Source organism: Curtobacterium sp. PhB115, assembly GCF_003752025.1.
Taxonomy (GTDB): Bacteria; Actinomycetota; Actinomycetes; order Actinomycetales; family Microbacteriaceae; genus Curtobacterium.
The window spans coordinates 57,672-115,342 of sequence record NZ_RJKR01000007.1; the positions used below are offsets into that span (position 1 = coordinate 57,672).

The following is a 57,671-nucleotide window of genomic DNA, read 5'->3' on the forward strand; positions in this document are numbered from 1 at the left end:
CATCACCGCGCTCGGTGACCCCGTCGCCGCGGCGAAGGGCGCCGTCGGCGAGGTCGCCGGTGTCAGCGACCTCAGCGCGGTGCGCCGGGTCGTCTCGGGGGTCGACGTCACCCTCTGGCCGGCCATCGGGATCGCGGGCGGTGTGCTCGCCGTGCTGCTCGGCATCGTCGTGATCGTCGTGCAGCGCTCGTGGCCCGGTCCCAGCCGGAAGTACGGTGCCGCGACCGCCGGCGCCGCTGCGGACGCCCGTGCGAAGGCACCGGTGGAGCGCGACGCCGTCGTGGACTGGGACGACCTCAGCGCCGGGGTCGACCCGACCGACGGGCCGACCGTCGAGCCCACTGCCGGCACGGTAGGATCGGATGGGCGTCGGTCGACCGACGACGCCGGAGCAGAACGAGGAGCACCGTGAGCAACACTGAGCCCGCAGAACTCGGCGAAGGCCACTCGCCGGCCGCCTGGACCGCCGTCGTGATCATGCTGATCGGATTCGCGGCAGGCACGCTGTTCTTCTGGTTCGACCAGCCGTGGGGCGTCGTCGCCTCCGCAGTCGTCGTGGTGATCGGCCTCATCGCCGGTGCCGTCATGGCGAAGGCCGGCTACGGCGTCAACGGTCCGAAGTACGTCGCCAAGCACCACGCCGAGTAGGTCCCCGATGCCGAACGTGCTCGAGACCCTCGTCGCGGGCGCGCTCGAGGACGCAGCAGCCCGTCGTCTCGACCGTCCTTACGCGGACGTCGAACGTGACCTCGACCGGGTGGCGTCGCCGCTCGACGCGCTCGCGTTCCTGAGCCCCGGCGATCGGGTGAAGATCCTCGCCGAGGTCAAGCGCGCCAGCCCGTCCCGCGGGTCGATGGCCCCGATCGAGGACCCGGCAGCACTGGCGGCCGACTACGAGCGCGGTGGTGCGTCGACGATCAGCGTCCTGACCGAGGGGCGCAAGTTCCTCGGCAGTCTCGCCGACCTCGAAGCCGTCAAGGCCCGCGTCGGGATCCCGGTGCTGCGCAAGGACTTCATCGCCGACCCGTACCAGGTGATCGAGGCCCGGGCCTCCGGCGCCGACGTCGTGCTGCTCATCGTGGCGGCCCTCGACCAGCCCCGGTTGGTCGAGCTGCACACCCTGGCGGAAGAGCTCGGCATGCGCGTCCTGGTCGAGGCCCACTCCGGGGACGAGGTCGCGCGCGGCCTCGACGCCGGAGCCCGGATCCTCGGCGTGAACGCGCGGGACCTGACGGACTTCTCGCTGGACCGCGACCTGTTCGGCTCGCTCGCCGACCGGATCCCGGACGGCGTCGTCCGCGTCGCCGAGTCCGCCGTCGCCGGCCCCGAGGACGTCGCCCACTACCGTGCTGCGGGTGCCGACGTCGTCCTGGTCGGTGAGGCACTCGTCACCGGTGCCGACCCGGCCGCCACGCTCGCCTCGTTCATCGCCGCCGCCGACCGCGGCTGAACGACCCACCCGCATCGAGGCCGCCGACCGCGGCCGAACGATCCACCCGTCCGGCGCCCGGCCCCAGCGGCCGGCGTCGGGCTCGTCCCGGGAAGACCATCGTGACCTCACTCCGCGACCTGCACGGCCCGTACTTCGGCGACTTCGGCGGACGCTTCGTCCCCGAGTCCCTCGTCCTCGCGCTCGACGAGCTCGAGGCCGCCTTCCGCCAGGCCTGGGCGGACCCGGCGTTCCGCGCCGAGCTCGACGAGCTCCAGCGTGACTACACCGGCCGTCCGTCGATCATCACCGAGGTGCCGCGGTTCGCGAAGCACGCCGGCGGTGCCCGGGTGATCCTCAAGCGCGAGGACCTCAACCACACCGGGTCGCACAAGATCAACAACGTGCTCGGGCAGGCCCTCGTCGCCCGACGGCTCGGCAAGACCCGCCTGATCGCGGAGACCGGTGCGGGACAGCACGGCGTCGCCACGGCGACCGCTGCCGCGCTGTTCGGGATGGACTGCGTCGTGTACATGGGCGCCGTGGACACCGAGCGCCAGGCGCTCAACGTCGCCCGGATGCGCCTGCTCGGCGCCGAGGTGATCCCGGTCGAGACCGGTTCCCGCACGCTGAAGGACGCCATCAACGAGGCCCTGCGCGACTGGGTCGCCAACGTGGACTCCACGCACTACCTGCTCGGCACCGTCGCGGGACCGCACCCGTTCCCGGAGATGGTCCGCGAGTTCCACAAGGTCATCGGCGAAGAGGCCCGGCAGCAGGTCCTCGACCGCGTCGGCCGACTGCCGGACGCCGTCGCGGCGTGCGTCGGTGGTGGCTCGAACGCGATGGGCATCTTCGAGGCGTTCCTCGACGACGAGTCGGTGGCGCTGCACGGCTTCGAGGCCGGTGGCGACGGCATCGAGACCGGTCGGCACGCGGCGAGCATCACGCTCGGCCGCGAAGGCGTCCTGCAGGGCACGAAGTCGTACCTGATGCAGGACGAGGACGGCCAGACCATCGAGAGCCACAGCATCTCCGCCGGGCTCGACTACCCGAGCGTCGGCCCGGAGCACGCCTACCTGGCCTCGATCGGCCGAGCGAAGTACGAGCCCATCACCGACACCGAGGCGATGGAGGCGTTCCGCCTCCTCAGCCAGACCGAGGGCATCATCCCGGCGATCGAGTCCTCGCACGCCCTCGCCGGCGCGATGAAGCTCGGCAAGGAGCTCGGCCCCGAGGGGGTCGTGCTCGTGAACCTGTCCGGCCGTGGTGACAAGGACGTCGCGTCCGCCAGTCGCTACTTCGGCATCCTCGACGAGAACGCGGTGCAGCTGTGACCACGAACCGAACGGTCGCGACGACGATCGACACCGCCAACGCCGAGCGCGCGGGGGCCGTCGTCGGCTACCTGCCCGCCGGCTACCCCGACGTGCAGACCAGCGTCGACGCAGCGGTCGCCCTCGCCGAGAACGGCGTCGACGTCATCGAGCTCGGCCTGCCGTACTCCGACCCCGTGATGGACGGCCCCGTCATCCAGCGCGCCGCTGAGGAGAGCCTGGCGAACGGCTTCCGGGTCGCACAGGTCTTCGACGCGGTGCACCAGATCACCGAGCGCGCCGACGTGCCGGTCCTGGTGATGACGTACTGGAACCCGGTGCTCCGCTACGGCGTCGACCGGTTCGCCGACGACCTCGTCGCGGCCGGTGCCGCCGGGCTCATCACGCCTGACCTGATCCCGGACGAGGCCGCAGAGTGGATGGCCTCCTCCGAGCGCACCGGACTCGACCGGGTCTTCCTGGCCGCGCCGTCGTCGTCCGACGTCCGCATGCGGCAGGCGGTCGAGGTCAGCCGTGGCTTCGTGTACGCCGTGTCGACGATGGGCGTCACCGGCGCCCGAGCCGGCGTGGACGTCGCCGCGCGGACCGTCGTGTCCCGCCTCCGCGACGCCGGCGTCGAGCGCACCTGCGTCGGCCTCGGCATCTCGACGGCCGACCAGGTCGCCGAGGTCCTCGAGTACGCCGACGGCGCGATCGTCGGCTCCGCGTTCGTCCGAGCACTGGCCGACCTCGGTGTCACCGGTGTCGCGGACCGCGCCGCCGAGCTCACCGCCGGCGCCCGCCGCCCCTAGTCCAGTTCCTGGCCGGGTCGCGACCCGCGCTACAGTGAGCGGGGCCGACGCCACGTCGACACCGCGCCCCAGTCAGTACCGAAAGGCGACAGCACCTCCATGCCCCTCCTGAGCATCCCGAGCCCGAGCACCGCCTGGCAGTACTTCGACCTGACCGCCTGGCTGCGCGACGTGTTCGGCTGGTCGCTGCCGCTCGACTTCCGCATCCACGCCTACGCGATCTGCATCCTGCTCGGGATCGTCGCCGCGGTGATCCTCGCGAACCGCCGCCTCAACGCGCGTGGTGTCGAGCGCTGGATCATCATCGACATCGCGATCTGGGCTGTCCCTGCCGGCATCATCGGCGGCCGGCTCTTCCACGTGTTCACGCACGTGTCCGACTACTTCGGCCCGGGCATCGACCCGTTGTCGTTCCTCTACATCTGGGAGGGCGGCCTGGCGATCTTCGGCGCGCTCATCCTCGGGTCCGTCGGTGCCTGGATCGGCTGCCGACAGGTCGGGCTCCGGTTCACGTCCTTCATCGACGCGGTCGTCCCCGGGGTCCTGCTGGCCCAGGCCTTCGGCCGCCTCGGCAACTACTTCAACCACGAGCTCTTCGGCATGCCGACGAGCCTGCCGTGGGGTCTGCAGATCGAGTCCTCGAACGCCGCGTTCCCGAAGGGCCTGCCCGAGGGCACGCTGTTCCACCCGACGTTCCTCTACGAGATCATCTGGAACGTCCTCGGCGTCGTCGTGATCCTGCTGCTCGACCGCAAGTTCACGCTGCAGTGGGGCCGCGTCCTCGCGCTCTACCTCATCTGGTACGGCCTCGGCCGCTCGTTCCTCGAGTCCATCCGCGTCGACACGAGCGAGACCTTCGCGGGCATCCGCACGAACGTCTGGATGTCCTTCGCCGCGATCCTGCTGGGTCTCATCATCTTCATCGTGCAGACGCGACGGCACCCGGGCCGGGAGCCCAGCCCCTACCTGCCGGGCCGCGAGCCGCGTCCGAAGTCCGATGTAGACTCGGACGACACCTTCTCGGAGCACGACGACGACGCAGCAACGACCGCCGCGGACTCCGATCCGGTCACCACCACTGCCGATCACGCGTAGGAAGCACCCCTCCTTCGAGACCACCGGTCTCGCGCGGCAGAAGCAGCAGCAGCACCAGCACCAGCACCAGAGCAGCAGCACACCACCAGGCCCCCGCCACAAGCGGGGCACGGGCACCAGTCCCGCCCGCTCGGGCGGAACGCACCACCGGGCCACCGCTGTCCCTGTTCCACTTCCTCGTGAGGACGGTTCCCCATGGCGCTCCAGCCACCCCAGTCCCCGGCCACGAATTCCCTCGTGCCGCCGCACCGTCGGTTCTCGGCGATCCCGGACGCCCAGGGCATGTACGACCCGGCGAACGAGAAGGACGCCTGCGGCCTCGCCATGGTGGCCACGCTCCGTGGCACGCCCGGGCACGACATCGTCGACGCGGCGCTCGGTGCGCTCCGGAACCTCGAGCACCGTGGTGCCGTCGGGTCCGACGCGGGCACCGGTGACGGCGCGGGCATCCTGTGCCAGGTACCGGACGAGTTCCTGCGCGCCGTGGTGCCGTTCGAGCTGCCGGCGGCGGGGGAGTACGCGGTGGGGACCGCCTACCTGCCCGTGAACGAGGACGACCGTCACGCGGTCAAGGGCGCCGTCGAGCGGCTCGCCCGTGAAGAGGGCCTGAAGGTCCTCGGGTGGCGTGAGGTCCCGGTCCGCCCCGACGTGCTCGGCACCCTGGCCCGTGCCGCGATGCCGGCGTTCGAGCAGCTGTTCGTCGCGTCGATCCGGCACGACGTCCACGGCGCCGCGTGGAGCGGCATCGCCCTGGACCGCCAGGCCTTCCGTCTCCGGAAGCGCGCCGAGCACGACAACGACCTCTACTTCATGTCGCTGTCGAGCCGCACCATGGTCTACAAGGGCATGGTCACGACGCTCCAGCTCGAGCCCTTCTACCCCGACCTCAGCGACGAGCGCTTCGCCTCCAAGCTCGCGATCGTGCACTCGCGCTACTCGACGAACACCTTCCCGTCGTGGCCGCTCGCGCAGCCGTTCCGGACGATCGCGCACAACGGTGAGATCAACACCGTGCGCGGCAACCGCAACTGGATGCGGGCGCGGCAGTCCCAGCTCGAGAGCGAGCTGCTCGGGGACATGGCGCCCCTGCTGCCGATCGTCAGCCCCGGCGCGAGCGACTCGGCCTCGTTCGACGAGGTCCTCGAGCTCCTCACCCTGACCGGCCGGTCACTGCCGCACGCGGTGTCGATGATGGTGCCGGAGGCCTGGGAGAACCAGGTCGGGATGGACGCCGAGCTCCGCGCGTTCTACGAGTACCACTCGATGCTCATGGAGCCGTGGGACGGTCCGGCCGCGATCACCTTCACCGACGGCTCGCTCGTCGGTGCGACCCTCGACCGCAACGGACTGCGCCCCGGCCGGTTCCTCGTGACCGACGACGGCCTCATCGTGATGGGGTCGGAGACCGGCGTCATCGACGTGCCCGCCGAGAAGGTCGTCCGCAAGGGCCGACTGCGCCCCGGCCGGATGTTCCTGGTGGACACCGAGGCCGGTCGCATCATCGAGGACGACGAGGTCAAGCAGGGCCTGGCGTCCTCCGGACCGTGGGGTCAGTGGCTCGACGAGGGCCGCATCAACCTGAACGACCTGCCGGAGCGCGAGCACATCGTGCACACCCCGGCCTCGGTGACCCGTCGTCAGCGTGCGTTCGGCTACACCGAGGAAGAGGTCCGGATCCTGCTGCGCCCGATGGCGCAGGCCGGTGCGGAGCCCCTCGGCGCGATGGGTTCGGACACCCCGATCGCGGTGCTCTCCGAGCGTCCGCGCCTGCTGTTCGACTACTTCACCCAGCAGTTCGCCCAGGTGACGAACCCGCCGCTCGACTCGATCCGCGAGCAGGTCATCACCTCGATGGGCATGGGGCTCGGCCCGGAGCGCAACCTGCTCTCCGCCGGACCGGAGCACGCCCAGCAGATCACGCTCGACTTCCCGGTCATCGACAACGACCAGCTCGCCAAGGTGCAGCACTTCGAGACCGCCTCCGGTCGGCACCTCACCGTGACGATCAAGGGCCTGTACCGCGTCGACGCCGGCAAGAAGGCGATGCAGAAGCGCATCGCGGCCGTGTGCGACGAGGTCGACGCCGCCATCGAGTCGGGCAAGCAGTTCATCGTGCTGTCCGACCGCGACGGCAACGCCGAGCAGGCACCGGTCCCGAGCCTGCTGCTCCTGGCCGCGGTGCACCACCACCTCATCCGCACCGAGCAGCGCATGAAGGTCGGTCTGATCGTCGAGGCCGGTGACGTGCGCGAGGTCCACCACGTGGCCACGCTCATCGGGTACGGCGCCTCGGCGATCAACCCGTACCTGGCGATGGAGACCTGCGAGAACCTCGTCCGTGCCGGCATGATCACCGGGATCACCCCGGAGCAGGCCGTCAAGAACGTCATCAAGGCGCTCGGCAAGGGCGTCCTGAAGATCATGTCGAAGATGGGCATCTCGACGGTGTCGAGCTACGCCGGCGCACAGGCGTTCGAGGCGGTCGGGCTCAGCCAGGAGTTCGTCGACAAGTACTTCACGGGCACCTCGTCGATCCTCGGCGGCGTCGACATCGACGTCATCGCGAAGGAGAACGCCGAGCGGCACGCACAGGCCTACCCGCAGGACGGCGCGGTGCTCTCGCACGAGCGCCTGCAGACCGGCGGCGAGTACCAGTGGCGCCGTGAGGGGCCGCCGCACCTGTTCAACCCGGACACCGTCTTCCGTCTGCAGCACGCCACACGTGCCCGTCGGTACGACATCTTCCGCGAGTACTCGAGCGCGGTGGACGACCAGTCCGAGGCGTTGATGACCCTGCGCGGGCTGTTCCGCTTCAAGAACGGCGTGCGGAAGCCCGTCGCGCTCGACGAGGTCGAGTCGATCGAGTCGATCGTGAAGCGGTTCAACACCGGGGCGATGTCGTACGGCTCCATCTCGAAGGAAGCCCACGAGACCCTCGCGATCGCGATGAACCGGCTCGGCGGCCGCTCCAACACGGGTGAGGGCGGCGAGGACGTCGACCGTCTGCTCGACCCCGAACGGCGCAGCGCGATCAAGCAGGTCGCATCCGGGCGCTTCGGTGTCACGAGCATGTACCTGACGCACGCCACCGACATCCAGTTGAAGATGGCGCAGGGTGCGAAGCCCGGCGAGGGCGGACAGCTGCCCCCGGCGAAGGTCTACCCGTGGGTCGCCAGGACCCGGCACGCCACGGCAGGCGTCGGGCTCATCTCACCGCCGCCGCACCACGACATCTACTCCATCGAGGACCTCAAGCAGCTGATCTTCGACGTCAAGCGCGCCAACCCGGCCGCTCGCGTCCACGTGAAGCTCGTGAGCCAGTCCGGGATCGGTGCGGTCGCCGCCGGCGTGACGAAGGCCCTGGCCGACGTCGTGCTCGTGTCCGGCCACGACGGCGGGACGGGTGCGTCGCCGCTGAACTCGCTCAAGCACGCGGGCACGCCGTGGGAGATCGGCCTGGCCGAGACCCAGCAGACCCTGATGCTGAACGGCATGCGCGACCGTGTGGTCGTGCAGGTCGACGGCCAGATGAAGACCGGCCGCGACGTCGTCGTGGCGGCGCTGCTCGGCGCCGAGGAGTACGGCTTCGCCACGGCACCGCTCGTGGTGGAGGGCTGCATCCTGATGCGGGTCTGCCACCTCGACACCTGCCCGGTCGGCGTCGCGACGCAGAACCCGGAGCTCCGCAAACGGTTCTCGGGGAAGCCGGAGTTCGTCGTGAACTTCTTCGAGTTCATCGCGCAGGAAGTGCGTGAGCTGCTCGCCGAGCTCGGGTTCCGCACCCTCGACGAGGCCATCGGACAGACGAACGTGCTCGACGTCGACCGTGCCGTCGAGCACTGGAAGGCGTCGGGGCTCGACCTCGCGCCGGTGCTCAAGGGACCGCACTTCGAGGACGCCGAGCCCCGCCGGCACCACCGCGAGCAGGACCACGAGCTCGAGCAGCACTTCGACGTGCAGCTCATCCAGCAGACCGCCGACGTCCTCGACCACGGCGGATCGATCGCGCTCGACCTGCCGATCCGGAACACCGAGCGCGCCGTCGGCACCATGCTCGGGCACGAGGTCACGAGGCGGCACGGCGAGCACGGCCTGCCGAACGGCTCGATCGACGTGACCCTGCGGGGCTCCGCCGGACAGTCGCTCGGCGCCTTCATGCCCGCGGGCATCACGCTCCGGCTCATCGGCGACAGCAACGACTACGTCGGCAAGGGCCTGTCCGGCGGGCAGATCATCGTGCGTCCGGACGCCGGTTCGGGCTTCGACCCGGCCGAGAACGTCATCGCCGGCAACGTGATCGGGTACGGCGCGACCCAGGGCACCATGTTCATCCGCGGCATCGTGGGCGAACGGTTCCTGGTGCGCAACTCCGGTGCGACGGCCGTGGTCGAGGGCGTCGGTGACCACGCGCTCGAGTACATGACCGGTGGTCTCGCGCTCATCCTCGGCGAGACCGGGCGGAACCTCGGCGCCGGCATGTCCGGTGGCACCGCGTACGTCAGGGGCCTGCGCGAGGAGCACGTGAACACGGACGCCCTCGCGACGGGCGAACTGCGGCTCGAGCCGCTCGACAGCGCCGACGTCGAGATCGTCACGGACCTGCTCGGCCGGCACGCCGAGGAGACCGGGTCGACCCTGGCGGCCGACCTGCTCGAGTCCGGCGAGCTGAGCGACTTCGTCAAGGTGCTGCCGCGGGACTACGCCGCGGTGCTCGAGACCCGCCAACAGGCCGTCGACGAGGGGCTCGACCCCGACGGCGACATCGTCTGGAACAGGATCATGGAGGTGACCGGTGGCTGAGCGTCACGCACGTCCGGAACAGGCAGCGCCCAACACGACCTCGGAGGTGACCGGTGGCTGACCCCAAGGGATTCCTGAAGGTCCAGGAACGCGAACTGCCCGCACGGCGCCCCGTGCCCGTCCGGCTCATGGACTGGAAAGAGGTCTACGAGCAGCAGGAGTCCGGCGCGCTCAAGCGCCAGGCCGGTCGCTGCATGGACTGCGGTGTGCCGTTCTGCCACCAGGGCTGCCCGCTCGGCAACCTGATCCCGGAGTGGAACGACCTCACCTGGCGCGGCGAGGGCCGACAGGCGATCGAGCGGCTGCACGCGACGAACAACTTCCCGGAGTTCACGGGTCGGCTCTGCCCGGCACCGTGCGAGTCGTCCTGCGTGCTCGGCATCAACCAGCCACCGGTGACCATCAAGCAGGTCGAGGTCTCGATCATCGACGAGGCGTTCCAGAAGGGTTGGGTCACCCCGCACCCGCCGGAGCGCCTGACCGGCAAGACGGTCGCCGTCGTGGGCTCCGGTCCCGCCGGACTCGCGGCCGCTCAGCAGCTCACCCGTGCCGGCCACACCGTCGCGGTCTACGAGCGCGACGACCGCATCGGTGGCCTGCTCCGCTACGGCATCCCGGACTTCAAGATGGAGAAGCGCCAGATCGACGCCCGCCTCGCCCAGATGCAGGCCGAGGGCACCCGGTTCCGTGCCGGCGTCGAGATCGGCCGCGACATCACGTGGGACGACCTGAAGTCCCGCTACGACGCGGTCGTGGTCGCGACGGGTGCCACGGTTCCGCGCGACCTCCCGATCCCGGGCCGCGACCTCGCCGGTGTGCACTTCGCCATGGACTACCTCGTCCAGCAGAACAAGGCGAACGCCGGCACCACGGTCGACAACCAGCTGACGGCCGAGGGCAAGCACGTGGTCGTCATCGGCGGCGGCGACACCGGCGCGGACTGCATCGGCACCGCCCACCGACAGGGTGCGCTCAGCGTGACGAACCTGGCGATCGGCAAGCAGCCGCCGCTGGAGCGTCCCTCCGAGCAGCCGTGGCCGATGTTCCCGACCGTGTTCGAGGTCACCAGCGCCCATGAAGAGGGCGGCGAGCGGCACTTCCTCGCCTCCACCGTCGAGTTCCTGGCGAACGAGGCCGGCGAGGTCCGCGCACTGCGGGTCGCCGAGACCGAGTACCTCGACGGCCGCCGGGTCCCGAAGGCTGGTTCGGAGCGCGAGATCCCCGCGGACCTCGTCCTCATCGCGATGGGCTTCACCGGTCCCGAGGCGGACACGATCGAGCCGCAGCTCGGTCTGCCGACGACGGTGTCCGGTGCGCTCGAGCGCCGTGCCGACTACGCGACCAACGAGGCCGGCGTGTTCGTCGCCGGTGACGCGGGCCGCGGCCAGTCGCTCATCGTCTGGGCGATCGCCGAGGGGCGCGCCGCTGCGGCGAAGGTCGACGAGTACCTCGAGGGCTCGACGATCCTGCCGGCACCGGTCAAGGCGACCGACCGCGCGATGTCGATCTGATGACGAACACCCACCACCAGATGCTCACCCTCCCGTGAGCGAGAGGCCACCAGCACTCGGTAGGGTGCTGGTGGCCTCGCTTCGTTCCGCGCGGCCCCACAGCGCGGAAACCCAAGCACCATCCACCACATCGAAGGAATCCATTGAGACGCGCAAAGATCGTTTCGACGCTCGGACCGGCAACGTCGGAGTACGAGACCGTCAAGGAGATCATCGAGGCAGGCGTCGACGTCGCCCGCCTCAACCTCAGCCACGGTGACTACAGCGTCCACGAGGCCAACTACGTGAACGTCCGTCGCGCGGCCGAGGAGCTCGGCAAGCCGGTGGCGATCCTCGTCGACCTGCAGGGTCCGAAGATCCGCCTGGCCAAGTTCGCCGACGGCCCGCACGACCTCGCCGTCGGCGACGTGTTCACCATCACGACCGAGGACGTGCCCGGCTCGAAGGAGATCTGCGGCACGACGTTCAAGGGCCTGCCCCAGGACGTCAAGCCCGGCGACCCGCTGCTCATCGACGACGGTCGTGTCCGCCTCCGCGTGCTCGACACCGACGGTGTGCGGGTGCGCACCGAGGTCGTCGTCGGCGGCACCGTGTCGAACAACAAGGGCATCAACCTGCCCGGCGTCGCCGTGAACGTCCCCGCGCTCAGCGAGAAGGACGAAGCGGACCTCCGATGGGGCATCCGCCAGGGCGCCGACCTCATCGCGCTCTCGTTCGTCCGCAACGCCAGCGACGTCGTCCGCGCGCACGAGATCATGGACGAAGAGGGCAAGCGCTTGCCGGTCATCGCGAAGATCGAGAAGCCGCAGGCCGTCGACGCGCTCGAGGAGATCATCGACGCGTTCGACAGCATCATGGTCGCCCGTGGTGACCTCGGCGTCGAGCTCCCGCTCGAGGCCGTCCCGATCGTGCAGAAGCGCGCCGTCGAGCTCGCCCGCCGCATGGCGAAGCCGGTCATCGTCGCGACGCAGATGCTCGAGTCGATGATCTCGTCGCCGATCCCCACCCGCGCCGAGACCTCCGACGTCGCGAACGCCGTCCTCGACGGTGCGGACGCGGTCATGCTCTCCGGCGAGACCAGCGTCGGCGAGTACCCGGTGCAGACCGTCCGCACGATGGCCCGCATCGTCGAGTCCACCGAGGACCACGGCCTCGAGCGCATCGCGCCGCTCGGCACGAAGCCCCGCACCCTCGGTGGTGCGATCACGCTGGCCGCGGTCGAGATCGCGGAGTTCACCGAGGCCTCGTACCTCTGCGTGTTCACCGAGTCCGGTGACTCGGCCCGCCGCATGTCGCGTCTTCGCCACGGCCTGCCGATCATCGCCTTCACGCCGAACGAGGCCACGCGCCGCCGCATGGCACTCACCTGGGGTGTCCGCTCGTTCCTCGTCGAGCGCAAGACTCACACCGACGAGCTGTTCTCGCAGGTGGACGACGTCCTGCTCGAGAACGGTCTGGCCGCCCCCGGCGACCGCGTCATCGTGACGGCCGGTTCCCCTCCCGGCATCGAGGGCTCGACGAACGACCTGCGCGTGCACCGGGTGGGCGACGCCCACGCCGAGGCCGCTCCGGCCTACGTCCGGGACTGATCAGCAGGACCCGACGCCGTCAGGGCGCGGACTGGAGGCACGGCGCGCGATCCACGCGCCGGGCCCGGTCCGCGCCCTTCCGCGTCCCACGGGCTGTGGCGGTGACCACACGTCGGCCGTGCGCGGCAGGATGGCTGCTGTGAGCCTCCCGACCGAACCAGCGGCGCCGCGCGCCGACGTCCGCCGCTGGCGGCGCTACCTGGCCGACGAACGTGCCGAGGCGGCGGTGTACCGCAACCTCGCCGCTCGCCGATCCGGCGAGGAACGCGAGATCCTCGCCGCCCTGGCCGAGGCCGAGGGGCGGCACGAACAGCACTGGATCGACCTGCTGGGCGACGACGTCGGCAAGCCCCTGCGCGGCAGCCTGCGGACGCGGGTGCTGGCGGTGCTCGCGAAGCGGTTCGGTTCGGTCTTCGTCCTCGCGCTCATGCAGCGCGCCGAGGACCGCTCGCCGTACGCCGACGACGTCGACGCGACCGCTCGCATGGCCGCGGACGAACGGATCCACGGCGAGGTCGTGCGGGGCCTGGCGAACCGCGGGCGGAAGCGACTGTCCGGCACCTTCCGCGCGGCCGTCTTCGGCGCGAACGACGGACTGGTGTCGAACCTGGCGCTCATCATCGGGATCAGCGCATCCGGCGCCGACCGGCACTTCGTGCTCCTGAGCGGTGTCGCGGGGCTCCTGGCCGGGGCGCTGTCGATGGGTGCGGGGGAGTACGTCTCGGTGCGGTCCCAGCGTGAGCTCCTCGAGGCGTCGGCACCGCACCCGGAGGCCGGCAGTGCGGTCGCGGACCTCGACGTCGACGCGAACGAGCTCGCCCTCGTCTACCGGGCGCGCGGGATGCCCGAGGCCGAGGCGGGGGCGCACGCGGCCGAGGTCCTGTCCGGCATCGGGGAGCGGCGGCCGCGCACCGGGTCGACGCCCGTCACCGACGAGAACGAGGCGGTCGGCAACGGGTTGAGCGCCGCGGTGTCGAGCTTCTGCTTCTTCGCGTCAGGGGCGATCATCCCGGTGCTGCCGTTCCTGTTCGGGATGCAGGGGTGGCCGGCGATCGCGGTCGCGGGCACGCTCGTGGGGCTCGCGCTCCTCGGCACCGGCGCGGTCGTCGGCGTCCTGAGCGGCGCCTCGCCCGCGAAGCGCGCGTTCCGGCAGCTCGCGATCGGCTTCGGCGCGGCGGTCGTCACCTACGTGCTCGGGCTGTTGTTCGGGACCGGTTCGGCCTAGCGGCGGACGGCGGCGCGCGGGGGGAGCAGCAGCAGTGCGGCGGCGCCGACGACGATGAGCGCGATGCCGGCGAACACCATGAAGACCGTGAGCGCGAGTCCCGGGGCGACGAGCACGACCACGCCGCCGAGGATCGACAGCACCCCGCTCACGAGCGTCGGCACGCGCGACGATCCCGGGTGCCCGACGAACCCGCCGACGATCGACACGATGCCCTCGATCACGAACCCGACACCGGCGAGCACCGCGTAGACGACGAGCGGCACCGCGGGGTCGAGCAGCGTGACGAGCCCCGCGATCCCGACGAGCACGCCGACGACACCCGAGGTCCACCGCCACGCGGCCGGTGTGCCGTGCCCCCGCACCGCCGCGAACACCCGGAGCGCGCCGGCCACGACGAGGTACACCCCGAACAGCAGCGCGACGACGACGAGCGACGGTCGCGGCAGCACGATGGCGACGATGCCGAGTGCGATCGCGACGACGGCGGTGACGATGACGAACACCCGGAACGTGCGGACGGCACGAGAATCCACGAACTGTCCTCCCTGATCGGACCGTTGGTGTCCCGAACGCTACCCGGCCGTCCGCGACCCCGTGCAACGAGTTGCAACGCGCGCGGACGTACCGTTCCCCCGAGCGCGCGGACCGTGCGCTCCGACAGCGTCGTCGAAAGGGCACCACCATGACCATCGCACCTTCGCCCACCACCTACGCCGCACCCGGCGAGGAGGGCGCCCTCGTCCAGTACCGATCCCGGTACGACCACTTCATCGGCGGCGAGTACGTCCCGCCGGCCGGCGGCCAGTACTTCCAGAACCCCACGCCCGTGACCGGCAAGGTCTTCACCGAGGTCGCACGGGGCGACTCCACCGACGTCGACCGGGCGGTCGCGGCGGCGTGGAAGGCGTTCCCGTCGTGGGGGAAGACCAGCGCGGCCGAACGCGCGATCATCCTGAACAAGATCGCCGACCGCATGGAGGAGAACCTCGAGGCCCTCGCCGTCGCCGAGACGTGGGAGAACGGCAAGCCGATCCGGGAGACCCTCGGCGCCGACATCCCGCTCGCGATCGACCACTTCCGCTACTTCGCCGGTGCGATCCGGGCGCAGGAGGGTTCGGCGGGCGAGATCGACCACGACACCGTGGCGTACCACTTCCACGAGCCGCTCGGCGTCGTCGGCCAGATCATCCCGTGGAACTTCCCGATCCTGATGGCGGTGTGGAAGCTCGCACCGGCCCTCGCCGCGGGCAACTGCGTCGTGCTCAAGCCGGCGGAGCAGACCCCGGCGTCGATCCACGTCCTGATCGAGCTCATCCGCGACCTGCTGCCCGCCGGCGTGCTCAACGTCGTGAACGGCTTCGGCATCGAGGTCGGTGCGCCGCTCGCCCAGCACCCGGACATCCGGAAGATCGCGTTCACCGGCGAGACCACCACCGGTCGCCTGATCATGCAGTACGCCTCGCAGAGCCTCATCCCGGTGACCCTCGAGCTCGGCGGCAAGAGCCCGAACGTGTTCTTCCCGGACGTCGCCGACGAGAAGGACTCCTTCTACGACAAGGCGCTCGAGGGCTTCACCTTCTTCAACCTCAACCAGGGCGAGGTCTGCACGTGCCCGTCGCGGGCACTCGTCGCGAAGGAGATCTACGACGGGTTCGTCGCCGACGGGCTCGACCGGGTCCGTGCCGTCAAGCAGGGCCACCCGCTCGACCTGTCTACCATGATCGGTGCCCAGGCGTCGAACGACCAGCTCGAGAAGATCCTGAGCTACATCGACATCGGCAAGCAGGAGGGTGCGAAGCTCCTGACCGGCGGCGAACGAGCCGACCTCGGTGGAGAGCTCTCCGGCGGGTACTACGTCACGCCGACGGTGTTCGAGGGCGACAACTCGATGCGGATCTTCCAGGAGGAGATCTTCGGGCCGGTCCTCGCGCTGACGTCCTTCAGCGGCTACGACGACGCGATCGCCACGGCCAACGACACCCTCTACGGCCTCGGAGCCGGGGTGTGGAGCCGCGAGGCCACCACGCTCTACCGCGCCGGCCGGGACATCCAAGCCGGTCGCGTGTGGTCGAACACATACCACCAGTACCCGGCCGGTGCGGCGTTCGGCGGGTACAAGCAGTCCGGCATCGGGCGCGAGAACCACAAGATGATGCTCGACCACTACCAGCAGACCAAGAACCTGCTCGTCTCCTACGCCGACGGTCCGATGGGCTTCTTCTGATGCCCGACACCGCGCGCGTCGCGGTCACGCCGGCGGCGGGGGAGCTCCTGCGCCTCCTCGCCGCCCGGCACGGCCCGCTGATGTTCCACCAGTCGGGCGGCTGCTGCGACGGCTCGAGCCCCATGTGCTACCCGGTGGGCATGTTCCGGACCGGCTCCGGTGACGTGCTGCTCGGTGCGCTCGACGTCGAGGGGCTCGACCCCGTCGAGGTCTACATGTCGAAGTCGCAGTTCGAGTACTGGAAGTACACCCACCTCACGATCGACGTGGTGGACGGGCGCGGCGGCGGGTTCTCCGTGGAGAGCCCGGAGGGCAAACGCTTCCTCACCCGGTCGCGGATGTTCGACGACGCCGAGCTCGCCGACCTCGGTCTGGTCCCGGCGGTGCGCGCGACGTAGGCTGACCGCACCTCGTCGCGACGGCGCGACGGGCGGAGTCGGACGGAGGTCGCATGCGCGCACCCGACCGGCTCCGTCCGCTCGTCGCCGAGTCCTGGCGGCGCTCGGCACGGGTCGATCCCGACGGCGTCCCCACCCTGAGCCTCGGAGACGACGAACTCGACGCAGCGCGACGTGACGGCCCCCTCGCCACGCTCCTGCCCGTGGTCCGCCGGCTCCTCCTCGACGACAGCAGGTCCGCGGGCTGCGTGCTCGCCGTCGGGGACGCGTCCGGACGGCTCGTCTGGGTCGACGGAGCACCGGCCGCACGTCGGGCCGCCGAGGACATGGGCTTCGTCCCCGGTGCCGACTGGTCGGAGGACCACGTCGGCACGAGCGCCCCCGGCACCGCGCTGCGGATCGACCGGCCCGTCCAGATCCGCTCCGACGAGCACTACGCGAACGCCGTCAAGCCGTGGTCCTGCACCGCCGTCCCGGTCCACGACGCACGCGGTGCGACCGTCGGTGTCCTCGACCTCACCGGCGACGACCGGGCCGTCGAGCGGCACACCCTCTCGCTCCTGACGGCGACCGTCGCCGCCGCGGAGGCACAGCTCGCCCTCGCGGCCACCCGGTCACCGGCGCCCGTCGTCCAGCACGTGCCGAGCGCCGAGCTGTCGGTCCTCGGCACGGACACCGCCGTGCTCCGGATCGACGACCGGCAGGTGCACCTCTCCGCGCGGCACTCGGAGCTCCTCGTCGTCCTCGCCGCGCACCCGGGCGGGCTGGCCGCGCCGGACCTCGCCGAGGCGGTGTACGGCGACGCGAGGGCAGTCGTGACCCTGCGCGCCGAGGTGGTCCGGCTCCGTCGGGTCCTCGCGGAGCACGCTCCTGGCGTGACCGTGACGTCGCGGCCGTACCGCGTCGGGGGTGTGCGCACCGACGTCGACGGCGTGCTGTCCGCGCTCGACCGCGGGGCGCGCCTCCAGGCCGTCGACCGGTACGCCGGACCGGTGCTCCCGGGATCGGCTGCGCCGGGAGTGGACGCGGTCCGCGACCTCGTCCGCGGCCGGTTCCGCGAGTCCGTCGTCGCCGACGGCGGCGTCGACGCGTTGCTCGCGTGGTCACGGACCCCGGACGGCGCGGCCGACGCCCGCGTGCTCCGCGCGCTGCTCGCGGTGCTGCCGCGGCGGTCGCCGCGACGGGCCGGTCTCGTCGCGGCGATCGAGGCGCTGGAGGGCTCCTGAGACGGCGGACGAGCGGCCTGGAGGCGCGGGTCGGGCTGGTAGTGTTGGCCTCCTCGCGAGTGTGGTGGAATCGGCAGACACGGGGCACTCAAAATGCTCTGCCTCACGGCGTGCGGGTTCAAGTCCCGCCACTCGTACCAGGACGGCTCACGGCGTCCGGGGGTGTTCCGACATCCGTGTCCCGCCACTCGTACCGTCGGTCGCTTCCTGTCCACCGATTGCCGTGTGCTGACATGCAGGACTTCCGACGTCTAGTAGGCTTCCGTCTGTGAGTGACACAGAAGCAACTGCAACAGCACCCCGTCGCGTCGTCGTCGCCGAGGACGAGTCGCTCATCCGTCTCGACATCGTCGAGATCCTCCGCGACAACGGGTTCGACGTGGTCGGTGAAGCCGGAGACGGCGAGACCGCGGTGCAGCTCGCGACCGACCTCCGTCCCGACCTCGTCGTGATGGACGTCAAGATGCCCCAGCTCGACGGCATCTCGGCAGCCGAGAAGCTGTCCAAGAACCACATCGCTCCGGTGGTCCTCCTCACGGCGTTCAGCCAGAAGGACCTCGTCGAGCGGGCGACCGAGGCCGGCGCGCTGGCCTACGTCGTCAAGCCCTTCACCCCGAACGACCTGCTCCCCGCGATCGAGATCGCCCTCTCGCGGCACCAGCAGATCATCACGCTCGAGGCCGAGGTCGCCGACCTCGTCGAGCGCTTCGAGACCCGCAAGCTCGTCGACCGGGCCAAGGGCCTGCTCAACGAGAAGATGGGCCTCACCGAGCCCGAGGCGTTCCGCTGGATCCAGAAGGCGTCGATGGACCGCCGTCTGACAATGCACGACGTCGCGAAGGCGATCATCGAGCAGCTCAGCGCCAAGAAGTAGCTCGCCCCCGCACTCACGCCAGCGCCGTCGGACCCCCGGTCCGGCGGCGCTTTCGCGTGTCGCGGGCACTCGGTCGGTGCATCCGGTGCGTGTGCATGTTCCGACAGTCCACCGGTCGATCGACTCGTGTTCTGTCGCCGCATGTGCCTGCATCAGTTGCGTGTGCATGTTCCGACAGTCCACCGGTCGATCCGCTCGTGTTCTGTCGAAAGTTGCGGGCGCATGCACCGGCCGCGGGGAGCGGGAGGGGCAGTGGACGCGACCACCTGGCAGGCTGGAGCGGTGGACGACGTGGTGATCCGGGCCTCCAGGCCTGAGGACATGCCGGCGGTGGCCGACCTGCGGTGGCGGTGGAGCGTCGACGAGGGCGGTGCGACGCCCGCGACGACGATCGAGGCGTACCGCGACGCGATGACGACGTTCGCGGCCGCGCACCCGGACACCCACCGGTGCGTCGTCGCCGAGCGGGGCGGACGGGTGCTCGGGATGGCGTGGCTCGGACTGGTCGCACGCCCGCCGACGCCGGACCGACCAGGGCTGCGACTCACCGCGGACGTGCAGACGGTCTACGTGCACCCGGACCTGCGCGGGCTCGGCGTCGCCGGGCGGCTCGTGACCGCGCTGCTCGACGTCGCCGACCAGCTCGGGGTCGAGCGCACGTCGGTGCACTCGAGCGTCGAGGGCGAACGGCTCTACCGGCGGCTCGGGTTCGGCGATGCACGGCTGCTCATGCAGCGTCCGCCGGAGGACTGACGGCCGCGTCGCTCAGCCGCGCGCGGGCAGCTGCTGCAGGGTCCAGGCGTTCTCGTCCGGGTCGGTGAAGAAGACGAACCGACCCCACGCGAGCTCGTCGACCCCGATCGCGTTCACCCCGAGGCCCTGCAGGTGTGCGAGGGCCTCGTCGGCGTCCGGGACGACGACCTGGATCGACTTCAGCGACCCGGGCTGGACGTCGGGTGACATGATGCCCTCGCCGAACGCGATGGAGCACGCGGACCCGGGAGGGGTGGCCTGCACGAACCGGACGTCGTCCGACACCCGCTGGTCGTGGTCGATGGTGAAGCCGATGCGTTCGTAGAACTCGCGAGCGCGGTCGACGTCGCTCACGGGGACCATGATGAGTTCGATCTTCCAGTCCATGACGGACTCCCTGCGTCGGTGCGAGGGGTTCAGCGCGCCTCGCGGATGAGGTTGGTGATGCGGACGGTGGAGCAGCGGCGCCCCTGGTCGTCGGTGAGCACGATCTCGTGTGTGGTCAGCGTGTTGCCGAGGTGGATCGCGGTGCAGGTGCCGGTCACGATGCCGCTCGTGGCACTGCGGGAGTGCGTGGCGTTCAGCTCGATGCCGACGGCGTACCGGCCCTCGCCGGCGTGGACGGTGGCGGCCATCGAGCCGAGGCTCTCGGCCAGCACGACGAACGCGCCGCCGTGCAGCAGGCCGACGGGCTGCCGGTTGCCCTCGACCGGGATGGTGCCGACGGCCCGTTCGGCCGAGAGCTCGGTGATGACCATGCCCATCTTGTCGGCGAGTTCGCCCATCCCTCTGGCGGCGAGGCGCTCGTCGACGCCCCCGGTGATCGTGGCTTCGTCGGTCACGCGCTCGAACTCCCGTGTCGGATGGCGTCGGTAGGCTGTCCGGGTGTCGGACTCCGCAAAGCCTACCCTCATGGTCATCGACGGCCACTCGCTCGCCTTCCGGGCCTTCTACGCCCTGCCGGTCGACAGTTTCGTCAATCGCGAGGGGCAGCACACGAACGCCATCCACGGCTTCATCTCGATGCTGCTCATGCTGCTGCAGCGCGAGAAGCCCACCCACCTCGCGGTCGCGTTCGACATCTCCCGCTTCTCGTTCCGCACCCGTGAGTACGAGGACTACAAGGGCACCCGTTCCGAGACGCCAGCCGAGTTCAAGGGCCAGATCCCGCTCCTGCAGCAGGCGCTCGAGGCGATGGGCATCACGACCGTGACGAAGGAGGACTACGAGGCCGACGACATCCTCGCGACCCTCTCCTCGCAGGGGTCGGAGCAGGGGTACAAGGTCTACGTGGTCTCCGGCGACCGCGACTCCATCCAGCTCGTGAACGACGACGTGACGCTGCTCTACCCCTCGGTCCGCGGCGTCTCCGAGCTCACCCGCTACGACCGCGACAAGGTGTACGAGCGCTACGGCATCGAGCCGCACCAGTACCCGGACATCGCAGCCCTCGTCGGCGAGACCAGCGACAACCTGATCGGCATCGACAAGGTCGGCGAGAAGACCGCCGTCAAGTGGATCACCCAGTACGGCTCGCTGGACGGTGTCCTCGAACACGCCGACGAGATCAAGGGCGTCGTCGGCAACAACCTGCGCGAGCAGAAGGACCGGGCGATCCGGAACCGCCGCCTGAACCGCCTCGTCACCGACGTCGAACTGCCGGTCGGCCCGGCCGACGTCGCGCTCCGGCCCCTCGACGAAGCTGCGGTGCGCGACCTCTTCGCGAAGCTGCAGTTCCGCACCCTGCTCGACCGGGTGTTCAAGGTCGCCGGCAACGGCGAGCCGACCGAGCAGCCGGCCGAGGGCGCTGTCGACGACGGCGCTCCGACCCCGCCGCCGGTGAAGACCCTGATCGACGAGGAGCTCGGGTACTGGCTCGAGCGACGCAACGCGACCGAGGCCGCGAACGGCTACGGCGTCGCGGTCGAGGTCATCGACGGCCGGCTCAGCGCCATCGGCATCGCCACCCACGACGACGCCGTCATGGTCCCCGGCGGCAGCGGCGCGAAGGACTACGAGCAGCTCTCCGCGTGGTTCGCCTCCGACGCCCCGAAGCACTTCCACGACGCGAAGGCCGCGATCAAGTCCCTGGCCACCGCCGGTTTCGTGGTGAGCGGCATCGCCGGTGACGCCCGCATCACCGGGTGGCTCGCGCAGCCGGGCAAGCAGGGACAGCCGCTCGCCGACCTCGTCTACCAGGAGCTCGGCGAAGAGCTGCCGACCGCCGACCCGAACCAGCTCGTCCCCGAGACCGACCCGGTCAACGTCGGCGTGCACGCGTGGTTCGTCCTCCGCGTGACCACGGCGCTCCGGGCCCGCCTCGACGAGTCCTCGCTGACGGTGCTCGACGACATCGAGCTGCCCCTGGTGTCGGTGCTCGCCGGCATGGAGACCATCGGCGTCGGCATCGACCGCCCGGTGCTCACCGGGCTGTCGAAGGAGCTGGGGGAGCGTGCCGCCGACCTCGCGCAGCAGGCCTTCGCCGAGATCGGGCACGAGGTCAACCTCGGGTCGCCGAAGCAGCTGCAGGAAGTGCTGTTCACCGAGCTCGCGATGCCGAAGACCCGCAAGACCAAGACCGGGTTCTCCACCGACGCGGCGAGCCTCACCGACCTGCAGGAGCAGCACCCGCACCCGTTCCTCGGCCTGCTGCTCCAGCACCGCGACGCCACGAAGCTCCGCCAGATCGTCGACACCCTCGACGCCGCGATCGTCGACGGCCGCATCCACACCCGGTACGAGCAGACCGGCAGCAGCACCGGCCGCATCTCGTCGACCGACCCGAACCTGCAGAACATCCCGGTGAAGACCGCGGTCGGGCGCCGGGTCCGGTCGGCGTTCGCCGTCGCCGAGCCGTACACGACGCTCATCACCGCCGACTACTCGCAGATCGAGATGCGCATCATGGCGCACCTGTCCGGTGACCCCGGGCTGATCCAGGCCTTCAACGAGGGCGAGGACCTGCACCGCTTCGTCGGCGCGCGGGTGTTCGGTGTCGAGCCGGCCGAGGTCTCCGCAGAGATGCGCACCAAGGTCAAGGCGATGTCGTACGGCCTGGCGTACGGGTTGAGTGCGTTCGGCCTGTCGAAGCAGCTCCGCATCGAGCAGTCCGAGGCCCGCACGCTCATGACCGAGTACTTCGCCCGGTTCGGTGCGGTGCGCGACTACCTGCGCAACGTCGTCGAGCAGGCACGCGAGGACGGCTACACCGAGACGATCTTCGGTCGTCGTCGTCCGTTCCCGGACCTGAAGAGCCCGAACCGTGTGCTGCGCGAGAACGCGGAGCGCGCTGCGCTGAACGCGCCGATCCAGGGCTCGGCCGCAGACATCATGAAGATCGCGATGCTCGGGGTCGCCGACGACCTGCGCGACGGCGGACTCGAGTCGCACCTGCTCCTGCAGGTGCACGACGAGCTCATCCTCGAGGTCGCTCCCGGCGAGCAGGACCGCGTCGAGGAGATCCTGCGGACCCGGATGGGCGGCGCCGCCGAGCTGACCGTCCCGCTCGACGTGTCGGTCGGCCTCGGCGCGAACTGGGAGAGCGCCGCACACTGACCCGGTGCGTCCCGAGACCCGGTCCGGTCTCGGGACGCACCGTCGGTCAGGCGGTCAGCCCAGCCTGCCGGTCACGTGGTCACGCCGGCATCCCGACGACGCCGAAGACCTCTCCCTGGGCACCGCGGACGATCGCTGACCGACCGAACGGGCTGTCGTACGGCTCCATCAGCGCCGTCCCACCGTGCTCGATCGCGGCGACGACCGTCGCGTCGGTGTCGTCCGACCCGAACCAGGTGAGCCAGTAGCCCCGCACGCCGTCCGGCAGACCCCCGGCCGGCGCGAACACTCCGGCAACCGGGTCTGACTCCGGTGCCGCGCCGGGCAGCTTCGCGGAGGCGTACGGCTCCGACGGGTCGCCGAACACGTCGTACGTCCAGCCGAACAGCTCGGTGTAGAAGGCCTTCGCGGTGTCGGCGTCGCGCGTGTGCACCTCGTTCCAGCACGCCGCCCCGGCCTGGTTCACGCGCCCGTAGCCCTCGTGCCCGCGGTCCTGCCAGAGCCCGAAGACGGCGCCGGTCGGGTCGGCCGCGATCGCCATCCGGCCGACGTCCATCACGTCGAACGGGGGAGTGAGCACCGTGCCGCCCGCCGCGGTCACGGCGTCGGCGGTCGTGTCGACCTGGTCGGTGGCGAGGAACGAGGTCCAGCTCGGCGGCTGGTCGTCCGTCATCAGCGGTCCGACGCCCGCGACGGTGCGCCCGTCGAGGAACGCCATGACGTAGCCGCCGGCCTCGGGCGGGCCGTCCTCGAACCGCCACCCGAAGACCGCCTCGTAGAACGTGCGGGCCGCCGTGACGTCGGGGACCCCGAGGTCCGACCAGCACGGCGATCCCTGGACCCAAGGTCCGATGTGTTCCGACATGCAACATCCTTTCGTCTGACCGGACGGTCCCGGTGGTGACGAGGATAGGCGTGCCCTCCGACGTCGGGCGGGTCGGTAGGGTCGACGTCATGACCGAAGACCGTCCCGCACGTCAGCCCTCCGCCGTCGACCGGGTCGCCGAGGACTGGGTGACCACCCTCGTCGACCTCGACCCCATGACCGCCACGTACATCGGCGTCCCCGGACGCACGGGGGAGTACGGCGACACCTCGCCCGCGGGGGCCGCCGCGCTGGCGGACGCCGCCCGCGCCGCGAAGCGTTCGCTCGACGCGGCGGAGGCCGTGGACGCCGTCGACCAGGTGACGAAGGCCGACCTCGGTGCCGAGCTCGACCTCGTGCAGGAGTCGTACGACCGGAAGCTGCACCTGCGCGACCTGAACGTGATCGCGAGCCCTGCGCAGTCCGTGCGCGAGATCATCGACCTGATGCCGACCGCCACCGAGTCGGACTGGCGGGACGTCGCCGGCCGGCTGCACGCCCTGCCGGACGCGCTCGAGGGGATCCGCGAGACGCTGCTCGAGGGCACGCGCGAGGACGTCACCCCCGCGAAGCGCCAGGTGGCGCTCATCGCCGAGCAGGCGGCTCGCAACGGTGCCGAGGACGGCTTCTTCCGCCAGCTCGTCGACGGCGCGGCGCTCGACGGCGGCGCGGCCGTGCCGGATTCGCTCCGAGCAGACCTGACCCGTGGGGCCGAGGTCGCGTCGGCGGCGTACCGCTCGTTCGGCCGGTTCCTCGAGCACGAGCTCCTCCCGCTCGCCACGCCCGTGGACGCCGTCGGCCGTGACGCCTACGAGCTGCACTCCCGGCGCTTCCTCGGCGCGGTCGTCGACCTCGACGAGACGTACGAGTGGGGCCTCGAGGAACTCCGGCGCATGCAGGACGAGCAGGGCCGCATCGCGGACCGCATCGAGCCCGGTGCGAGCGTCGCCCGTGCGATCGAGGTCCTCGACGCCGACCCCGCCCGTGTCCTGCACGGCACCGACGCCCTGCAGCGGTGGATGCAGGAGACGAGCGACGCCTCGATCGCCGCGATGGCCGGCACCTACTTCGACATCCCGGAACCGATCCGCCGCCTCGAGTGCCGGATCGCCCCCACGCAAGAGGGCGGGATCTACTACAGCGGACCGTCCGACGACTTCTCGCGGGCCGGCCGCATGTGGTGGTCCGTGCCGCAGGGCGTCACCGAGTTCGGTACCTGGCGCGAGAAGACGACGGTCTACCACGAGGGTGTCCCCGGTCACCACCTGCAGATCAGCCAGGGCGTCTACAACCGCGGCGAGCTGAACACCTGGCGTCGGCAGCTGTCCGGGTCCTCCGGGCACGTCGAGGGCTGGGCGCTCTACGCCGAGCGCCTGATGGAGCAGCTCGGGTTCCTCGACGACGACGGCGACCGGCTCGGCATGCTCGACGGGCAGCGGATGCGCGCCGCCCGCGTGGTGCTCGACATCGGTGTGCACCTGCAGAAGACGAACCCCGACGGCGGCGGCTGGACCTGGGAGTACGCGCTCGACTTCATGCGCCAGAACGTGAACATGGACGACGCGTTCGTCCAGTTCGAGGTCGCTCGGTACTTCGGCTGGCCGGGACAGGCTCCGTCGTACAAGGTCGGGCAGCGCGTGTGGGAGTCGATCCGCGACGAGGTCGCTGCTCGGGAGGGCGCGGACTTCGACCTGAAGTCGTTCCACCGCCGTGCGCTCTCGCTCGGCAGCATCGGCCTCGACACCCTGCGGAGTGCGCTGCTCGGCTGACGCGCCGCGACGCGCCCGGTTGTGGGGGCTCCGTCGCTGCGGTTAGACTTGTGCGGCGCAATCCGCGCCACCCAATCAATCGCCACGGCGGAGCACCACCGGGAGCTCGACTCCCCGCCCGCCACGGCCCGACTCATGTCCGTTCGGAGCAATCTCTACATGACAACCACTACGACCAAGGCTCCTAAGCAGGTCGCCATCAACGACATCGGTTCGGCTGATGACTTCCTGGCCGAGGTCGAGAAGACCCTGAAGTTCTTCAACGACGGTGATCTCATCTCCGGCACCGTCGTGAAGATCGACCGCGACGAGGTCCTCCTCGACGTCGGTTACAAGACCGAGGGTGTCATCCCCTCGCGCGAGCTCTCGATCAAGCACGACGTCGACCCCAACGAGGTCGTCAAGGTCGGCGACGAGGTCGAGGCCCTGGTTCTCCAGAAGGAGGACAAGGAAGGCCGCCTCATCCTGTCGAAGAAGCGTGCGCAGTACGAGCGCGCATGGGGCGACGTCGAGAAGATCAAGGAGTCCGACGGCGTCGTGACCGGGACGGTCATCGAGGTCGTCAAGGGCGGTCTCATCGTCGACATCGGCCTCCGCGGCTTCCTCCCCGCCTCGCTCATCGAGCTCCGTCGCGTCCGCGACCTCACGCCGTACCTCGGCCAGGAGATCGAGGCGAAGATCCTCGAGCTCGACAAGAACCGCAACAACGTGGTCCTGTCGCGCCGTGCGCTCCTCGAGCAGACGCAGTCCGAGTCCCGGACCACGTTCCTCAACAACCTGCACAAGGGCCAGGTCCGCAAGGGCATCGTCTCCTCGATCGTCAACTTCGGTGCGTTCGTGGACCTCGGCGGCGTCGACGGTCTCGTCCACGTCTCCGAGCTCAGCTGGAAGCACATCGAGCACGCCAGCGAGGTCGTCGAGGTCGGTCAGGAAGTCACCGTCGAGATCCTCGAGGTCGACCTGGACCGCGAGCGCGTGTCGCTCTCGCTCAAGGCGACGCAGGAGGACCCGTGGCAGGTCTTCGCCCGCACCCACGCGATCGGCCAGATCGCACCGGGCAAGGTCACGAAGCTCGTGCCGTTCGGTGCGTTCGTCCGCGTGGCCGACGGCATCGAGGGCCTCGTGCACATCTCGGAGCTGTCGAACAAGCACGTCGAGCTCGCCGAGCAGGTCGTGTCGGTCAACGACGAGGTCTTCGTCAAGATCATCGACATCGACCTCGACCGTCGTCGCATCTCGCTCAGCCTCAAGCAGGCGAACGAGGGCGTCGACCCGGAGAGCGACGAGTTCGACCCGGCGCTCTACGGCATGCCGACCGAGTACGACGACAAGGGTGACTACAAGTACCCCGAGGGCTTCGACCCGGAGACCAACGAGTGGCTCGAGGGCTACGACACCCAGCGCACCGAGTGGGAGGGCCAGTACGCGGCCGCCCAGGCGCGTTGGGAAGCCCACAAGGCGCAGGTCGCGAAGACCATCGCCGACGAGGCGCAGGGTGGCTTCGACCTCCCGGCCAGCGCATCGTCGTCGTCGTCGTCCTCTTCGTCGTTCGCCGGCGAGACGGGTGGCGCGAGCCCCCTGGCCGACGACGCCTCGCTCGCAGCACTCCGCGAGAAGCTCAGCTCGACCAACAACTGATCGAGCGGTTCGTCCCGACCGGAAGCCCGGCACCCCTGACAGGGTGCCGGGCTTCCGGCGTTTCCGGACACAGCGGCCGTTACCCTGTTGCCGTGCACATCATCGGACTCACGGGCGGCATCGCCGCGGGCAAGTCGACGGTCTCCGCAAGGTGGGCCGAGCACGGTGCGGTCGTCGTCGATGCGGACCGGCTGGCCCGTGATGCGGTGGCGCCGGGCAGCCCCGGGCTCGCGCAGGTCGCCGAGCGGTTCGGGCCGTCCGTGATCGCCGCCGACGGGTCGCTCGACCGTCCCGCGCTCGGCGCGATCGTCTTCTCGGACCCCGCAGCGCGGAAGGACCTCGAGGCGATCACGCACCCCGAGGTCTGGCGTCTGGCACAGCTGGCCTTCGACGCCGCCGAGGCCGCCGACCCGGACGCCGTCGTGGTCTACGACGTGCCGCTCCTGGCCGAGGCCCGTGGGTCCCGCCCGCTGCACTTCGACGCGGTGGTCGTGGTCGACGCCCCGGCCGCCCAGCGGATCGAACGCCTCGTCGAGCACCGGGGGATGTCCCGCGACGAAGCCGAGCGCCGGGTCGCGTCCCAGGCGAGCGACGCCGACCGGCTCGCACTGGCCGACCACGTCGTCGATGCGACCGGCACGCTCGAGCAGACCGTCCGCTCCGCCGACGAGGTGTGGTCCCGGATCACCCGATGAAGCACCGCCTGCTGCTCATCGTCGCCGCGGTGGTGCTCGTCGCCATCGGCTGCGGTGCCCTCGTCGCCGCGAACGTGCTGGGTGCCGACCGTGTGGCGCAGCACGGCCGGGTGGCCGCCGCCGACCGGCCGCGGTCGAGCGGTCCGGCCGGTGTCGACGAACCCCCGTCCGGTGACGAGTTCGGCCCGGACGGTGAGTTCCACCGCTTCCGCCTCGGCACGATCAACGGCGAACGGCTCGCCCCGAACCGTGACGACTTCGCCGCGCGCACCTCGGCCGACGGCCCGCTGCTGCTCTTCCTGCCGGCGACCCGGTCGCGTCCCGCCGAGTACCAACGGTTCCTCGGGGCAGCCCTCGCCGACGGGTACCACGTGCTCGGCCTCGACTACTGGAACCTCGGACGGACGCTCTCCGGCACGTGCGAAGGGGATGCCCGCTGCTACGGCATGGTCCAGCGGAACCGGTTCGACGGCACGCGTCCCTCCGAGTTCAGCTCGGTGTCGCCCGCCGGTTCGATCGTCTCCCGGCTGCGCGACGCGATCGCGTACCTGCACGACCACGACCCCGAGGGCGGCTGGGGCCGGTTCATCGGGCACGACGACGACATCGCATGGCAGGACGTCGTCGTCGCCGGGCACTCGCAGGGCGGCGGGGAGGCGGCGTACATCGCGCACATCCGGTCGGTCCGCGGCGCGCTGATGTTCTCGTCGCCGGTGGAGTCCCGCGGCCCGGCGCACGCGGCGTGGATGGACAGGCCCGGCAAGACCCCGGTCGACCGGATGTACGCGATCGACGACGTCCGCGACGGCTTCGGGCCGCGGATCACCGGCTCGTGGGAGGTCCTCGGGCTCGACGGCGTCGACGGCCCGTTCCGCACGGACACCGAGCCGCCGCTCGGCGGGGCCGAACCGCACGCGATCCTCACCGACGTCCGGGGTCGAGGGAAGGCGCACTCGCTGATCATCAAGGACACGACCCCGCTCGGGCCGGACGGTGCGCCCCGGATGCAGGCGTTGTGGCAGTGGATGCTGCACCGGTTCCCCACCGAGGCAGCGGACACGCCTTCCTCCGACGGCTCATAGGAATCCGCAATACCCTGACCCGGTGCAGCCCGTTGAACCCGATCTGCGCTCAGTGATCCGCGCCCGTGCGGCCGGAGACGCGGAGCGCGCCTACCTCGAGGACGCCCGATCAGAGCGCGTCCTGACCTACCGAGCGCTCGACGACGCGGTGGCCGCCTGGTCCGCGACGTTCGACGCGATCGGTGTGGCCCCCTCCGGAGCGGTCCTCGTCGACATCGGCGACCCGCTCGCCTTCGCCGTCGTGCACCTCAGCGCCGTCGCGACCGGTCGGCGCGCGATCCCCGTCGACACCGGACAGCCGACCACCGAACCCGGGCGGCTCGCCGACCTGATCGGCGGGGCGTCCATCGTCGTGTCGGACCGTGACGTGGACTCGACCGTCCCCGGAGCGCCAGCCAGCGGGATCGACCCGGCCACGTTCCTCCCGGCCGGTGTCCGTGACGGCGACTTGCCCACCGAGCAGCCGCACGCGCCGGGGGAGGGCTCCGTCGTGCTCTTCACCTCCGGGTCGACCGGCACGCCGAAGGGCGTCGAGCTGCCCGAGTCGCAGCTGCTCTTCGTGGCGCGCGCCGTCGCCCGGCACAACCGCCTGACCGCGGAGGACCGCGGCTTCAACTCGCTGCCGCTCTTCCACGTGAACGCCGAGGTCGTCGGCCTCCTCGCCACGCTCGTCGCCGGTGCCACCCTCGTGCTCGACCGTCGGTTCCGGCGGACCGGGTTCTGGGAACTGCTCGCCGACCGACGGATCACCTGGCTGAACGCGGTGCCAGCCGTCCTCGCGGTCCTGGCGAAGACCGGTCCGCTCGACTTCCCGCCGACCCTGCGGTTCGTCCGGAGCGCCTCGGCGCCGCTGCCCGACCCGGTGCGTGCCGCGCTCGGCGACGTGCCGCTCGTCGTCAGCTGGGGGATGACCGAGGGGGCGTCGCAGATCACCGCGTCGCCACTCGACGCCCCGGCACGACCCGGGACCGTCGGCGTCCCCGTGGGGTCCGAGGTGCAGGTCCGTGGCGAGGACGGCAGCGTCCTCGGTCCCGACGAGATCGGTGCGCTCTGGGTCCGTGGCGAGGGCATCGTGCACGGCTACCTCGGCGGGCGGGCCGCCGAGCGGTTCGACGCCGACGGCTGGCTGAGCACCGGGGACCTCGGGTCCGTCGCCGCCGACGGCTGGGTCTCGCTGGCCGGCCGGTCCGACGACGTCATCAACCGCGGTGGCGAGAAGGTCTACCCGTCCGAGGTCGAGGACGTCCTGCTCGGGGACCCGCGGGTGCTCGAGGCGGTCGTCGTCGGCCGACCGCACGACGTGCTCGGTGCGGTCCCGATCGCCTACGTCATCCCACAGCCGGACGAACCGGTCGACCCGGACGCGCTCGTCGCCGACCTGGTCGCCCGGGCCGAAGAGCGCCTGACCCGGTTCCGCCGCCCGGTGGAGGTCATCGTCGTGCCCGACCTGCCCCGCGCCCCCACCGGCAAGGTGCAGCGCGCGAAGGTCCGGACGATGGCGCAGGCCTCGTGAGCGGAGCCGTGCAGGGGGAGCAGACCCCGACCCGGACCGCCCAGGGGAAGCCCCGGCACCTGTACGAGGTCGACGTCCTCCGCATCCTGACGTTCGCGTGCGTGATCGGGGTGCACACCACCAGCCACACCGTGGCCAGCGACGACGTCGGGCTCAACGCGCTGCTCGGGCTCCTGCACTTCACCCGGCTGGTCTTCTTCTCGCTGACCGCGTTCGTCCTGGTCTACAGCTACACGCTCCGTCCCCGGCCGATGGCGCAGTTCTGGCCGAAGCGCTTCCTGCTCGTCGGCGTGCCGTACCTGGCGTGGTCGTTCGTCTACGTGGGCTCGTCGTGGCTCCTCGACGCCACCCGTCGGGGCGACGTGCCCGACCTGGTCCGGACCTTCGCGGAGGGCGTCGTCACGGGCACCTCCTGGTACCACCTGTACTTCCTGCTCGTGACGATGCAGGTGTACCTGCTGCTGCCCGTGATCACGTGGCTCGTGCGCGCGACGCGGGGGCACCACGTCACCACCCTCGTCGTGTCCCTGGTGGTGCAGCTCGTGGTGTTCGCCGGGTACAAGTACTTCCCTGCGAGTGACGCGTGGCTGCACGGGTACCAGAAGCAGTTCTTCTTCTCGTACGTCTTCTTCATCGTCTCCGGGGCGATCGCCGCGGACCACGCCGACGCGTTCCTGCGCTTCATCCGGGTGCACCGTCGCGCCGTGCTGTGGGCGTTCGCCGGGGTCGGCGGGCTCACCCTCGGCGTCTGGGCGCTGCAGGTCGGTCTCGGGCAGTCGCTCTACGCCGCCGGGACCCCGCTGCAGCCGGTCCAGGCGGTCTGGAGCGCCGCCGTGTTCGTCGGCTTCCTGGCGATCGGCGCCTCGTGGGCCGACCGCCGGCGCCCCGGCAGCCCGCTCGCGAGGGTCATCGACTACGGCTCGGACCGCTCGTTCGGCATCTTCCTCAGCCACCCGTTCATGATCTGGATCCTGCTGTACGGCGACAGCTGGCTCGAGCAGGTCGTCCCGAAGCCGTGGCTCACGCTGGTGACCTACCTGCTCGTCGTGGTGCTGTCCGTCGCGGTGACGGAGCTGTTCCGCTGGACCCCGCTGAGCGTGCCGTTGACCGGGCGCCCGTCGCTGGCGTCCCGCGGGCAGCGCGAGGCGCGGGCACGGAAGCGCGCGTCGGTCGCTGGCGGGTCGCCCGCGCCGCAGGTCGCGCAGCGTTCGCCAGAACCGGTGGAGCCGGATGACGCGCTCGTCGGCGAGACCGACGACGTGGGGCGGCGCGCCGCGCGCTGATCAGCTCGGTCGTTCCCGGCGTCGCGACGGGTCCCTGCGGACGTCCGCGGGGACCTGTCGCGTTCGCGTTCGTCGGCCTGGAGGCGCGGGGCGGGCTGCACCCGTGCCTCCCGGCCGGTGGGTGGCGGGGTCCGACCACCGCCGGCCGCGCGTCCGGTGCCGGGACGACCGACGGCGTGCGTCCGGTGCCGGGACGACCGACGGGGCGCGTCCGGTGCCGCGGACGACCGTCGGCGCGCGTCCGGTGCCGGGACGACCGACGGCCCGTCCCCGGAGGGACGGGCCGTCGGCTGCGGTCGTGATCAGGCCGAGTGCTGCTCGGCCTTCGGGACGCCGACCTCGAGCACGCCGTCCGTCGAGGTCAGGCGCTGCGGCTTCATGAACCACGCGACGACCGCGGCGGCCGCGAGCAGCGCGCAGGACAGTGCGAACGGCAGCTGCCAGCCGGAGGCGTCGATGAGCAGGCCGAAGACGATCGGCGAGACGACGCCGGCGATGCCGAACCCGGTGTTCATGAACCCGGAGGCGGTGCCGGACCACTGTGGCGCGACGTCCATCGGGATCGCCCACAGGTTGGCGTTGCAGAGCTCGAGGAAGAAGAACGACAGCGCCAGCGAGATCGTCGCGACGAGCAGCCCCTGCCCGATGACGAGCGGGATCAGGCAGACGAGCGAGCCGCCCAGGCCGATCACCAGCACGGTGCGACGGGCGTTCCTGGTGTTGCCGCCACGGTGGATGATGCGGTCGCTGAGCATGCCGCCGACGGTGTCGCCGACGACGCCGGCGAGCAGGATCAGCGTGGTGAACAGGGCGAAGTCGCCGATCTCCAGGCCGTAGGTCGAGCTGAGGAACGTCGGCAGCCAGGTGAGGAACACCCAGAGCGTCCAGCCGTACCCGAAGTCGACGAAGGTCACCGGGAGGATCTGCTTCGCCATCTGACGCCACGGCACCGGGGGACGGGTCGCGCGGGTCTCGACGGGCGGGAGCTCGGACAGCTCCACCTGCTTGATGCCCTTCGTCGACTCGGGCTTGTCGCGGAACCAGAGGAACCAGATGATGCCCCACGCGAACGAGAGCACCGCGGTGGCGAAGAACGCCCAGCGCCAGCTGCCGGTCGCGCCGATCACCCAGGCGACGAGGAGTGGTGCCAGGGCGTTGCCGAGTCGGGCGGCCGAGTGCACGACGCCCTGGGCGAAGCCGTTGCGGTCGCGCGGGATCCAGCGGCTCATGGCCTGGGTCGCGGTGGGGAACGCAGCGGCCTCGCTGAGGCCGAGCAGCGCGCGGGCCGCGAAGAGGGTCCAGAAGCCGACCGCGAAGCCGGTCCACAGCGTCGCGACGCCCCAGACGACGGTGATCACGAAGAGCGCCTTGCGCGGGCCGAACTTCTCGCTGATCGTGCCGCCGAAGACCTGGAGCAGGGCGTACGGCAGGGAGAACGCGGACACGATGAGGCCCGCCGTGGCCTCGTTGAAGCCGAACTCCTCGGTGATGTGCGGGAGGGCGGTGGAGATGTTCGTGCGGTCGATGTACGAGATCGCGTACATGAAGCAGAGCAGGAGGAGCACTCGACCGCGGATGCGTCCGCGGATCGGGGTGCCCTTCGTCGGTGCGGCGGGGGTCGCCGTCGTCATGGGGCCTCTTCGGGGGAGTGAGAAGGTGTCGGGTTGCTGAACGGATCGGACGCTATGCCCGGTTGCTATCAGCGGACTTGGAGCCTGCTTGCCGCGGACGATACGCCGTGGGCGAGCACGAGCGTGCGGTGTCAGGGGTGCCGACTACCGTTGTCCCCATGGGTGTTGCGATCGAACCGACCCGCGCGGTACGTCCGTTCGAGGTCATCAGCGAGTACTCGCCGAGCGGCGACCAGCCGGCGGCGATCGCGGAGCTCGCCGGCCGCATCAACGCCGGTGAGACCGACGTGGTGCTGCTCGGGGCGACGGGTACCGGCAAGTCGGCGACGACCGCGTGGCTCATCGAGCAGGTGCAGCGGCCGACCCTGGTGCTCGCGCACAACAAGACCCTCGCAGCGCAGCTCGCGAACGAGTTCCGCAGTCTCATGCCGAACAACGCCGTCGAGTACTTCGTCTCGTACTACGACTACTACCAGCCCGAGGCGTACGTCCCGCAGACGGACACCTTCATCGAGAAGGACTCCTCGGTCAACGCCGAGGTCGAACGGCTCCGGCACTCGACGACCAACTCGCTGCTCAGCCGACGCGACACCGTGGTGGTCTCGACGGTCTCGTGCATCTACGGCCTCGGCACCCCCGAGCAGTACATGAACGCCTCGGTCGCGCTCCACGTCGGCCAGACGATCTCCCGCGACCAGCTCGTCCGCAAGTTCGTCGCGATGCAGTACCAGCGCAACGACGTCGACTTCGCGCGTGGCACGTTCCGGGTGCGCGGCGACACCATCGAGATCATCCCGATGTACGAAGAGCACGCGATCCGCATCGAGATGTTCGGGGACGAGGTCGAAGCGCTCTCCTCGCTGCACCCCCTCACCGGCAACGTCATCGACGACCTGCCGGCCGTCTCGATCTTCCCGGCGTCGCACTACGTCGCCGACACCGACGTGATGCACCGGGCGATCAGCTCCATCAAGGAAGAACTGGCGGAGCGGCTCGCCGAGCTCGAGGGCCAGGGCAAGCTGCTCGAGGCACAGCGGCTCCGGATGCGCACCACGTTCGACATCGAGATGATGGAGCAGATCGGCTTCTGCTCGGGCATCGAGAACTACTCGCGGCACATGGACGGCCGCGGGCCGGGTGAAGCGCCGCACTGCCTCATCGACTACTTCCCGGACGACTTCCTCATCGTCATCGACGAGTCGCACGTCACGGTCCCGCAGATCGGTGCGATGTACGAGGGCGACGCGTCCCGCAAGCGCACCCTGGTCGAGCACGGGTTCCGTCTTCCGAGCGCGATGGACAACCGCCCGCTGAAGTGGGAGGAGTTCCTCGAGCGCGTCGGCCAGAAGGTCTACCTGTCGGCCACCCCGGGCCGGTACGAGCTCGGCGTGACCGACAGCGTCGTCGAGCAGATCATCCGCCCGACTGGCCTGATCGACCCCGAGATCGTGGTGAAGCCGAGCGACGGCCAGATCGACGACCTGCTCGAAGAGATCACGCAGCGCGTCGACAAGGACGAACGCGTCCTCGTGACCACCCTCACCAAGCGCATGGCCGAGGAACTCACCGACTTCCTCGGCAACGCCGGCGTCCGGGTGCGGTACCTGCACTCCGACGTCGACACCCTGAAGCGCGTCGAGCTCCTGACCGAACTGCGGCAGGGCGTCTACGACGTCCTCGTCGGCATCAACCTGCTGCGAGAAGGGCTCGACCTGCCCGAGGTCTCGCTCGTGGCGATCCTCGACGCCGACAAGGAGGGCTTCCTCCGGTCCTCGACCTCACTCATCCAGACGATCGGTCGTGCCGCCCGCAACGTGTCGGGGCAGGTGCTCATGTACGCCGACAAGATGACGGACTCGATGAAGACCGCGATCGAGGAGACGGACCGCCGCCGCGAGAAGCAGGTCGCGTACAACCTGGAGCGCGGCATCGACCCGCAGCCGCTCCGCAAGAAGATCGCCGACATCACCGAGGTCCTGCAGCGCGAGAACGACGACACCAAGGCACTGCTGCAGGGTCGTCCCGGTGCTGACGGGCGTCGGTCGCCCACGCCGAACCTCAAGCGTGGTGGCATCGCCGGCGAGGGCGCGACCCAGCTCGAGGCCACGATCGGCGACCTCAACGACCAGATGCTGCAGGCTGCCGCCGAGCTGAAGTTCGAGCTCGCCGCACGCCTCCGCGACGAGGTCCAGGACCTCAAGAAGGCCCTGCGTCAGATGGAGTCGGCCGGGCATGTCAACTGAGCCCGTGCGCACCGTCGTCGTCACGGGAGCGAGCGCAGGGCTCGGGTACCACGCTGCCGAACAGCTCGCCGCCGCCGGACACCGGGTGGTGCTCGCGACCCGCGACCGTGATCGGGCCGCGGCGGCCGAACGCAGCATCCGGCGACACGTCGACAGCGCGTCGATCGGGCACGTCCACCTCGACCTCGCCGACCTCGACTCGGTGCACGCCGCGGCCGACGAACTCGCGGCGCTCGAACCGGACGGCGTCGACGCGATCCTGAACAACGCCGGTGTCGTCGGTTCGGCCACGATGAGCCGGACCGTGCAGGGCACCGAGCTGCAGATCGGCACGAACCACCTCGGGCACTTCGCCTGGACCGCTCGTACCCTGCCGCTGCTCGAGCGTCGTGCCGGCCGCGTCGTGCACCTCGGGTCGATCGCGCACCGCTGGGCCCGGTTGGACACCACCGACGCGTTCCGGGTCGGCCGGTACTCGAGCTACGGCCAGTACGCCCGCAGCAAGCTCGCCGTGATGCTCTTCGGCTTCGAGCTCGCCGAGCGCCTGGCCGACAGCGGGTCCTCCGTCACGAGTGTCGTCGCGCACCCCGGGCTGTCCCTCGACTCGCTGTCGCCGGCTCGTCCGGACGTCGCACCGAGTCGACCGGAAGCCGCGTGGACCCGGCCCGCACAGCGCCTGTACGCCCAGGGCAAGGACGCCGGCGCGCTGCCGCTCGTCCACGCCGCCGTCGGGGCCGACGTCCGGTCGGGGGAGTACTGGGGCCCGGACGGTTGGATGCAGCTCCGCGGGCCCGCCGCCGTCGTCCGCGCCGAGCCGCGGGCGCACGACCGCACCGCGGCAGCACGGCTCTGGGCCGCCAGTGAGGCCCGATCCGGCGTCGCGTTCGCTCTCGACGCACTCGTCTGAGCCCTCCGCGCGGGCGATTGTCGGACCCCTTTCGTAGAATCGACGGCGATGACAATCACCTCTGACCGCGGCAGCGCGACCTCCGGCAGGAACGCCTTCGGCGAACCGACCGACCTCCACCTCCCCGGTGGGACGGCACCCACTGACACCTCGACGCTCAGCGTCCGTGGTGCGCGCGTGCACAACCTCCGGAACGTCGACCTCGAGATCCCCCGAGACTCCCTCGTGGTGTTCACCGGCCTGTCCGGTTCGGGCAAGTCCTCCCTGGCGTTCGACACGATCTTCGCCGAGGGGCAACGGCGGTACGTGGAATCCCTCTCCGCGTACGCGCGGCAGTTCCTCGGGCAGGTCGACCGCCCCGACGTCGACTTCATCGAGGGGCTGTCCCCGGCGGTGTCGATCGACCAGAAGTCGACGAACCGCAACCCGCGGTCGACGGTGGGCACGATCACCGAGGTCTACGACTACATGCGTCTGCTCTGGGCGCGCATCGGTGTGCCGCACTGCCCGACCTGTGGCGAGGTGATCAGCAAGCAGACCGTGCAGCAGATCGCCGACCAGCTCATGGAGTTCGAGTCCGGCACGCGCTTCCAGGTGCTCGCGCCCGTCATCTCGAAGAAGAAGGGCGAGTTCGTCGACCTCTTCCAAGAGCTCGCGGCCTCCGGCTACGCCCGTGCGATCGTCGACGGTGAGCGCATCCAGCTGAGCGACCCGCCGAAGCTGAAGAAGCAGGTCAAGCACGACATCTCGGTGATCGTCGACCGCCTCGTGTCGAACGACGACATCCTCGGCCGGCTCACCGACTCGCTCGAGACGGCCCTGCGGCTGACCGGCGGCACGGTGGGGATCGACCTCGTCGACCACGAGGGCCCCGGAGCGGTCCGGACCTACTCCGAGAACCTGTCCTGCCCGAACAACCACCCGCTCGCGTTGACCGAGATCGAGCCCCGCACGTTCTCGTTCAACGCGCCGTTCGGTGCGTGCCCCGAGTGCTCCGGCCTCGGCACACGCATGTCCGTCGACCCGGACCTGGTGCTCGGCGACCCCGAGGCATCGCTCCGCGACGGCGTCCTGCTGCCGTGGACCGGCACCAGCGGGCTGTACTCCTACTTCGAGAAGCTCCTCGCCGGTCTCGGCAAGGAGCTCGGCTTCGGGCTCGACACCCCGTGGAGCCAGCTCGACCCCTCGGTGCAGGCGGCGATCCTCACCGGCAAGGACTTCCAGGTGTCGGTGTCCTGGCGCAACCGGTTCGGCCGCGAGATGCGGTACACCAGCGGGTTCGAGGGCGTCATGCCCTACATCGAGCGCAAGTTCGCCGAAGCCGAGTCGGACTCGCAGCGCCAGCGGTTCCAGGGCTACCTGCGTGAGGTCCCGTGCCCGGTGTGCGAAGGCACGCGCCTCAAGCCCGAGGTGCTCGCGGTGACGGTCGACGGCCGCAGCATCGCCGACGTCACCGACCTGTCGCTCGACAACGCCTACTCCTTCATGGAGAACCTCACGCTGACCGAGCGCGAGGCCCACATCGCGGCAGCGGTCCTGCGCGAGATCCGGGCGCGGCTCGAGTTCCTGCTCGAGGTCGGGCTCAACTACCTCACGCTCGCACGCGGTGCCGGCGGGCTCTCGGGTGGCGAGGCCCAGCGCATCCGCCTCGCGACGCAGATCGGCTCCGGTCTGACCGGCGTGCTCTACGTCCTCGACGAGCCGAGCATCGGCCTGCACCAGCGCGACAACCGTCGACTCATCGACACCCTCGTCAAGCTGAAGGACCTCGGCAACACGCTCATCGTCGTCGAGCACGACGAGGACACCATCCGCACCGCCGACTGGGTGGTCGACATCGGACCGGGCGCCGGCGTGAACGGCGGCAAGGTCGTGCACTCCGGTTCGTACGAGGGCATCATCGAGAACCGCGAGTCGATCACGGGGGACTACCTCGCCGGTCGTCGGGCGATCGAGGTCCCCGCCGAGCGCCGGAAGGTCAACCTGAAGCGCGTCATCAGCGTGCAGGGTGCGCGGGCGAACAACCTCAAGTCGATCGACGCGGACTTCCCGCTCGGCGTCTTCACCGCGGTCACCGGGGTGAGCGGTTCCGGCAAGTCGACGCTCGTCAACGACATCCTGTACAAGGTGCTGGCCAACCAGCTGAACGGTGCCCGGCACATCGCCGGCAAGCACACCCGCGTCAAGGGCCTCGACCAGCTCGACAAGGTCGTGCACGTCGACCAGGCGCCGATCGGCCGCACCCCGCGCTCGAACCCGGCGACCTACACCGGAGTGTTCGACCGGATCCGCCAGCTGTTCGCCGAGACGCCAGAGGCCAAGACCCGCGGCTACCAGCCCGGACGCTTCAGCTTCAACGTCAAGGGCGGTCGCTGCGAGAACTGCTCCGGCGACGGCACGATCAAGATCGAGATGAACTTCCTGCCCGACGTCTACGTCGCGTGCGAGGTCTGCGGGGGCGCCCGGTACAACCGCGAGACGCTGCAGGTCCACTACAAGGGCAAGAGCATCTCCGAGGTCCTGGACATGCCGATCAGCGAGGCGGCCGAGTTCTTCGAGCCGATCTCCGCGATCCACCGGTACATGGCGACCCTGGTCGACGTGGGCCTCGGGTACGTCCGTCTCGGACAGAGCGCGACGACGCTCTCCGGCGGCGAAGCCCAGCGTGTGAAGCTCGCGACCGAGCTGCAGCGCCGCTCGAACGGTCGAACCGTCTACGTGCTCGACGAGCCGACGACGGGTCTGCACTTCGAGGACGTCCGGAAGCTGCTGCTCGTGCTGCAGAGCCTGGTCGACAAGGGCAACACCGTCATCACGATCGAGCACAACCTCGACGTGATCAAGTCCGCCGACTGGGTCATCGACATGGGTCCGGAGGGCGGTGCCGGCGGCGGTACGGTGCTCGCGACCGGCACCCCGGAGCACGTCGCCGACGTCCCGGCGAGCCACACCGGCGTCTTCCTGCGCGAGATCTTCGACGCGCAGGACGCCCGGGTCGGCAAGCAGCAGGCAGTCGAGGCACGCCAGGCGAGCCAGAAGCCCCAGAAGGGGCAGAAGGCCCAGGCGAGCAAGCAGAAGGCGGGTGCGCGGTAGGTGGCGGACACCGTCCCGTGGCGTCCGAAGGCGGGGGAGATCCCGACCGACCCCGGCGTCTACCGATGGCGTGACGAGGCCGGTCGGGTGCTCTACGTCGGCAAGGCGAAGAACCTCCGCGCCCGGCTGAGCAACTACTTCGCGCCCCTGCCGACGCTGCACGAACGCACGCGGCGCATGGTCCTGACGGCCCGCAGCGTCGAGTGGACGACCGTCGGTTCCGAGATCGAGGCGCTCCAGCTGGAGTACACCTGGATCAAGGAGTTCGACCCGCCGTTCAACGTCAAGTTCCGCGACGACAAGTCCTACCCGTACATGGCGATCACCATGGGGGACGAAGCCCCGCGGGTGATGGTGACGAGGAACCGCAAGATCAAGGGCGCGAAGTACTTCGGGCCCTACCCGAAGATCTGGGCGGTGCACGACACCATCGACCTGATGATCAAGGTGTTCCCGATCCGCACCTGCTCGGACTCGTCCTACAAGCGCGCGATGCAGACCGGCAAGCCCTGTTTCCCCGGGCAGATCGGCAAGTGCGGCGGTCCCTGTTCGCAGAAGGTCACGATCGAGGAGCACCGGGCGCTCGTCGAGGAGTTCGTGCGCTTCATGAACAGCTACGACCGCCGGGTCGTCACCGAGCTGCGCCAGCGCATGGGTGCCTCGGCCGACGCCATGCAGTACGAGCAGGCAGCCAGGTACCGCGACCAGGTCGAGGCGCTCGAGGCCGTGCTCGAGAAGTCCGCCGTGGTGCTCCGCGACTCCGTCGACCTCGACCTGTTCGGCATCGCGGAGGACGAGCTGGCGGCCGCCGTGCAACTGTTCTCGGTCCGGGGTGGCCGCATCCGCGGTGTCCGCGGCTGGGTCGTCGACAAGGAACTCGACATCTCCACCGGCGACCTCGTCGAGCAGATCGTGCAGGGTGTCTACGCCGACAACGCACTGACGCCGTCGGCCGTCGCCGAGGAGCCCCCGCGCGAGGTCGTCGTGCCGAGCCTGCCGGAGGACGCCGAGGCGCTCCAGCAGTGGCTCAGCGAACGCCGGGGCGGGCGGGGCACGAAGCTCAGCACCGCCCAGCGCGGCGACCGCGCCGGCCTCGCCCGGACCGCGGCGCAGAACGCGGCGCAGGCGCTGATGCTCTACAAGACCAAGCGGTCCGCCGACTACACGACCCGCTCGGCGGCCCTCGCGGACATCCAGGACGCCCTCGGCATGACCGAGGCACCGCTCCGGATGGAGTGCTACGACATCTCGCACCTGCAGGGCACGAACGTCGTGGCGTCGATGGTGGTGTTCGAGGACGGGCTGCCCCGCAAGGACCAGTACCGCCGCTACACGATCGCCGAGACCACCGACGACACCGACAGCATGTACCAGGTGCTGTCCCGGCGGCTCGCGCGTCTCGACGAGGACGCCGAGCTCCCGGACGTGCCCGACGTCACGAGCGACGAGGTCGTCGAGGGCTCGAAGCCGTCGAAGCGGTTCGCGTACCGTCCGCAACTGCTCATCGTCGACGGCGGCCAGCCCCAGGTGCAGGCAGCGAAGCGCGCGATGGACGAGGCGGGCGTGCACGACATCGCGCTGGTCGGCATCGCGAAGCGGCTCGAGGAACTCTGGCTGCCGGACGACGACTTCCCGGTGATCCTGCCCCGCAACTCCGAGGCGCTCTTCCTCATCCAGCGCATCCGCGACGAGGCCCACCGGTTCGCCATCACGCACCAGCGCACCCGACGGAAGCGCGACGTCCGGTCCCGGCTGTCCGAGATCCCCGGGCTCGGCCCGACCCGGGTGAACGCGCTGCTGAAGCACTTCGGCTCGGTCGCGCGGTTGCGGGAGGCCACGGCGGAGGAGATCGGCGAGGTGAACGGCGTCGGCCCCGCCACGGCGGCCGCGGTCGTCACGAAGCTGCAGCAGACGCCGACGAGCGCCCCTGCGACGAGCGCGGATTCGCCCACCAGCGCGCCGGAACCGAGCGGTCCGGATGCCGACGGCGTCCCGGCTCCGTCGGGTGGCGTGACACCGCCAGGAGGCCCGGTGCGGGTCCCAGAGGTGACCCACGACGGTCCGCAGCGACCGTCGTGACGCAACCCGTGCCTCCCGGCCCGTCACGGGCGATAGCCTGGTCCAGCAGCCGAGACCTCCCCGGGCGACGCGCCCGGGCCGCCACGACGGAGCCCACTCCCAGATGACCGACAGCGCCACCGCGGCGAACCACGCGCCGCAGCACGACATCCTCATCGTCACCGGCATGTCCGGGGCCGGGCGTTCGACGGTCGGCAAGGCCCTCGAGGACCTCGGCTGGTACGTGGTCGACAACCTGCCGACCCAGATGCTCGCGCCGCTCACCGAGCTGGCCGACCGCGCCGGCGAGAAGATCCCGAAGATCGCCACGGTCGTCGACGTCCGCGGCGGACGGTTCTTCACCGACCCGGAGCACGCGGTCGAGCAGGTGCGCTCGAGCACGTCCGCGCGCGTCCGGGTGCTCTTCCTCGAGGCCACCGACGCCGTCCTGGTGCGCCGCTTCGAGCAGGTCCGTCGTCCGCACCCGCTCCAGGGCGAGGACACCCTGCTCGACGGCATCGCCCGCGAGCGCGCGCGGCTGGCCGGTCTCCGCGAAGCGTCCGACATGGTCATCGACACGTCGGACCTCAACATCCACCAGCTCGCGAACACCGTCACCGAGCAGTTCGCCGACGATCACTTCGTGGGTGTTCAGGTGACGCTCATGAGCTTCGGGTTCAAGTACGGACTGCCTGCCGACGCCGACATGGTCGCCGACGTCCGGTTCCTCCCGAACCCCTACTGGGTCCCGGAACTCCGGGCCCACACGGGCCTCGACCAGCCCGTCTCGGACTACGTGCTCGCCCAGCCGGGAGCCCGTCCGTTCGTCGACCGGTACGTCTCCGTGCTCGAGCCGGTGCTCGAGGGGTACCAGCGCGAGAACAAAAGACACGCTACGATCGCCATCGGCTGTACCGGCGGGAAGCACCGCTCGGTCGCCATCGTCGCCGAGTTGGCGAACCTCCTCCGCGGGATGCCGGGCGTCGCCGTGCGTGTGAAGAACCGAGATCTCGGCCGGGAGTGACCGTCCCTCCGGCTGCTCACCACACACGTGCCGCCGGGCCCGCGGGACCACCAGATGAACGTTAGGAATGATGCTGTGCCGTTGACTGCCGAGGTCAAGGACGAACTGGCCAGGGTCGCCGTGAACCGCAACACGGTCCGCGCCGCCGAACTGGCCACGATCCTCCGGTTCGCGGGTGGACTGCACGTCATCTCGGGCCGCATCGCGGTCGAGGTCGAGCTCGACACCCGGATCATCGTGCACCGGGTCCGCAAGGACCTCGCCGAGCTGTACGGCGTCCGGAGCGAAGCGTCGGTGGGGTCGTCCGCGTCCTCCCGTCGCGGCACCCGCTACCTGGTCCGCGTGCTCGAGGCGGGGGAGACCCTCGCCCGCCAGACCGGGCTCATGGACGCGCGCCGTCGCCCCGTCCGCGGGCTCCCGAACCGACTCACGACCGGCAACCGCGAGGACCTCGCCGCGATCTGGCGCGGTGCCTTCCTCGCCTCCGGCACCCTGACCGACCCGGGCCGTGCCGCAGCGCTCGAGGTCACCTGCCCCGGCAACGAGGCCGCGATGGCCCTCGTCGGCGCCGCGTCGCGCCTCGGCGTCGCCGCGAAGGGCCGCGAGGTCCGTGGTGTCCACCGCGTCGTCATCCGCGACGGCGAGGCCATCGGTCAGATGCTCACCGTGATGGGTGCCGCGCGCACCACCGCGGACTGGGAGGAGATGCGGCAGCGTCGCGAGGTCCGTGCGACCGCGAACCGCCTCGTCAACTTCGACGACGCCAACCTCCGTCGCTCCGCGCAGGCCGCCGTCGCCGCGTGCGCCCGGGTCGAGCGTGCGCTCGAGATCCTCGGCGACGAGGTCCCCGACCACCTCAAGTACGCCGGTGCCCTGCGCCTCGAGCACCGCGACGCGTCGCTCGACGAGCTCGGCCAGCACGCCGACCCGCCCATGACGAAGGACGCCATCGCCGGCCGCATCCGTCGCCTCCTCGCGATGGCGGACAAGCGCGCGTCCGACCTCGGCATCCCCGGGACGGAAGCGAGCGTCCCGGAGGAGCTCGAGGGCGTCTGAGACGGGTCGTCCGACCTGCATGACGGGAGGCGCGGTGCCAGCTGGCACCGCGCCTCCCGTCCGTTCTGTGGCCGACTCCGCGAGCCGCGCCGACGCCCGTCAGGACGCCCCGCGAGACCGTCCGGACGGACCGTCATCCGGCACGGCCTGGCAGAGTCCGACTGCTAGGGTCGTTACGGCGACGTTACGGGGCGTATCGTCCACCACACGCGGGCCCGACAGGGCCAGCGCCCTCCGAAAGCAGCGCCCCTCGGGCGCTCCACACCCACCAGGAGATCCATTGACCGTCAAGATCGGTATCAACGGCTTCGGCCGTATCGGCCGCAACTTCTTCCGGGCCGCCCTCGCGAAGGGCTCCGACCTCGAGATCGTGGCGGTGAACGACCTCACCGACAACGCCGCTCTGGCGAACCTGCTGAAGTTCGACTCCATCACGGGTCGTCTCGGCGTCTCCGTCGAGCTCGACGGCGACAACATCGTCGTCGACGGCAAGGCCATCAAGGTCCTCGCGGAGCGCGACCCCGCCAACCTCCCCTGGGGCGAGCTGGGCGTCGACATCGTCATCGAGTCGACCGGCTTCTTCACCAAGGCCGCCGATGCGCAGAAGCACATCGACGCGGGCGCCAAGAAGGTCATCATCTCCGCCCCGGCCACCGGCGACGACGTCACCATCGTCCTCGGCGTGAACGAGGACCAGTACGACCCGGCGAACCACAACATCATCTCGAACGCGTCGTGCACCACGAACAGCCTCGCGCCGCTCGCCAAGGTGTTCAACGACAAGTTCGGCATCGAGCGTGGCCTCATGACCACGATCCACGCCTACACCGCGGACCAGAACCTGCAGGACGGCCCGCACAAGGACCCCCGTCGTGCCCGTGCGGCCGCGCTGAACATCGTCCCGACCTCGACCGGTGCCGCCAAGGCCATCGGCCAGGTCATGCCGGAGCTCGCCGGCAAGCTCGACGGCTTCGCGCTCCGCGTGCCGGTCCCCACCGGCTCGATCACCGACCTCACCCTCGAGACCAAGTCCGAGGTCACCGTCGACGAGATCAACGCCGCGTACAAGGAGGCCGCCGAGGGCCCGCTCAAGGGCATCCTGCTCTACAGCGAGGACCCGCTGGTGTCGACCGACATCACGACGGACCCGCACTCCTCGATCTACGACTCCGGTCTCACCAAGGTCATCGGTGGCCTCGTGAAGATCACCTCGTGGTACGACAACGAGTGGGGCTACTCGAACCGCCTCGTCGACCTCACCGAGTACGTCGGCGAGCGTCTGTAACACATGGCCCTCCGCACCCTCGAGGACCTCGGCGACCTCGCCGGCAAGCGCGTCATCGTCCGCTGTGACCTGAACGTCCCGCTCAAGGACGGCACGATCACGGACGACGGCCGTGTCCGGGCGTCGCTGACCACCCTGAACACCCTCATCACCGCCGGCGCGCGCGTCATCGTGATCTCCCATCTGGGCCGCCCCGACGGGGAACCCAAGCCGGAGTTCTCGCTCGCGCCGGTCGGCCAGCGGCTCTCCGAGCTGCTCGGCAAAGAGGTCACGTTCGTCGGCGAGACCGTCGGTGACGAAGCGACCGCGGCCGCCGGGGAACTCGAGGACGGCGACGTCCTGCTGCTCGAGAACCTCCGGTTCAACCCGGAGGAGACCTCGAAGGACGCCGCCGTGCGCAGTGCCTTCGCCGAACGCATCGCCGCCCTCGGAGACGCCTTCGTCTCCGACGGCTTCGGTGTCGTGCACCGCAAGCAGGCCTCGGTCTACGAGCTCGCGTCCGCGCTGCCGAGTGCAGCCGGTTCGCTCATCGAGACCGAGCTGCGGGTGCTCGAGCGCCTGACCAAGAACCCCGAGCGCCCCTACACGGTGGTGCTCGGTGGCTCGAAGGTCAGCGACAAGCTCGGGGTCATCGACCACCTCCTGCCCCAGGTCGACACGCTGTGCATCGGTGGCGGCATGCTCTTCACGTTCCTCGCGGCCCAGGGCCACGGGGTCGCGAAGTCCTTGCTCGAGGCCGACCAGCTCGACGTCGTCCGCGAGTACCTCTCGCGGGCGAAGGAGCTCGGCGTCACGATCGACCTGCCGACCGACGTGGTCGTTGCGTCCGGCTTCGCCGCCGACGCGGCGCACGAGACGGTGGCGGCCGACGCGATCGAGTCGTCGTCCTTCGGCGCCGACGGCATCGGTCTCGACATCGGTCCGGAGACGGCTGCGCGCTTCGCGTCGGCGGTGTCCGGTTCGAAGACCGTGTTCTGGAACGGTCCGATGGGCGTGTTCGAGTTCCCGGCCTTCGCCGCCGGCACGAAGACCGTCGCCAAGGCCCTCACCGAGGTCGACGGCCTCGGCGTGGTCGGCGGTGGCGACTCCGCCGCTGCCGTCCGGTCGCTCGGGTTCTCGGACGACCAGTTCGGGCACATCTCGACCGGTGGCGGTGCGAGCCTCGAGTTCCTCGAGGGCAAGCCGCTCCCCGGTCTCGAAGCACTGGGGTGGTCCGCATGACTCGTACTCCGCTGATCGCCGGCAACTGGAAGATGAATCTCGATCATCTCCAGGCCATCGCCACCGTGCAGAAGCTCGCGTGGACCCTGAAGGACGCCCGCCACGACTTCGACGACGTCGAGGTCGCGGTGTTCCCGCCGTTCACCGACCTGCGGAGCGTGCAGACGCTCATCTCGGCCGACAAGCTGCCGATCCGTTTCGGCGCGCAGGACCTGTCGCAGCACGACTCCGGTGCCTTCACCGGTGACGTCTCCGGCGCGTTCCTGTCGGCGCTCGACGCGCAGTACGTCATCGTCGGCCACTCCGAGCGGCGCACGCTGCACGGCGAGACCGACGAGGTCGTCGCAGCGAAGACCGCTGCGGCCGTCAAGCACGGTCTCGTGCCGATCGTCTGCGTCGGCGAGACCGGCGAGCAGCGCGAGGAGCGCGGCGCTGGCGTCGTGCCGGTCGAGCAGCTCCGTGTCGTCCTCGACGCGGTGCAGCCGTCCGAGATCGTCGTGGCGTACGAGCCGGTCTGGGCCATCGGCTCGGGGCAGGCGGCCACTGCCGAGCAGGCGCAGGAGGACTGCGCCGCCATCCGTCGTGGCATCGCCGCGGCGTGGGGCGACCAGGCCGCAGCGGACACCCGTGTGCTGTACGGCGGCTCGGTCAAGTCCGGCAACATCGCCGGGTTCCTCCGGGAGCCCGACATCGACGGCGCCCTCGTCGGTGGCGCATCGCTCGACGTGCAGGAGTTCGCGGCGATCGCCCGGTTCCGCCAGCACGTCGGACTGTAGCCGACACGGGCTGCAGTTCTGCACCACTCCCGTCCGTGTACCGGCCGTGCTCTGCGCGGCCGGTACACTGGTACGGCTGACTGACACGAAAGGTACGTCGTGGCGATACTCTCCGTCGTGCTGCAGGTCCTGCTCGCAATCACGAGCCTCCTGCTCACGCTCCTCATCCTGCTGCACAAGGGCCGCGGTGGTGGCCTCTCCGACATGTTCGGCGGCGGCGTGACGAGCAACCTCGGTGCGTCCGGCGTTGCCGAGCGCAACCTCAACCGCATCACGGTGATCCTCGGTCTGGTCTGGATCGTTTCCATCATCGTGCTCGGTCTCATCAACAAGTTCACGGCGGGGAGCTGATCCATGGCAAGCGGAGGCAGTGCAATCCGAGGGTCTCGCGTCGGCGCGGGCCCCATGGGGGAGCAGGACCGCGGGGTCCAGGCAGAGCGGGTGGCGATCTCCTACTGGGATGCCCTCGGCAACGAGGTCGTGCGGTACTTCGCCGCGAACCTCCCGGACGAAGAGATCCCCGAGACGGTCGACTCGCCGTCCAGCGGTCTGCCGGCAGGGCGTGACAAGGAGAACCCGCCCGTGGTCTCCAAGACGGAGCCCTACAAGACGCACCTCGCGTACGTGAAGGAACGTCGTACCGAGGAAGAGGCAGCGCAGCTCCTCGAAGACGCTCTGCAGCAGTTGCGCGAGCGCCGCGGTACTGCCGCGAAGAAGGCGTAAGCGCCCGAAGTCTCAACGGAGGCCCCCGCACCGATCCGGTGCGGGGGCCTTCGTGCGTCCGGGGGACTGCCGACAATGCGCCGCGCACGGGTGGGTCGCTCGCCGAGTGGGTCGCTCGCCGAGTGGTCGTGACACGCCGCGTGCAGTGCGCCGAGCACGGGTGGGTTGCTCGCCGAGTGGTCACGACACGCCGCGTGCAGTGCGCCGAGGTGGCACCAACCGTCGCCTGACATGCGCGCAGCCGACAGTTCGTGACCACTCGGCGTCGCGCCGGCGTGGAGTCGCGACCGTTCGGCTGCCGAGCGCCGGGTGCCGGCTGCCGGGTGCCGCGTGCCGCGCGCAGAGCCGGTTCGCCGAGTGGTCACGACACCCCGCGTGCAGTGCGCCGAGGTGGCACTAACTGTCGCCTGACGTGCGCGCAGCCGACAGTTCGTGGACACTCGGCGTCGCGCCGGCGGGGAGTCGCGACCGTTCGGCTGCCGGGTGCCGGCTGCCGAGTGCCGCGCGCAGAGCCGGTTCGCCGAGTGGTCACAACACGCCGCGTGCAGCGCGCCGAGGTGGCACGAACTGTCGCCTGACCTGCGCGCGGCCGACAGTTCATGACCACTCGGCGTCGCGCCGGCGGGGAGTCGCGACCGTTCGGGTGCCGGGTGCCGGGTGCCGGGTGCCGGGTGCCGGGTGCCGGCTGTCGGGTGCCGGCTGACGGGTGGCGCGCGCAGAGCCGGTTCGCCGAGTGGTCACGACACCCCGCGTGCAGTGTGCCGAGGTGACACCAACCGTCGTCTGACATGCGCGCGGCCGACAGTTCACGACCTCTCGGCGTCGCGCCGACGGGGAGTCGCGACCGTTCGGCTGCCGAGTGCCGAGTGCCGAGTGCCGAGTGCCGAGTGCCGGCTGCCGAGTGCCGGGTGCCAGCTGCCGGGTGCCGGGTGCCGCGCGCAGAGCCGGTTGGCCGAGTGGTCACGACACGCCGTGTGCAGTGCGCCGGGGTGGCACCAACTGTCGCCTGCGGCGCCCGCAGGCGACAGTTCGTGCGACCTCGCCGGGCCGAGCCGGGCGTGTCGAGGCGCGGCGCGCGGTGGGCGCGACCACGGAACGACGGGAGGCCCGGTGCCAGCTGGCACCGGGCCTCCCGGAAGGAACGCGCGCGTCTAGTAGGTCGACGCGATCAGGTTCTCGGGGACGTCGCGCGCGGCGTCCTGGTCCACGAAGAAGACGGTGCGCTTCCGACCCTGGACCCCTCCGACGGGGACCTCGTCAACGGCGGCACCGGCCAGAGCGAGCCCGAGGACCGACGCCTTCTCGGCTCCGGACAGGATGACCCAGACGCGCTGCGAGGCGTTGATCGCCGGGAACGTGAGGGTCAGGCGCTGCGGCGGCGGCTTGGGGGAGTCGTCGACCGTGAGCACGACGCGGTCGGTGACCGAGAGCTGCGGGAACTCCGGGAAGAGCGAGGCGGTGTGACCGTCGGGGCCGACGCCGAGGAGCGTGATGTCGAACCGGGGCGCGATGGCGTCGTCCGGCGCGGCGGCGTGCAGCTCCTGCTCGTAGCGGGTCGCGGCGTCCTCGATGGAGATGCCCTCGTCGCTCGCAGCGATGGGGTGGATGTTCTCCGCCGGGATGTCGACGTGGTCGAAGAAGTCGGTCTGCGTGCCGGTGATGTTGCGGTCGGCGTCGCCGGTCGGCACCCAGCGCTCGTCGACCCACCACACGTGCACCTTCGACCAGTCGACGCTCTCACGAGCCGGGGACTGCCCGATCGCGGCCAGGACGAGGGACGACACCGATCCACCGCTGATCGCGATGTCGGCACGCTCCTGCTCGTCGAGCACGTCGATGATCTTCGTGATGAAGCGTGCGGCGACCGAAGCGCCGAGGGCCTGCTTGTCCGGGTGCACGAGCACCCGCCGTTCGTTGGTCACGTGACTCCCGTGTTCGTGGCGGCCGACCGGTCGTACGACCGCCTTCGGTCCGGTCGGGCCGTCTGCAGCAGCAGGCGGCCCGACCGTTGTGGGGTGCTCAGCGCGCGATGGTCTCGCGCAGCTGGGGCACTCCGTGCTTGACGACGTCTCCGAAGAGGACGTCCGGGTCGAGTCTACGGAGTTCCTCGGCCAGGCAGTCGCGCAGGTTGCGGCGTGGCAGCGACAGGTCGTGCGTCGGCTGCCCGGGCATCGAGAGCGTGGCGACGTCCACCAGGGACCGCTCGAGCTCGATGGTGCCGGACTCGCGGACGAGCTTCACGCCGTGGATGCCGCTCGACCCGGTCGCGCGGGGCGACGTCGTGACGGTGACGGGCACCTCGAGCTGCAGCTGCAGCCACGCGGCGAGGAGGATCGTCGACGGGCTGTCCGACGCGCCGGTGACCTCCACCGCGGTGACCGGCTCGTACGGCGGCTGGTCGAGCGCCGCGGCGAGCTGGTTCCGCCAGAGGGTCAGACGGGTCCACGCGAAGTCGGTGTCCCCGGGCACGTACGAGGCACCGAGCGCCTCGATCGCACCGTTCGGGTCCTTCTGCGCGGCGGCGTCGGTGATCCGGCGCTGGGCGATGCGGCCGAGCGCGGACGCCGACGGCTGCTGCGGCGCGGTCTGCGGCCACCAGGCGACGACGGGCGCGTCCGGCAGGAGCAGGCCGGTGACCAGGCTCTCCTCGTCGGTCGCGGTCTCGCCGTACGCGCGGAGCACGATGACCTCGCTCGCACCGGCGTCGCTGCCCACGCGGATCTGCGCGTCGAGACGCCCGGGCGACTTGGTGTCGCCGTCGTTCTTCGACACGATGATCACGCGCATCGGGTGTTCGCGGGACGCTTCGTTCGCGGCCTCGATCGCTTCTTCCTCGTGGCCGAGGGCCGTCGAGATGATGAGCGTCAGGACACGACCGAGTGCGACGGCGCCGCCCTCTTCGCGGATGTGGACGAGCTTCTTCTGAATCTTCGAGACAGTGGTGTTCGGCAGGTCGATCTTCATGGACGCCTCCAGGTCCGGCCGTCGCGGGCGAGCAGGGCGTCGGCGGACGCCGGACCCCACGTGCCGGGACGGTACTGCTCGGGCTGGCCCTGCGTGGCCCAGAACTCCTCGATCGGGTCGAGGATCTTCCAGGACAGCTCGACCTCCTGGTGCCGCGGGAACAGCGGCGGGTCACCGAGGAGCACGTCGAGGATGAGTCGCTCGTACGCCTCGGGGGATGCCTCGGTGAACGCGTGGCCGTAGCCGAAGTCCATCGTCACGTCGCGCACCTGGGTGCCGACGCCGGGGACCTTCGAGCCGAAGCGGAGCGTGACGCCCTCGTCCGGCTGGACGCGGATCACGAGTGCGTTCTGACCGAGCGGCGACTGCGTGTTGCCGTAGACGTCCTCGGGGACGCGCTTGAACACGATCGCGATCTCGGTGACGCGGCGGCCGAGGCGCTTGCCGGCGCGGAGGTAGAACGGGACGCCCTGCCACCGACGGGTCGCGATGTCGAGCTTGATCGCCGCGTACGTCTCGGTGCCGGACTCCGGGTTCATGCCGGCCTCGTCGAGGAAGCCGAGCACCTTCTCGCCGCCCTGCCAGCCGCCGGCGTACTGCCCGCGGGCGGTGGCGGTCGACAGGTCCTCGGGCAGGCGCACGGCGGAGAGCACCTTCTCCTTCTCGGCGCGGAGGTCCGCGGCCTTGAACGAGACGGGTTCCTCCATCGCGGTGAGCGCGAGGAGCTGGAGCAGGTGGTTCTGGATGACGTCGCGCGCCGCACCGATGCCGTCGTAGTACGCGGCACGTCCGGCGACGCCGATGTCCTCGGCCATCGTGATCTGCACGTGGTCGACGTAGTTCGAGTTCCAGATGGGTTCGTACATCTGGTTCGCGAACCGGAGCGTCAGCAGGTTCTGGACGGTCTCCTTGCCGAGGTAGTGGTCGATGCGGAACACGTCGTCGGGCGCGAACACGCTCTCGACGATCGCGTTCAGCTCGCGTGCGGTGCGGAGGTCGGAGCCGAACGGCTTCTCGACGACCACGCGGCTCCAGGAGCCCTCGCGCTTCTCGGTCAGGCCGGACAGCTTCAGCTGCTCGGTGACGACCGGGAACATCTTCGGCGGGATGGACAGGTAGAACGCGTGGTTGCCCAGCGTTCCGCGCTCGACGTCGAGGTCGTCGACGGTGCGCTTGAGCTCACGGAACGCCTCGGGGTCGTCGAACGAGCCCTGGACGAAGCGGATGCCCTGTTCGAGCTGACGCCAGACGTCCTCGTCGAACGGGGTGCGGGAGTGCTCCTTGACGGCGTCGTGCACGAGCTGGGAGAAGTCTTGGTCCTCCCAGTCGCGACGCGCGAACCCGACGAGCGCGAACCCCGGGGGCAGGAGCCCCCGGTTTGCCAGGTCGTAGACCGCGGGCATCAGCTTCTTGCGTGACAGGTCGCCCGTCACGCCGAAGATGATGAGCGTGCTCGGTCCCGCGATCCGGTTCAGTCGACGATCCGTCGGCAGCCGGAGCGGGTTGTGCTCCGGGGTGATTGCCACCGGTGACATGAGTCGGTGAACTCCTTACGAGTCAGTGGGAGACGGCGGAGGCGATGGCCGCGGTGGCGGCGTGCACGTCCGACGTCGTGAGGGTCAGGACCGGACGGCCGTGCTCGGCGAGGACACTCGCGTCGCCGGCGGCCTGGGCCTGGATGAGCTGGCCGAACGTGAACGGCCGACCCGGGATCGCCAGGTCGTCCTGTTCGTCCGCCACGACCTGCAGGAACACGCCGGTGGCGGGGCCACCCTTGTGGTACTGCCCGGTGGAGTGCAGGAACCGCGGTCCGTACCCGAAGGTGACGGGGCGCTGCGTGCGCGCCGCCAGGGCGTCGCGCAACGCTTCGAGGTCACGGTTCGCGGTGCGGTCGACGTACGCCTGCACCGCCACGTAGCCGGTGGCGTCCAGTCCGGACAGGAGGCCCGACACGGCTTCCGCGAGCGTCGTCCCGACCGGCAGTCCAGGCGTCGCGCGGACGGCGATGCCGTCCTCGGTGAACGCCGGCTCGGCGGGGGCGGGACGGTCGTCGAGCAGCGCACGGGTGGCGACCTTGGCCGCCTCGACGTCGGGCTGGTCGAACGGGCCGATGCCGAGCAGTCGCCCGGCGACCGCGACGGCGTACTCCCAGACGAGGATCTGGCCACCGAGCGTTCCGGTGATCTCGACCTCGCCCTCGTCGACGTGGCGCTCGTCCTCGCGGGAACCCACGAGTCGGATGACCTGCACGTCGGGGAGCCCGGCGGTGACCTCGGGGGAGTCGGCGTGGAGCACGACGGGCAGGAGACCACGGCCGTTCTTGCCGGTGGACTCGGCGATCAGCTGCTCGACCCAGTCGCCGAAGCCGACGATGTGGGTGCCGTCCGGGACGATCGCGATCTTGTCGCGCAGCGGCTGGGTGCCGGCGAGGACCGCACCGAGCACGAGCCCGGGGTTCTCGTCGATGTCCACGGCGAGCAGCGCGGAGATGGCGTCGGCTTCGTCGAGGAGCTCCTCGATGTCCGCTCCGGCCAGTCCCGCCGGCACGAGGCCGAACGCGGTGAGGGCCGAGTAGCGGCCGCCGACCGTGGGGTCGGCGGTGAAGACGCGGTAGCCGGCGTCGGTCGCTGCGGCCTCGAGCGCGGAGCCCGGGTCGGTGACGACGACGATGCGGCCGGTCGGGTCGATGCCGGCGTCACGGAACGCCTGCTCGTAGACCCGGCGCTGCGAGTCGGTCTCGAGCGTCGAACCGGACTTCGACGACACGACGAGCACGGTGCGCTCGAGGTCGGTCGAGACGGCGGCGCGGACCTGTGCGGGGTCGGTCGAGTCGAGCACCGTCAGGGGGACCCCGGCGGTGCGCGTGATGACCTCCGGAGCGAGCGACGAGCCGCCCATGCCGGCGAGGACGACGTGGTCGATCCCCTCGGCACGGAGCGACTCGCGCAGCGTGGTGACCTGGGCGACGAGCGGGCGGGAGACCGAGACGGCCTCCACCCAGCCGAGGCGCTTCGACGCCTCGGCCTCGGCGTCCGGTCCCCACAGCTCGGGGTCCTGGGCGGTGATGCCCGAGGCCACCATGTCAGCGACGAGCCGCGGGACCACCTGGTCGATGGCCCGCGCGGCGTCGCCGCTGGCAGCGATGGAAACGGTCACTACTTGGCGCCCTCGAGCGCGGTCTTCACGGTGTCGACGAGCTCGCCCCACGACACGTTGAACTTGTCCACGCCCTCCTTCTCGAGCAGCGCCACGACGTCGTCGTAGTCGATGCCCTGCGCGGCGAGCTGGTCGAGGACCTGCTGCGCGGCGTCGAAGGTGCCGGCGATGGCGTCGCCGTGGATCTCACCGTGGTCGAACGTGGCGTCGAGCGTCTTGCCGGGCATCGTGTTGACGGTGTTCGGCGCGGCCAGCTCGGTCACGTACAGCGTGTCGGGGAGCGACGGGTCCTTGACACCGGTCGAGGCCCAGAGCGGACGCTGCGTGTTCGCACCGGCCTCGAGCAGGCCGAGGGCGCGCTCGGAGGCGAACGCCTCGGTCCAGACCTGGTAGGCGAGCTGCGCGTTGGCGATGCCGGCCTTCGACTTGAGGGCCTTGGCCTCGTCGGTGCCGACGGCCTCGAGGCGCTTGTCGATCTCGGAGTCGACGCGCGACACGAAGAACGAAGCGACCGAGTGGATCTTGGAGATGTCGTGGCCGGCGGCCTTGGCCTTCTCGAGCCCACCGAGGTAGGCGTCGATGACGGCGCGGTAGCGCTCGAGCGAGAAGATCAGGGTGACGTTCACCGGGATGCCGGCGCCGATGACCTCGGTGATGGCCTCGAGGCCCTCGAGCGTCGCGGGGATCTTGATGAGGACGTTCTCCTTGCCGACCTTGTCGAACAGGAACTTGGCCTGCTCGATGGTCTTGGCGGTCTCGTGCGCGAGACCCGGCTCGACCTCGATCGAGACGCGACCGTCGAAGCCCTTGGTGGCGTCGTAGATCGGCTTGAAGACGTCGGACGCGTTGGCGACGTCCTGCGTGGTGATCTCGAAGATCGCCTCGGTCACGTCGGTGCCGGCGGCGGCCAGCTCCTTGACCTGCGCGTCGTAGCGCTCGCCCTTGGCGAGGGCCGACGCGAAGATCGTCGGGTTCGTGGTCACGCCGACGACGTTCTTCTGCTCGATGAGTTCGGTGAGCGCACCGGTCTCGAGGAGCTCGCGGGACAGGTCGTCGAGCCAGATGCTCACGCCGACCGCGGAGAGGGCGGCAGTGGGGGTGTTCTCAGCCATGTGTTTCTCTTCTTTCCTTCATCGGCCTGATGGCCGGGGTCTGGGGGACCGGGAGGCGCGTGGCGGGGCCGAGCCGCGCCTCCCGGAGGAAGGGCCGGGTCCGGCGAACCGGACCCGGCCCCTGCGGGTCAGGAAGCCGCGATCGATTCCTTCGCGGCGGCCACGACGTGCTCCGTCGTGAAGCCGAACTCCTTGAACAGCGTCTGGTAGTCGGCCGAGGCACCGAAGTGCTCGATCGAGACGCTGCGGCCCTTGTCGCCGACGATGTCGCGCCAGCTCATGGCGATGCCGGCCTCGACCGAAACGCGAGCGGTGACGTCCTTCGGGAGCACCTGGTCCTGGTAGTTCTCGGACTGGGCGCGGAACCACTCGATGGACGGCGCGCTCACGACGCGGGCATTGATGCCCTCGCCCTTGAGCTGCTCACGAGCCTCGACCGCGATCTGGACCTCGGAGCCGGTCGCGATGAGGATCACGTCCGGGGTGCCGTTCGGCGCCTCGGCCAGGATGTACGCACCCTTGGCGACGTTCTTCGCCGAGGCGAAGACCTCACCGGAGGCGTCACCCTCGCCACGCTCGAACACGGGGAGGTTCTGACGGCTCAGCGCGATGCCGGCCGGGCGGTCGTGGTGCTTGAGCATCTCGAGCCACGCGTACGCGACCTCGTTGGCGTCGGCGGGGCGGACCACGTCGAGACCCGGGATCGCACGGAGCGACGAGACCTGCTCGATCGGCTGGTGCGTCGGGCCGTCCTCGCCGAGGGCGATGGAGTCGTGGGTCCAGACGTAGATCGCCGGCGCCCCCATGAGCGCGGCGAGACGGACCGCCGGACGCATGTAGTCGCTGAAGATCAGGAACGTGCCGCCGAACGGGCGCGTGTTGCCGTGCAGCACGATGCCGTTGAGGATCGAGCCCATGGCGTGCTCGCGGATGCCGAAGTGCAGCACGCGGCCGTACGGGTCGGTGCTCCAGGTCGACGTCGAGGCCTCGACCGGACCGAAGGACTTGGCGCCCTCGATCGTGGTGAGGTTCGACTCGGCCAGGTCGGCGGAACCGCCCCAGAACTCGGGCATGAGCGGCGCGATGGCGTTGATGACCTTGCCGGAGGCGGCGCGGGTCGAGACGGCCTTGTCGGTCGGGAAGACCGGCAGCGCTGCCTCGAGGCCCTCGGGGAGCTCCTTGGCGTTCATCCGGTCGAACAGCGCCTTCTTGTCGGCGTTGGCCGCGGCCCACGCGTCGAAGGTCTTCTGCCACTCGGCGTGCTCGGCCTGGCCCTTGGCGACGGCGCCGCGGGTGTACTCGAGGACCTCGGGGGCGACCTCGAAGGTCTTCGCGGTGTCGAAGCCGAGGACCTCCTTGAGGCCCTTGATCTCGTCGGCGCCGAGCGCCGAACCGTGGATCTTGCCGGAGTTCTGCTTGGTCGGCGACGGCCAGCCGATGATCGTCTTGAGGACGATGAGCGACGGCTTGTCGGTGACCTGCTTGGCGGCCTCGATCGCGGCGTGGAGCTCCTCGACGTCCTCGGAGTACTCGCCGGTCTTCTTCCAGTCGACGATCTGGACGTGCCAGCCGAGGGCCTCGTAGCGCTCGGGGACGCTCTCCGAGAACGCGATGTCGGTGTTGTCCTCGATCGAGATCTGGTTCGAGTCGTAGAACGCGATGAGGTTGCCGAGCTGCTGACGGCCGGCGAGCGAGCCCGCCTCGTTCGTCACGCCCTCCTGCATGTCGCCGTCACCGGCGATCACGTAGGTGAAGTGGTCGAACGCCGACTGGCCGGCCGGGGTCTCCGGGTCGAACAGGCCGCGCTCGAAGCGCTGGGCGTAGGCGAAGCCGACCGAGGACGCGAGGCCCTGGCCGAGCGGGCCGGTGGTGATCTCGACACCGTCGGTGTGGCCGTACTCCGGGTGACCCGGGGTCTTCGAGCCCCACTTGCGCAGGTGCTGCAGGTCCTCGAGCTCGAGACCGTAGCCGTGCAGGTAGAACTGCACGTACTGGAGGATCGAGGCGTGACCGGCGGAGAGGATGAAGCGGTCGCGGCCGATCCAGGTGGAGTCGCTCGGGTCGCGACGCATCACCTTCTGGAAGAGGAGGTGGGCGAGCGGAGCGAGGCTCATCGCGGTGCCGGGGTGACCGTTGCCAGCGGCCTCGACCGAGTCGGCGGCGAGAACGCGGGCCGTGTCGACGGCCTTCCGGTCGATGGCGTCCCAGGTGAATTCAGCCACTTGGATGTTGACCCTTCTTGATGCGACATGTGCGAGGGCTCGTGCCATCGCACGGACATGTGGCCATCCCGGGGCCGAGTCGTGTCGCCGTCTAGCGGCGGCCGACCGGCTCATCGCGGCCGACGTCATCGGGGCGCGCACTGCGGGAGGGCAGGTCCAGCATAGTGACCCGGTACTCAGAAGGGGTTCAGGTGACGCCCGATGGTCACACCTTGTCGTCCACCATGCGATGGGCCGGGCGTGTCGACGGTGCCGATCGCGGCGGATCGGAGCGGGATGGCGAGGCGGGGCATCATCGCGGCGCTTCGATCATCTAAACTGATCGGGACCCGTGGACATTCCGGGTCAGCGCATGCCCGGACGCCGCCGCAGTCGTCCACCGAGTGTGCGAGCTGATGCGAACAGACTGAGGTTCTCTTGCCGACTGCCACCGTGACCCGGCCCGACACCGATCGACCCCGATCGCCGCTGTCCCGCAAGGTCCGTGCGTACGTCTCCTTGACGAAGCCGCGGGTCATGGAGCTGCTGCTCGTGACCACCGCGCC

At 70.3% G+C, this 57,671-nt stretch carries 45 protein-coding genes and 1 tRNA gene (2 of these 46 cut by a window edge); 35 read left to right on the plus strand and 11 right to left on the minus strand.

The features are described 5' to 3' along the window. From EDF19_RS09800 to EDF19_RS09845, 10 genes are all read left to right on the plus strand, one after another. Positions 1-412, plus strand: the 3' portion of a protein-coding gene (locus EDF19_RS09800; RefSeq protein WP_123680725.1) for a Trp biosynthesis-associated membrane protein. The gene continues 278 nt to the left of window position 1, outside the view; only the last 412 of its 690 coding nucleotides appear in the window; the start codon falls outside the window, past its left edge; it ends in the stop codon at positions 410-412. Then, positions 409-648: an HGxxPAAW family protein gene (locus EDF19_RS19110; RefSeq protein WP_185022773.1), complete on the plus strand. Its 240-nt coding sequence runs from the start codon at positions 409-411 to the stop codon at positions 646-648. Before EDF19_RS09800 ends, EDF19_RS19110 begins: the two co-directional genes overlap by 4 nt. Before the next feature lie 16 nt (positions 649-664). After that, positions 665-1,450: an indole-3-glycerol phosphate synthase TrpC gene (trpC, locus tag EDF19_RS09810; RefSeq protein ID WP_123680994.1), complete on the plus strand. Its 786-nt coding sequence runs from the start codon at positions 665-667 to the stop codon at positions 1,448-1,450. Positions 1,451-1,551: 101 nt separating this feature from the next. Continuing rightward, positions 1,552-2,766, plus strand: coding sequence for a tryptophan synthase subunit beta (trpB, locus tag EDF19_RS09815; RefSeq protein ID WP_123680727.1), 1,215 nt, complete (start codon positions 1,552-1,554; stop codon positions 2,764-2,766). Continuing rightward, on the plus strand, positions 2,763-3,557 hold the full coding sequence (gene trpA, locus EDF19_RS09820; RefSeq protein WP_123680728.1) for a tryptophan synthase subunit alpha: 795 nt from the start codon (positions 2,763-2,765) through the stop codon (positions 3,555-3,557). Before trpB ends, trpA begins: the two co-directional genes overlap by 4 nt. Before the next feature lie 99 nt (positions 3,558-3,656). Continuing rightward, positions 3,657-4,652, plus strand: a complete 996-nt coding sequence (gene lgt, locus EDF19_RS09825) for a prolipoprotein diacylglyceryl transferase (RefSeq protein WP_185022774.1) — start codon at positions 3,657-3,659, stop codon at positions 4,650-4,652. A 195-nt stretch (positions 4,653-4,847) separates the two neighbouring features. After that, on the plus strand, positions 4,848-9,452 hold the full coding sequence (gltB, locus tag EDF19_RS09830; RefSeq protein WP_395859848.1) for a glutamate synthase large subunit: 4,605 nt from the start codon (positions 4,848-4,850) through the stop codon (positions 9,450-9,452). Between the two features lie 53 nt (positions 9,453-9,505). Further along, positions 9,506-10,963 (plus strand): glutamate synthase subunit beta, encoded by a 1,458-nt coding sequence (locus tag EDF19_RS09835; protein ID WP_123680729.1) that lies wholly within the window; start codon positions 9,506-9,508, stop codon positions 10,961-10,963. A gap of 143 nt (positions 10,964-11,106) precedes the next feature. Then, on the plus strand, positions 11,107-12,552 hold the full coding sequence (gene pyk / locus EDF19_RS09840) for a pyruvate kinase (RefSeq protein ID WP_123680730.1): 1,446 nt from the start codon (positions 11,107-11,109) through the stop codon (positions 12,550-12,552). 130 nt (positions 12,553-12,682) lie between these two features. Further along, positions 12,683-13,777 carry a VIT1/CCC1 transporter family protein gene (locus tag EDF19_RS09845; protein ID WP_123680731.1) on the plus strand — a complete coding sequence of 365 codons (1,095 nt, stop codon included), beginning with the start codon at positions 12,683-12,685 and terminating at the stop codon, positions 13,775-13,777. Here EDF19_RS09845 and EDF19_RS09850 read toward each other — a convergent pair. Further along, entirely contained in the window at positions 13,774-14,313 is a 540-nt protein-coding gene (locus tag EDF19_RS09850) for an HdeD family acid-resistance protein (RefSeq protein ID WP_123680732.1), read from the minus strand. The two genes, EDF19_RS09845 and EDF19_RS09850, sit on opposite strands and share 4 nt — an antisense overlap. A 149-nt stretch (positions 14,314-14,462) precedes the next feature. Here EDF19_RS09850 and EDF19_RS09855 point away from each other — a divergent pair, with 149 nt between their 5' ends. From EDF19_RS09855 to EDF19_RS09880, 6 genes are all read left to right on the plus strand, one after another. After that, entirely contained in the window at positions 14,463-16,004 is a 1,542-nt protein-coding gene (locus EDF19_RS09855; protein WP_123680733.1) for an aldehyde dehydrogenase family protein, read from the plus strand. Next, positions 16,004-16,402 carry a DUF779 domain-containing protein gene (locus EDF19_RS09860; RefSeq protein WP_123680734.1) on the plus strand — a complete coding sequence of 133 codons (399 nt, stop codon included), beginning with the start codon at positions 16,004-16,006 and terminating at the stop codon, positions 16,400-16,402. The genes EDF19_RS09855 and EDF19_RS09860 overlap by 1 nt, the downstream gene beginning before the upstream one ends. Before the next feature lie 53 nt (positions 16,403-16,455). Then, complete coding sequence (locus EDF19_RS09865) at positions 16,456-17,628, plus strand: GAF domain-containing protein (RefSeq protein WP_123680735.1); 1,173 nt, start codon at positions 16,456-16,458, stop codon at positions 17,626-17,628. A 55-nt stretch (positions 17,629-17,683) separates the two neighbouring features. Continuing rightward, positions 17,684-17,768, plus strand: a tRNA-Leu gene (locus tag EDF19_RS09870). A gap of 128 nt (positions 17,769-17,896) precedes the next feature. After that, complete coding sequence (locus EDF19_RS09875) at positions 17,897-18,502, plus strand: ANTAR domain-containing response regulator (protein ID WP_022905562.1); 606 nt, start codon at positions 17,897-17,899, stop codon at positions 18,500-18,502. 252 nt (positions 18,503-18,754) lie between these two features. After that, positions 18,755-19,255, plus strand: coding sequence for a GNAT family N-acetyltransferase (locus EDF19_RS09880; RefSeq protein WP_185022775.1), 501 nt, complete (start codon positions 18,755-18,757; stop codon positions 19,253-19,255). Between the two features lie 12 nt (positions 19,256-19,267). Here EDF19_RS09880 and EDF19_RS09885 read toward each other — a convergent pair whose 3' ends face one another. Together EDF19_RS09885 and EDF19_RS09890 are read right to left on the minus strand one after the other, a co-directional pair. Further along, positions 19,268-19,642 carry a VOC family protein gene (locus EDF19_RS09885; RefSeq protein WP_123680737.1) on the minus strand — a complete coding sequence of 125 codons (375 nt, stop codon included), beginning with the start codon at positions 19,640-19,642 and terminating at the stop codon, positions 19,268-19,270. Positions 19,643-19,671: 29 nt separating this feature from the next. Then, a complete protein-coding gene (locus EDF19_RS09890) occupies positions 19,672-20,040 on the minus strand; it encodes a hotdog fold thioesterase (protein ID WP_123680997.1) in 369 nt (122 codons plus the stop codon). A 127-nt stretch (positions 20,041-20,167) separates the two neighbouring features. On the opposite strand from EDF19_RS09890, the gene polA reads away from it, so the two are divergent. Further along, positions 20,168-22,810 carry a DNA polymerase I gene (gene polA, locus EDF19_RS09895; protein ID WP_260217080.1) on the plus strand — a complete coding sequence of 881 codons (2,643 nt, stop codon included), beginning with the start codon at positions 20,168-20,170 and terminating at the stop codon, positions 22,808-22,810. A 79-nt stretch (positions 22,811-22,889) separates the two neighbouring features. Here polA and EDF19_RS09900 read toward each other — a convergent pair whose 3' ends face one another. Next, positions 22,890-23,675, minus strand: coding sequence for a VOC family protein (locus EDF19_RS09900; RefSeq protein ID WP_123680739.1), 786 nt, complete (start codon positions 23,673-23,675; stop codon positions 22,890-22,892). Between the two features lie 89 nt (positions 23,676-23,764). Here EDF19_RS09900 and EDF19_RS09905 point away from each other — a divergent pair, with 89 nt between their 5' ends. The 6 genes from EDF19_RS09905 to EDF19_RS09930 all read left to right on the plus strand — a co-directional run bounded on the left by EDF19_RS09905 (position 23,765) and on the right by EDF19_RS09930 (position 31,655). Beyond that, on the plus strand, positions 23,765-25,444 hold the full coding sequence (locus EDF19_RS09905) for a DUF885 domain-containing protein (protein WP_123680998.1): 1,680 nt from the start codon (positions 23,765-23,767) through the stop codon (positions 25,442-25,444). Positions 25,445-25,603: 159 nt separating this feature from the next. Beyond that, complete coding sequence (gene rpsA, locus EDF19_RS09910) at positions 25,604-27,082, plus strand: 30S ribosomal protein S1 (RefSeq protein ID WP_123680740.1); 1,479 nt, start codon at positions 25,604-25,606, stop codon at positions 27,080-27,082. Positions 27,083-27,174: 92 nt separating this feature from the next. Next, positions 27,175-27,777 (plus strand): dephospho-CoA kinase, encoded by a 603-nt coding sequence (gene coaE, locus EDF19_RS09915; protein WP_123680741.1) that lies wholly within the window; start codon positions 27,175-27,177, stop codon positions 27,775-27,777. Continuing rightward, a complete protein-coding gene (locus EDF19_RS09920; RefSeq protein WP_123680742.1) occupies positions 27,774-28,859 on the plus strand; it encodes a BPSS1187 family protein in 1,086 nt (361 codons plus the stop codon). The genes coaE and EDF19_RS09920 overlap by 4 nt, the downstream gene beginning before the upstream one ends. A 22-nt stretch (positions 28,860-28,881) precedes the next feature. After that, positions 28,882-30,372 carry a class I adenylate-forming enzyme family protein gene (locus EDF19_RS09925; RefSeq protein ID WP_185022776.1) on the plus strand — a complete coding sequence of 497 codons (1,491 nt, stop codon included), beginning with the start codon at positions 28,882-28,884 and terminating at the stop codon, positions 30,370-30,372. Continuing rightward, positions 30,369-31,655: an acyltransferase gene (locus tag EDF19_RS09930; RefSeq protein ID WP_123680744.1), complete on the plus strand. Its 1,287-nt coding sequence runs from the start codon at positions 30,369-30,371 to the stop codon at positions 31,653-31,655. Before EDF19_RS09925 ends, EDF19_RS09930 begins: the two co-directional genes overlap by 4 nt. A gap of 302 nt (positions 31,656-31,957) precedes the next feature. Here the strand turns inward: EDF19_RS09930 and EDF19_RS09935 are convergent, their stop codons facing one another. Continuing rightward, a complete protein-coding gene (locus tag EDF19_RS09935) occupies positions 31,958-33,286 on the minus strand; it encodes an MFS transporter (RefSeq protein WP_123680745.1) in 1,329 nt (442 codons plus the stop codon). 170 nt (positions 33,287-33,456) lie between these two features. On the opposite strand from EDF19_RS09935, the gene uvrB reads away from it, so the two are divergent. The 11 genes from uvrB to EDF19_RS09990 all read left to right on the plus strand — a co-directional run bounded on the left by uvrB (position 33,457) and on the right by EDF19_RS09990 (position 47,672). Continuing rightward, the gene (gene uvrB, locus EDF19_RS09940; protein ID WP_123680999.1) at positions 33,457-35,529 is read left to right on the plus strand and encodes an excinuclease ABC subunit UvrB; all 2,073 of its coding nucleotides are present in this window, start codon (positions 33,457-33,459) and stop codon (positions 35,527-35,529) included. Beyond that, positions 35,519-36,436, plus strand: a complete 918-nt coding sequence (locus EDF19_RS09945; RefSeq protein WP_123680746.1) for an SDR family NAD(P)-dependent oxidoreductase — start codon at positions 35,519-35,521, stop codon at positions 36,434-36,436. Before uvrB ends, EDF19_RS09945 begins: the two co-directional genes overlap by 11 nt. Before the next feature lie 48 nt (positions 36,437-36,484). Further along, positions 36,485-39,529, plus strand: a complete 3,045-nt coding sequence (gene uvrA, locus EDF19_RS09950) for an excinuclease ABC subunit UvrA (protein ID WP_123680747.1) — start codon at positions 36,485-36,487, stop codon at positions 39,527-39,529. Continuing rightward, positions 39,530-41,608 (plus strand): excinuclease ABC subunit UvrC, encoded by a 2,079-nt coding sequence (gene uvrC, locus EDF19_RS09955; RefSeq protein WP_123680748.1) that lies wholly within the window; start codon positions 39,530-39,532, stop codon positions 41,606-41,608. Between the two features lie 103 nt (positions 41,609-41,711). Continuing rightward, positions 41,712-42,611 (plus strand): RNase adapter RapZ, encoded by a 900-nt coding sequence (gene rapZ / locus EDF19_RS09960; RefSeq protein ID WP_123680749.1) that lies wholly within the window; start codon positions 41,712-41,714, stop codon positions 42,609-42,611. 75 nt (positions 42,612-42,686) lie between these two features. After that, on the plus strand, positions 42,687-43,667 hold the full coding sequence (whiA, locus tag EDF19_RS09965) for a DNA-binding protein WhiA (protein WP_123680750.1): 981 nt from the start codon (positions 42,687-42,689) through the stop codon (positions 43,665-43,667). Between the two features lie 280 nt (positions 43,668-43,947). Continuing rightward, positions 43,948-44,952 (plus strand): type I glyceraldehyde-3-phosphate dehydrogenase, encoded by a 1,005-nt coding sequence (gene gap / locus EDF19_RS09970; protein WP_111083958.1) that lies wholly within the window; start codon positions 43,948-43,950, stop codon positions 44,950-44,952. 3 nt (positions 44,953-44,955) lie between these two features. Continuing rightward, positions 44,956-46,173, plus strand: a complete 1,218-nt coding sequence (locus EDF19_RS09975) for a phosphoglycerate kinase (RefSeq protein ID WP_123680751.1) — start codon at positions 44,956-44,958, stop codon at positions 46,171-46,173. Continuing rightward, the gene (gene tpiA / locus EDF19_RS09980; RefSeq protein ID WP_123681000.1) at positions 46,170-46,949 is read left to right on the plus strand and encodes a triose-phosphate isomerase; all 780 of its coding nucleotides are present in this window, start codon (positions 46,170-46,172) and stop codon (positions 46,947-46,949) included. The genes EDF19_RS09975 and tpiA overlap by 4 nt, the downstream gene beginning before the upstream one ends. Before the next feature lie 99 nt (positions 46,950-47,048). Then, entirely contained in the window at positions 47,049-47,300 is a 252-nt protein-coding gene (gene secG, locus EDF19_RS09985) for a preprotein translocase subunit SecG (protein WP_058727797.1), read from the plus strand. Positions 47,301-47,303: 3 nt separating this feature from the next. After that, positions 47,304-47,672, plus strand: a complete 369-nt coding sequence (locus EDF19_RS09990) for an RNA polymerase-binding protein RbpA (protein ID WP_027465686.1) — start codon at positions 47,304-47,306, stop codon at positions 47,670-47,672. A gap of 1,151 nt (positions 47,673-48,823) precedes the next feature. Here the strand turns inward: EDF19_RS09990 and pgl are convergent. The 6 genes from pgl to tkt all read right to left on the minus strand — a co-directional run bounded on the left by pgl (position 48,824) and on the right by tkt (position 57,126). Continuing rightward, a complete protein-coding gene (gene pgl / locus EDF19_RS10000) occupies positions 48,824-49,594 on the minus strand; it encodes a 6-phosphogluconolactonase (protein ID WP_123680753.1) in 771 nt (256 codons plus the stop codon). 97 nt (positions 49,595-49,691) lie between these two features. Further along, complete coding sequence (locus EDF19_RS10005; RefSeq protein ID WP_123680754.1) at positions 49,692-50,636, minus strand: glucose-6-phosphate dehydrogenase assembly protein OpcA; 945 nt, start codon at positions 50,634-50,636, stop codon at positions 49,692-49,694. Then, a complete protein-coding gene (gene zwf, locus EDF19_RS10010; RefSeq protein WP_123680755.1) occupies positions 50,633-52,171 on the minus strand; it encodes a glucose-6-phosphate dehydrogenase in 1,539 nt (512 codons plus the stop codon). The genes EDF19_RS10005 and zwf overlap by 4 nt, the downstream gene beginning before the upstream one ends. 22 nt (positions 52,172-52,193) lie before the next feature. Continuing rightward, positions 52,194-53,792 (minus strand): glucose-6-phosphate isomerase, encoded by a 1,599-nt coding sequence (locus EDF19_RS10015; RefSeq protein ID WP_123680756.1) that lies wholly within the window; start codon positions 53,790-53,792, stop codon positions 52,194-52,196. Continuing rightward, positions 53,792-54,904 carry a transaldolase gene (gene tal, locus EDF19_RS10020; protein WP_123680757.1) on the minus strand — a complete coding sequence of 371 codons (1,113 nt, stop codon included), beginning with the start codon at positions 54,902-54,904 and terminating at the stop codon, positions 53,792-53,794. Before tal ends, EDF19_RS10015 begins: the two co-directional genes overlap by 1 nt. 128 nt (positions 54,905-55,032) lie before the next feature. Beyond that, positions 55,033-57,126, minus strand: a complete 2,094-nt coding sequence (gene tkt, locus EDF19_RS10025; RefSeq protein WP_123680758.1) for a transketolase — start codon at positions 57,124-57,126, stop codon at positions 55,033-55,035. Between the two features lie 432 nt (positions 57,127-57,558). Here tkt and EDF19_RS10030 point away from each other — a divergent pair, with 432 nt between their 5' ends. Beyond that, positions 57,559-57,671 carry the 5' portion of a heme o synthase gene (locus EDF19_RS10030; protein WP_123680759.1) on the plus strand. The gene runs 814 nt beyond the window's last position, so only the first 113 of its 927 coding nucleotides appear in the window; it begins with the start codon at positions 57,559-57,561; its stop codon lies off the right edge, out of view.

Bases quoted from the DNA above. Each gene is read 5' to 3' on its own strand.
- rapZ (WP_123680749.1), top strand. From the start codon at position 41,712: ATGACCGACAGCGCCACCGCGGCGAACCACGCGCCGCAGCACGACATC.
- zwf (WP_123680755.1), bottom strand. From the start codon at position 52,171: ATGTCACCGGTGGCAATCACCCCGGAGCACAACCCGCTCCGGCTGCCG.
- EDF19_RS09855 (WP_123680733.1), top strand. From the start codon at position 14,463: ATGACCATCGCACCTTCGCCCACCACCTACGCCGCACCCGGCGAGGAG.
- tal (WP_123680757.1), bottom strand. From the start codon at position 54,904: ATGGCTGAGAACACCCCCACTGCCGCCCTCTCCGCGGTCGGCGTGAGC.
- tpiA (WP_123681000.1), top strand. From the start codon at position 46,170: ATGACTCGTACTCCGCTGATCGCCGGCAACTGGAAGATGAATCTCGAT.
- EDF19_RS09890 (WP_123680997.1), bottom strand. From the start codon at position 20,040: ATGGGCGAACTCGCCGACAAGATGGGCATGGTCATCACCGAGCTCTCG.
- EDF19_RS09860 (WP_123680734.1), top strand. From the start codon at position 16,004: ATGCCCGACACCGCGCGCGTCGCGGTCACGCCGGCGGCGGGGGAGCTC.
- rpsA (WP_123680740.1), top strand. From the start codon at position 25,604: ATGACAACCACTACGACCAAGGCTCCTAAGCAGGTCGCCATCAACGAC.
- EDF19_RS09975 (WP_123680751.1), top strand. From the start codon at position 44,956: ATGGCCCTCCGCACCCTCGAGGACCTCGGCGACCTCGCCGGCAAGCGC.
- EDF19_RS09935 (WP_123680745.1), bottom strand. From the start codon at position 33,286: ATGACGACGGCGACCCCCGCCGCACCGACGAAGGGCACCCCGATCCGC.
- EDF19_RS09945 (WP_123680746.1), top strand. From the start codon at position 35,519: ATGTCAACTGAGCCCGTGCGCACCGTCGTCGTCACGGGAGCGAGCGCA.
- EDF19_RS09920 (WP_123680742.1), top strand. From the start codon at position 27,774: ATGAAGCACCGCCTGCTGCTCATCGTCGCCGCGGTGGTGCTCGTCGCC.
- EDF19_RS09845 (WP_123680731.1), top strand. From the start codon at position 12,683: ATGGCTGCTGTGAGCCTCCCGACCGAACCAGCGGCGCCGCGCGCCGAC.
- polA (WP_260217080.1), top strand. From the start codon at position 20,168: ATGGTCATCGACGGCCACTCGCTCGCCTTCCGGGCCTTCTACGCCCTG.
- lgt (WP_185022774.1), top strand. From the start codon at position 3,657: ATGCCCCTCCTGAGCATCCCGAGCCCGAGCACCGCCTGGCAGTACTTC.
- EDF19_RS09905 (WP_123680998.1), top strand. From the start codon at position 23,765: ATGACCGAAGACCGTCCCGCACGTCAGCCCTCCGCCGTCGACCGGGTC.
- EDF19_RS09865 (WP_123680735.1), top strand. From the start codon at position 16,456: ATGCGCGCACCCGACCGGCTCCGTCCGCTCGTCGCCGAGTCCTGGCGG.
- EDF19_RS09885 (WP_123680737.1), bottom strand. From the start codon at position 19,642: ATGGACTGGAAGATCGAACTCATCATGGTCCCCGTGAGCGACGTCGAC.
- EDF19_RS09990 (WP_027465686.1), top strand. From the start codon at position 47,304: ATGGCAAGCGGAGGCAGTGCAATCCGAGGGTCTCGCGTCGGCGCGGGC.
- uvrA (WP_123680747.1), top strand. From the start codon at position 36,485: ATGACAATCACCTCTGACCGCGGCAGCGCGACCTCCGGCAGGAACGCC.
- EDF19_RS10005 (WP_123680754.1), bottom strand. From the start codon at position 50,636: ATGAAGATCGACCTGCCGAACACCACTGTCTCGAAGATTCAGAAGAAG.
- EDF19_RS09900 (WP_123680739.1), bottom strand. From the start codon at position 23,675: ATGTCGGAACACATCGGACCTTGGGTCCAGGGATCGCCGTGCTGGTCG.
- gltB (WP_395859848.1), top strand. From the start codon at position 4,848: ATGGCGCTCCAGCCACCCCAGTCCCCGGCCACGAATTCCCTCGTGCCG.